We start from the raw sequence: 56,935 nt of genomic DNA, 5'->3' as shown, positions 1-56,935 counted from the left end.
AGGGTTGATGGAGCAAGGTATGACAGCGGGAGCGGCCATGTCGTTCATGGTTGCCGGTGCTGTCAGTTCCATCCCGGCGATGGCTGCGGTCTGGTCATTGGTCAAACCACATGTCTTTGCAACCTATCTGACTCTGGGGGTCGGTGGCGCAATCGTGGCTGGTATCATCTTTCAATTGGTATGAACGCAAAAACCGCCCGGTGTCACATCGGGCGGCTTTTATCCGTTCGGTGCCGTCGATCAACTACCGTCGCACAGACGTGGCAGTTTGAGCCGGTACCGGGCTTCTCCGCTTTCGAGGTAAACGCGTTTTTCGATACAGGCCGTCGTGCCCACTGTCTGCGAAATCTGCGCATCTGTAGACGTAATCGATGTGGCGGACCCATCCGGCAAGCGGACAGATGCCACGACGCCGTTCTTCAGATCTCCGTTCACCGGAGTTGCAGACAGAACCGGGACGGTCAGAAACGCCTCATGCTCGTGTTCGCCTTCATCCCCCAGCAGAAACAATGTCGTGACGATGGCAATCGTGACAACGCCGCCGGCCAGACCAAGCCCCCACGTTTTCAGAAAGGCATAAATCGTGACGGCGCGATGCGGGCCAAATACCGCAGATAGAACGTTCAGCATGGCAAGTCCGTGAAAAAAGCCCCAGCCGTCATGGCCGAGGCTGTTTGCGCGTTACGGGCGAAGATCGTCTTCGTCTTCGTCATCCGCCCCACCCTTGGGCAGGTTGAAAAAGCTGTCTGCGTCGATGATCGGCTCGTCGTCTTTCTCTTCCGACGGTTCGTCGGACAGCGAGAAGGTTTCCAGACCTTCAATTGCGGTCGGGATTTTCGGCGCTGCGTCCATTTCCAGCGACTGCTCGGTCGAGACCAGCTTGCGACGTTCGTCATCGCTCATCACGCCGCCTTCAGCCGCTTTCTTGGCCGCTGCTTTCTGCACGGCGGTGTCCAGTTCGGACTGTTTGCACAGACCCAGAGCAACAGGATCAATCGGCTGCATGTTGGCGATGTTCCAGTGCGTGCGTTCGCGGATCGACTGGATGGTGGGTTTGGTGGTGCCCACCAGCTTGGCAATCTGGCCGTCGCTGAGTTCCGGGTGGAACTTGACCAGCCACAGGATCGAGTTCGGACGGTCCTGACGTTTCGAAAGCGGCGTGTAGCGCGGACCACGGCGCTTTTCCTCGCCGGCGGCCGATGGGTTGAACTTGAGCTTCAGCTTGTGAAGCGGGTTGTTCTGTGCCGCGTCGATTTCTTCCTGGGTCAGCTGGTTGTTGGCGATCGGGTCAAAGCCCTTGACGCCGGCGGCGACGTCGCCATCAGCGATACCCTGCACTTCCAACTCGTGCATTCCTACGAAATCCGCGATCTGCTTGAAGCTGATCGTGGTGTTGTCCACCAGCCATACGGCGGTTGCCTTGGCCATAAGCGGTTTTGCCATCAGCCCGTCTCCTATACATACATCTGTCCCGTCGCCGGAATTCGGCGGCCCCTTGGTTTTGGGGCAGGTTTCCGTTGTCGGGGAACTTGGCCCGTATATAGTCGCGCAAAGGCAAGAAGGGAAGAGGCGAATGCGCCAAGGGATTACGGGGCTGGTTTTGTGGGTCTTGAGCGCGGTCGCTGCGCCGGCCGAGGGCGAAAAGGCGGGCGAGTTCGATTACTACGTGCTGTCGCTCAGTTGGTCGCCCAACTGGTGCGCCCGCGAAGGTGACGCGCGCGGCTCGGATCAATGTGACGATCGGCATGATCACGGCTGGATACTGCACGGGCTATGGCCACAGTTCCATCAGGGCTGGCCGTCCTACTGCCGTACCCCGGAAGGCCCACCTTCGCGACGCACGACGCGGGAAATGGAGGACATACAAGGCAGTTCCGGCCTTGCTTGGCATCAATGGAAGAAACACGGCACATGCTCGGGATTGTCGGCATCCGACTACTTTGCCTTGTCCCGGCGGGCTTACGAAGCCGTCAAGCGCCCTGAGGTGTTCCGCAAGCTGGATTCATCCGTCAGACTGCCGGCTTCAGTGGTCGAGGAGGCATTCCTGAAGGCCAACCCGGAGTTGGAGCGCGACATGATCACGATCACCTGCAAACAGGGCTATATCGAAGAAGTCCGCCTGTGTCTGTCCCGCGATCTTGATTCCGTACCCTGTGGCCGCGACGTGATCCGCGACTGCACGGCCAAGGACGCGCTGTTCGATCCGATTCGTTAAAGCTTTTTGTTCTGGCAATCCCGCGCATAGTCCAGCGCCTTGGCGGTGCCTTTCAGATCGATGGCCATCACCACCTCACCTGCCGGATTGTAGACGGTCATCGTTTTGTTCTGAGCGATGGCGTTCACAAAGCTCCGGTCAGTGAAAAACACGGTTGCGCCCGGCACGTCGCGTTCGTTGAACCCGATGGCCGTCGCATCATAGCTTTTGCCGTCCAGATCAAAGCGGATCGGATAACTCTCACCCTGTTTAATGTCGCCCCATGCCTTGTTGTACACGGCGAAATACCCACGATTGCCCAAGGCATCATAGCCCAGCCGCACCACCGAGAGATCCTGATACACCGTCTGGATCAGGCACCCGTTGCCAAGCGCGGGGTCCATCATGATGTTCCAGCCGTCGACAAAGCCCTTGTCGATGAGGTCTTGGGCTAGGGCGGAGGTGGCTGTCAAAGCGGCGAAGGCGAGGGCGAGAAGGCGGGTCATAGCATATCCACAAATCAGACAATCTATTCATGTCATTGTAAATTGTTGTAGAAGTTAGACAATCCATTTATTTCCCGCGGGCCGTGTCAGGTCTCCTCGCCGTTGGAACAGATCTCAAGTCTCAGGTTAACAATTGCCTGGTTTGGAACGTCTTCTGAATTCAGCGATCCTCCGACAGCTAACCATTCGGAGAATTCAGGGTTAATGCAATCAACGTATAGAACGCCGAAAAAATCGCCGTACTTACCTTCACCGCGAACATAGACGTGCCTGTGTGTTTGTTCATCATACCTTTTGTCTTCTGGAATTGCGCTCCACCATTGTTTGTATGGCGGCGGTAAATCGTGCGTGTCTTCGAATAAGTAGAGAGTTTCAGCGGCCAAGGGCGAGGCGAAAGCACCAACAATTGCAAAATACGCTAAGTGTTTCATCGTGTTTGATAATCCGTAGAATTAACAGAAAGAAACTCATCCAATAACTGTACAGCTGTCAAGCCAGTTACCGCGATACTTGAGCGTGCATCGTGCGTTGCGCTGGCGCCGCCTAGCGCAAAGGCCTCGCGAAAAAAGAACCGGTAAGTTAGAGCTACAGTTCCTTCCGCGCCCTGAGCGCGGCCGTGATCGTCCCGTCGTCCAGATAATCCAGTTCGCCGCCAATCGGCACACCCTGCGCCAGCGAAGTCAGGCGGACCTGCCCCTCAAGCTGATCGGCGATGTAGTGGGCGGTGGTCTGGCCATCGACGGTGGCGTTCAGCGCCAAGATGACTTCGGAAATTCCTTCGGCCACAACCCGGTCCTTGAGGCGGGGAATGCGCAGCTCGTCGGGGCCGACACCGTCCAGCGCCGACAGCGTGCCGCCCAGAACGTGATAGCGCCCTTTGAACACTCCGGCACGCTCCATCGCCCAGAGGTCGGCGACGTCTTCGACCACGCACAGCTCGCCGGTCGCTCGGGCCTCGCTATTGCAGATGTCACAGATATCGGTGGTGCCCACATTGCCGCAATTCAGGCATTCGCGGGCGGTCACGGCGACTTGCTGCATGGCATCAGACAGGGGCGTCAGCAGCAGGGCGCGTTTTCGGATCAGGTGCAGAACCGCGCGGCGGGCCGAGCGCGGGCCCAGGCCGGGCAGTTTGGCCATCAGGTCGATCAGGTTGTCGATGTCGCTGTTCGAACTCATGGCCAATCCTGCATTGCGCCGGAGGGAGCCTCCGGCGGGAGTATTTGGGAAAAGATGAAGCTCAGAACGGCAGCTTGATGTCTTTGGGCAGGCCCATGCTTTCGGTCAGCTTGGTCATTTCAGCCTGCGAACGTTCGGTTGCCTTGGTCTGCGCATCCTTGATGGCGGCCAGGATCAGGTCTTCGACCACTTCCTTGTCATCGCCGTTGAAGATGGAAGGGTCGATATCCAGACCTTTGAGTTCACCCTTGGCCGTCGCCGTTGCCTTGACCAGGCCTGCACCGGATTCGCCGACAACCATCATGTTGTTCAGCTCTTCCTGCATTTCGGTCATCTTGGTTTGCAGGTCCTGCGCGGATTTCATCATCTTGGCCATGTCGCCCAGACCGCCAAGCCCGCCGAGTCCTTTCAGCATAGTATTCTCCTGTGTCTCCGTTTGCGCTCTAGATACGGGCAGCAGCGACATGGCACAAGGGTTCTCCCGCCGGTCGGAGGCTCATCCGTTCCGGTCGGCACGTTGATCAGCGCAGGCGTCAGCAGGAACGTGCTAACCATCTGCGACACCATATTTGCCAGCAGGCCCGACAAGCGCAGATCGTCCTTGGCGCGCATATGGTCTGCTGCCGAGACTGATTGCACGGAACACAGGAAATCTGGGCGGGGTTCGAATGGCTACGCAGCATTCGGATCAGAATGGTCACGGGCCGCCTTCCGCTGGCCGGTGTCGCAACAAACGATCTGAGACATGCGGGCGGATGTGTTCGATCGAAACCTCGGTCAGCTTCGTTTGAAACGGGGGGTGACGGGCGGCGGGGTCAGTCTTCCTCGAACGGGTCCCACTCGTCTTCCACCTCGGGAAGCGCTTCGGTCTCGACCTTGGCGGCGCGTTGCTCCGGCGTTTCGATCCTAGTGATTTTCGCCTTTGGGAATTGCGCCAATACCGCCTGCACCAACGGGTGTTGTTCGGCTTCGGATTTCAGTGCGAGCTCGGCCGCATCCCTGACTTCTGCAATCGTGGGGGCTTCTCCGTCCGAGACGATCGAGACAGCCCACCGATTTCCTGTCCAGCGTTGCAAGGCAGTGCCCAGTCGTGGCGCCAGATCCGCCGGTGCCTGGGTGGCGGGTGTGAATTCGATTCGTCCGGGTTGATAGGAGACGAGGCGCACGCCGTTTTCCACCTCGACCAGCAACTTTACGTCGCGATTGGTCCGGATCAGTTCCACCACGTGGTCGAAGGTCGGGTAATGGGCAAGGGCCGTCTGGGCATCCTGCGCCAGGGCTGCAACAGGTGCGCCACCGGAACCGCGAGGGGACGGCGCGTAGGCAGGTGGATGGGTCGCGCCAGCCGGCGCCGGACCGGCGCCCGGTCGGGATATCGAAACGCCGCCATTGGGCCCGCCCGGCGGCGGTGGCGGGGTATCTTGCAACCGTTTGATCAGCTCTTCGGGGCTGGGCAAATCCGCCACATGGGTCAGGCGAATAACGGCCATTTCAGCGGCCATCATGGCGTTGGGCGCAGCCGAGACTTCCTCGAGCGCCTTCAGCAGCATTTGCCACATCCGGGTCAGAACCCGCATCGGCAGAGCCTCGGCCATGTGTTGGCCCCGGGTCCGTTCGTCCGGAGAAACCGTCGGATCCTGCGCCGCGTCAGGCGTGATCTTCACGACGGACACCCAATGCGTGATCTCGGCCAGATCGCGCAGCACCGCCAGCGGGTCTGCGCCTTCGGCGTATTGGCCGCTCAACTCGGTAAGTGCTCCGGCGGCATCGCCGCGCAGGATCATATCCATAAGGTCCAGAACCCGGCCACGGTCTGCCAGTCCAAGCATTGCACGGACCTGATCGGCGGTCGTCTCGCCAGCCCCATGCGAAATCGCCTGATCCAGCAACGAGGTCGCATCCCGGGCCGATCCTTCCGCTGCTCGGGTGATCAGCGCCAGCGCGTCTTCGGCGATCTGGGCGTTTTCCGCTTCGGCGATCTTGCGCAGCAGGCCAATCATGTCTTCGGGTTCGATCCGGCGCAGGTCGAAACGCTGGCAGCGGGACAGCACAGTGACAGGGACTTTGCGGATTTCAGTGGTTGCGAAGATGAACTTCACATGCGCGGGCGGTTCTTCCAACGTCTTGAGCAGCGCGTTGAACGCACTGGTCGAGAGCATATGAACCTCGTCGATGATATAAATCTTGTAACGCGCGCTGGCGGCGCGATAGCGGACACTGTCAATGATCTCGCGGATGTCGTTGACGCCCGTACGGCTGGCGGCGTCCATCTCCATCACGTCTACATGGCGGCCTTCCATGATGGCGACACAATGTTCACACTGACCGCAGGGTTCGGTCGTGGGGCCACCGGTTCCGTCGGGTCCGATGCAGTTCATGCCCTTGGCGATGATCCTTGCTGTCGTGGTTTTGCCGGTGCCGCGAATGCCGGTCATGATGAAGGCCTGCGCGATCCGGTCGGCCGCGAACGCGTTTTTCAGGGTGCGCACCATGGCATCCTGACCCACCAGATCGGCAAAGGTTTCCGGGCGATATTTGCGGGCGAGAACCTGATAGGCGGGGCTGGAGCTGTCTGTCATGTCTTCTCGTTGGGATTCGGTGCTTGGGCACAGCGTAGTGGCCACCGTTGCCCGCGTCCACAGCGTGGCGCGATGATTTTTGATTTAGAAACGAGTCGCTTTCGCACTAAACTGCATCAGCGGATTTAATGGCTCATTTTTGTATAGAGTTCTTTGGGGAGGACAGGATTCATGTCGCAGTTGGTGATCTACGCCCTGCAAGTCGGTGGCGGAACGCTGGCGCTGACCTCGATGCCCGGACGCGGCGGAGATTACTCCAGCGATCTGGATATGATCGCAGCCTGGCAGCCGGGGCTTGTTGTTTCGATGACGACGGATGTCGAAATGCTTCAGGACGGGGCGCAGGAATTTGGAAGCGATATTCAAAGCCGCGCCAGCCGATGGGTTCACCTGCCGATCGAAGATTTCGGAGCGCCGACAAAAGCGATTGATGACGCGTGGCCGTCCGTCAGCGCCGCGGCCCGGCACGCGCTGTCCGGCGGAGGTCGCGTATTGGTACACTGCCGCGGGGGCTGTGGCAGGTCAGGTATGATTGTCCTGCGGCTGATGGTCGAATGCGGCGAAGGCGCGGACACGGCGCTGCAACGATTGCGGGCGGTGCGCCCTTGCGCCGTCGAAACGGATGCGCAACTGGCCTGGGCCTCTCGGCGTGCCCAGGCACAGGTCAGTCTGGACTCAGATTGAAATCTGCGCGGGCGCGCAAGCAGGTTTTCGAGGCCGGATCGTGGAAACTTCGATCATCGCGCAGGGTGGGGTTTTCACGACGCCGGATGGCATCGCGCTGAACGTGTTTCCGAAGATCAGGTCGGCATAGCCGTTCAGCGGCTCAATCGCGGTTTCGGGCTGCGTCCCGCAAAAGACACGAATGCGGTCTGATTGCGCGCGGAAAATTGCATGACATCCTTCGCTGCAATGTGACAGCTCGCTGCTGCCCTCAATCTCGAAATCGTCACTTGTGGCCGAGGTCGCCTGGGCCATGGCTTCGGATATCGAGCGCGCCAGCCGCGCCAAAGCGGGACAGGTTTTGCCCGTCCGCTGACATACTGTTGCACTGAATTCATGTGTCTTTGTCTTCCAGATCATCCTGCGCCCTCCGCGCTTGGTGGACAGGATATTTGGGACAGGTGGGACAGCGTGATGCCGTCAGGACCTGCCCGGACACCCCGCCCGAGTTTCGGTTTCGTTTCCGATGGCAGGTCTCCTGACTTGCGGGTCATCGCTTTGCCGACCTTCCCAGCCTTTGGGCCAGTGGTGTTTCGGCATCGCTTACCGCTTACAGTTGCGGGGGCAGTCGCGGATTTGGTTGTTGCCTGCATGACCAGACAATACCGCACCGTGTTCCCTTTTCATCCCGACCCCTTGTGGAGGCCGGAAACCATCACACAACCGCTAGCGTTTGAGCACGCATCGAGTCAAGCCGATCTTTTGACCGGACGCTTGGTCATGCTGGATACGGTGTTGGTTCATGCATAGTGTCGAGGGCGTTGAGGTTCGGAAACCGGATTTACCAAGCGCAAAGCCAGAGATCATGTTGGACACAGAGCAAACGGTAATGACCGAAGAATTTCGCTTTCCGTCCGGGCAGAAAACACTGTCTGCCCGGTTGTACAGCCCGCTGTCTTCGCCCGAAATCGTCGTCGTGCTGAACAGTGCAACGGGTGTGCCGCGCGATTATTACCGTCATTTCGCACGATGGCTTGCTGCCGAGCGGGGTATGGCCTGCCTGACCTATGACTATCGCGATTACGGGCATTCCTTGACCGGCCGCCTGAAAGATTCGCGTGCGACCATGGCGGATTGGGCCTTGATCGACATGCCCGCGGCACGGGCAGAAATGCGCAGACGGTTTCCCGATTCGCAGCATTGGACCATCGGCCATTCGATCGGCGCGATGTTGGGGCCTGTGCAGCCGGATATCGATCTGATTGATCGCATGATCTGTGTGTGTTCGGGGCTGGTAACCCTAAGCGACCATCCATGGCCCTATCGTGGTTTGGCAGGATTGTTCTGGTATGGTCATGCCCCGCTTTTGGCCCGAGCCCTTGGCTACCTTCCCGGAAAGGCGATCGGGTTCGGCTCGGATCTGCCGGCATCGGTCTATTGGCAGTGGCGCAAATGGTGTACGGCGCCTTTGAACTATGTGCCTGAAATCGGGCATGAGTTACCTGCCGCGCAGTGGAAGGATTCTGGAACGCCCGTGGATTTGTACACCTTCAAGGACGACCAGATGGTGCCGCCGGAAGCGGTTTGGCGGCTTGCGGATCTTTACGGCCCCGATGCCAACCGCCACCTGCTGAGCCCTGCCGATTTCGGGTTGCCCGAGGTTGGTCATATCGGAGCATTTGCCCGGCGCAATGCAGCGGTTTGGCCGCGACTGATCGCTTGATCAGACGCGGCGCAGGACGGGCCGGGCACCGTCCAACGATCACCGGTTGCGAAGTTTCTTTTCCTTCATGACGCCACGGACCATCTTGCCGAACGCTTTGTCCCGCGCCCGGGACTGCGCGACGGTTTCAGAATTGCGCTGATCTTCGCGCCGAAGCTTGCGCCACCGGTCCAATCGAGCCGGATCAAGCGTGCCGTGGCTTATTGCCTTTTGCACGGCACATCCGGGCTCGGAGCTGTGCTGGCAATCCGAAAAACGGCAGTCCCGGCTCAACTCGGCAAGGTCCGAGAAAACGTCGTCGATCCCGTCCCGAGCGTCCAGCAGGCGCAACGCGCGCATTCCGGGTGTATCGATCAACCAGCCACCGTTGCGCATCCGGTGCAATGCGCGTGCGGTCGTCGTGTGCCGGCCCCGCGCGTCATCCTCGCGAATGTCCGAGGTGGCGAGATCCTGATCGGTCATGGTATTGGCAAGTGTCGTCTTGCCAACGCCCGACGATCCAACCAGCGCTCCGGTCTGGCTTTTGGGGCACCAGGACAGAACCTTTTCAACCTCTGCCGGGTCCAGCGCGTTGATCGCCAGAACCGTCAGGAACGGATCCAGAGATTGCACCTGCCCCGAGAAACTGTCGGGGTCCGCCGATTTGTCGGCCTTCGTCAGAACAACGACCGGGTAACACCCGGCCTGATGCGCGAGCGCCAGATATCGTTCCAGCCGGGGCAGTTTGAAATCGGCATTGCACGAGCTGACGATGAACAGCACATCGACATTGGCTGCGATCAGTTGCGTCGCGGCGCCTGTACCCGCGGCGCGTCGGTGCAGCAGGCTGCGCCGGTCGAGCAAATGGCGCACGCGTTTGTCGTCATCGGCGAGAACCCAATCGCCAACAGCATAGCTGCCGGTCGTTTGATCGGGGGTCAGTAACGGGACTTCGCCGTCAGGGTTAAGCCCTATCAGGCGGTCCCGATGAACGGAAGTGATGCGAAAAGGCGTGCAGGAAGGATAAGCCGCGTGTTGCGCGGCAAAGTGAGAGGACCATCCCAGGTCCGAAAGTGCAAGAAACATTGGTTTGCCTGTCGTCAGAAACAGCACTCCCGACGGATGGCGATCGCTCATCCCCGGGTCATGTATTCAGGCAGTCAGTCGATACCGTGAGGTCAGAACCGTGCTGCCCGAAGGATCTTTGCTACAATCATAAAGCCCTCCTGCGGCCAAGGTTCGTAAAGTGAGAGGTTGGACATCGACCCAAGCGGGGCTCGTTGTGGCTGCTTCCTTCCGGACCTGACCAGGTTGGCGAGGCGCTCGCCCGCGCCAACCTCTCGACTTTGGATATAGGGAAGGCTTCGGCAAAAGACAACCCGTCAGAGCGTCAGCCGAATGCGTGCAAAACCGTTTTCGTCAGGTTCCAGTATCCTGGGGGCAAACCTGTTCAATTCGTCGATATGCTTCAACGCACCGGGACCGGTCCGAAGAATGGTCGTCACCCCCGATTTCGGCATCAGAGAGAACGGGTAAGGTTGCCGGGCCAATGGGTCGGGTGGCAGGCGGTGCGTCATGTAGTCCCGCAAAATGTCCCGGATATCCAGCGGGGGCAGATCGATGGCCGGGGCCGACGACACATGCGGGAAATGTCCGCCCCCGCTTGCGCGATAATTATCGAGCGCGACGACAAATGCCTGATCGGGTTGCACGGCCTGGCCTGCGCAAGTCAGATGATGCACCCGCCTGTGGCCGGGATGGATCATTTGCCCCCCGACATCGTAACGCGCCGGTTGCGACGGGTCGATCTGATAGGACAGGCCAAAGATGACATCGAAATTGTACCCCGCCCGATCCCGGTTGAATAGCTCTGCCTCGGCGTCGGGGAATTGTTGGTTGAATGCGCTGGCTGACATCTCCAACCACTCCAGCAGCTGCGCGCCCGTGATCTGAACCGCGCGCAATTCGTTTGGAAAGACATGCAGGTCCGCCACGTGACGCAGACAGATTTCACCAGGCGGCACGTCCGTATAGTGCCTGGGGCCAGAGCGTCCGCCGCATTTGGCCGGCGACGCGGCTGACAACAGCGGCAGCTCTGCAAGCGTGGTGCCGTGTAAAAAAGGGCGCAACGCGGCTGCCTGTGCGGCGGACACAAGCGTCAATCCACGATCCGGCGCACAGAAACTGAAATAGCTGTGCAATGTGTCCGAGACGCGCGCAACGGGCGCGGCCATGTCCAGACGGGTCTGCTGATGTGCGGGTTCAACCAGATGCGCGATTTCCAAATCTTCGCCAATCGCGGTGCCGCCCACCGAAACCGGGCGCAATTCGGCGTGGCTGTCGACAACACGCAGCCCCGACTGGGGCTCTAGGGTGACGGCCAGATCGATTACTCCAAGATATGCGCCTGCCGAACCGGGCATGACAACCGGCGTTCCATGCACCAGCCCTTTCACGTAATCCACATTCGGGGTTTGCGCGCCGGTGCGTGCGGGAAGGGTCAGGTGCGTGTGCCCGGCGACGACAGCGTCGATGCCCTCGATCGCGGCCAGGGGAATAACGGCATTTTCAATGTCGGTCGCTGCGTCCGGGTGTCCAAGCCCGGAATGGGCGAGCGCCACGATCAGATCGCACCCCTTTTCGCGCAAGATACGCGTCAGGGACCGTGCCGCGACAACGATGTCGTCCGCCTCTACGGTTTCGTTCAGATTGTGTTCTTCCCAACGTGTTGTCTGCGGTGGCAGAACCGAAAACACGCCGACGCGAATGGGCACATCCTTGTTTCCCACCCTAACGACACGGTCAAGGATTGCAAAACGCTGCCAAGATTGGTGTTCTCCGGACCGATGAAGATTGCCGCACAGAACCGGGCACGGGGCTTGTGCAAGGGTCTTGTCCAATGTCGGCAGCCCGAACCCGAAATCATGGTTGCCCAGACCAATCGCATCATAGTCCAGCGCCTTGAATGCCTGCATCATCGGGTGGGGATTGTCGTTCCGAACGGCCCATTCGCCCATCGGCGTTCCCTGAAGCGAATCCCCGTTGTCGAACATCAGCACCAGCGCGTCTGTGGCCTCGTGTCGGGCCTTGCGGATCAGGCTGGCGGTGCGTGTCAGCCCAAGCGTCGGGTCCGGTGTGTCCGCGTAATAGTCAAAACCAGTCAGATGCATATGCACGTCGGAGGTGGCAAGAATACGAATACAGCCACGGTCTTTTGTGGGTTGCACCTGCGTCGATGGGGTTTGCTTCACTTTTGTTGTTCTGCTTTTGAGTGTGGTAATGGGCTAAAATCATCAAAACGCAGTCTAGATGATTTTTCCGGGGCCGCCATGCGGCTTTTCGGTGGCGTGTCCCTGCGTTTTGCGCCTTGAATTGCCATTGCAACAGGGCCTGAGACATGGCAGCCCTGTGCGCAAGACCAGAAGGAATTCCAATGAAAAACGCAGAGCAGGTGACTTTCGGCGGCTCGGGCCTGAATCGGGCAGCGCATCTTCGTGGGGATTCAGAGAAGCTGTCCGAGATGGCGGGCGACCCTGCTGCGCGGTGCATATTGTTGTGGCGAGGCAAGCTTCTGGTCGTGGGTGCGGCGCTGGATCAGCTTGCCCTGACGCAGATGACCCACCCGCTGGTATGCGATGGCCCCGGCGGCGTGATCGAAGCACCGGTTTTTTTGGGCCTGAGCGCAGAGGGCGCACCCCTGTTTGCCGCAGATATCTCGGCCTGGGGGGCAGAGGGATTGGATCTGACCGGCCTGGGAGAGTTCGTGGACAGATCCGAACAGCAGCACCCGGACTTGCCTGAAGGGCATGTTTTTGCCGAGCTCCGCCGGATCATGGCGCGATTGTCGCCTCGTGATGCCGAGTTGGCCGCATCGGCCAAGGCGGTTGTCGGTTGGCACGAAACACATCGCTTCTGTGCTCGCTGCGGCGCAGCCAGCGATATGTCGCAAGCGGGATGGCAGCGCAGTTGCCCGTCATGCGGCGGGCAACATTTTCCGCGCACGGATCCGGTTGTGATCATGCTGATTACGCATGGGGACAGCGTGCTTATGGGGCGGTCTCCGGGTTGGCCCGAGGGAATGTTTTCCTTGCTGGCGGGATTTGTCGAACCCGGCGAAACGCTCGAAGCGGCGGTGCGCCGCGAAGTGATGGAAGAGGCAGGCGTACCGGTTGGTGCGGTGTCGTACCTGTCCAGCCAGCCCTGGCCGTTCCCGGCATCCCTGATGTTCGGATGCGCCGGCGAGGCCCTGTCGCGTGACATCGTTATTGATCCGGTCGAGATCGAAGAGGCGATGTGGGTCAGCAAATCCGAAATGATGCAGGCATTTGCCGGCGAACATCCCCGGTTGTTGCCGGCTCGCAAGGGGGCTATCGCTCATTTTCTGCTTCAGAACTGGCTTGCGGATACGCTGGACTGAAGAAAAACTGGTGAAGCCATAAACAGCAAAGGTCATTATGCAGTTTTCAGCGCGCGAAGATATCGAAGCCCCGATCAATTCGGTGTTCGACATGGTGTCGGATTTCGAAAGGTTCGAACGTATGGCGATGCGTCGTGGCATCGACGTGCGGCGTCTGGACACTGATGCGATGGTGGTTGCCGGCACTGAATGGAAAACCGAATTCAAGTTGCGTGGAAAGCCGCGCCAGATGTCGGTGGTGATGACGGATTTCGACAAGCCGTCGCAAATGCGGTTCGAGGCGGCCAGCAAAGGGATGACCGGCCTGACGACAGTAGATTTTCTGGCCTTGTCTCCGCGCCGGACACGCCTGAGCATCGAGATGTCCTTGGCCGCAAAGTCCTTGCCCGCGCGGTTGCTGTTGCAGTCCATGAAGCTTGGACAGTCAAAGTTCCGCAAGCAATTCCAGGTGCGGTTCAGCGAGTTTGCGCGTGAACTGGAACAGCGTCACCTGCACGGGGCGTGAACGGCGTCCGCTGGGCTGATCGGGGCAAGGATTGGAAAAGAAACCTCGGATGTCGCACATTATTTTTCTGCATGGCGCATCAAGCAGTGGAAAATCGACAATCGCGCGGGCTTTGCAGCAGAAGATAGAGAAGCCGTTCTGGCATATCTCGATCGACCACCTTCGCGATTCTGGTGTTCTGCCGCTGGATCGCTATCGCCGTGGCGAGTTCGATTGGTCCGACGACCGATCGACTGTCTTTGATGGGTTTCATCAGTCGCTAGCTGCCTACGCGGCCTCGGGCAACAATTTGATTTTGGAACATATTCTGGATACGCCGGGGTGGGACAAAGATTTGCGCGACCTCTTGCGCCCGTTTGATGTTCTGTTCGTAGCTGTCCATTGCCCGGTTCCCGAGTTGAACGCGCGCGAACGATTACGCGGCGACCGTCCGGTGGGAAGCGCCCAGCGGGACCAAACCATGATCCATGCTGGTAGAGTTTACGATATCGAGATTGATTCCATGGACGGCATTGAAGCCAACGTGCAGACAATTCTTCAGGCATGGCGCAGTGACCTGCGCCAATCGGAATTCAGCCAGTCTTTCGCGTGACCTGTCAGCCGCGAGGATGGGCCGCAGGGTAGACGCCAAGAACCTCGACATTGGTCGTGAAGTGTTCCAGTTCGTCCATTGCCAGCTGCACGTTGCGGTCTTCGGGATGTCCAACAATATCCGCATAAAACTGCGTTGCCGTGAAGGACCCGTCGACCATATAGCTTTCCAGCTTGGTCATGTTGATCCCGTTGGTGGCAAAGCCACCCATGGCCTTGTACAGCGCGGCCGGGATGTTGCGGACCTGAAACACGAAACTGGTGATCATCCCATGATCGCCCCGGCGGGACAAATCCGTTTCGCGTGACATGACAAGAAAGCGGGTCGTGTTGTCGTCATTGTCCTCGATATGGCGGGCCAGCACGTTCAGGTCGTAGATTTCAGCCGCAAGCTCGCTGGCCAGAGCGGCGGAATGCAAGTCTCCGATTTCGGCCACTTCGCGCGCGGCGCGGGCATTGTCGGGACTGACACGGCCACGAATACCGTGTTCTTTCAGAAATTCTGAACATTGCGGCAGCAGCACCAGATGCGAATGCGCTTCGGTGATGTCTTCCAGTTTTGCGCCGGGTACACCAAGAAGGTTGATGTGAACACGCACGAACGCTTCATCGATGATGTGAAGCCCGCTATGGGGTAACAGCCGGTGAATATCGGCAACCCGACCGTAGGTCGTATTTTCGACCGGCAGCATCGCCAGATCGGCCGCGCCCGAGCGAACTGATTCGATCACATCCTCGAATGTGCGGCAGGGCAAGGCCTCCATTTCGGGTCGTGCGTTGCGGCAGGCCTCGTGACTGTAGGCGCCGGGTTCGCCCTGAAAAGCAATGCGATTGGTCATTTGGTCGATTCCATGCAACAAGTTCGCGATTTGGTCGTTTCGTCGCGGTGTCTATACCTTGCCTCTCGCAAGTGGAAGCCTTAGACACCTGCGCAGACAGCTGAAATGGACACGCGATCAATGTTCGACACGATGACAGTTACGAAGGCCGCCGCAGGCCTGTTCGGCACTTTCCTGGTGCTGCTTCTGGCCAAATGGGGGGCTGACATCCTCTATTCTTCCGGTGGCCATGGCTCGGCTGAGGCCGCCTACATTATCGAAACCGAAAGCTCGGGCGAAAGCGCCGACGGCGAAGAAGTGGTCTTTGAAGATCTGCTGGCCGCCGCTGACGTTGAGAAGGGCGCGAAAGTATTCCGCAAGTGCACCGCGTGCCACAAGCTGGAAGACGGGGCGAATGGAACCGGCCCTTACCTGTATGGCGTAGTTGATCGCCCGGTTGCCTCGGCAAAAGGTTTCACCGGTTACTCAGCCAGTATGCAGGCCCATGGCGGCAACTGGACGCCCGAAGCGTTGGATGCCTTCCTGGAACGCCCAAGCGCCTATATCTCGGGAACATCGATGAGTTTTGCTGGCTTGAAAAAACCTCAGGACCGCGCGGACTTGATTGCTTATCTGCAGACAATTGGCAACTGATTGCCTGAGAGACCATTGAAGTTCAGAGCCGCTGCCCCGCGCAGCGGCTTTTTTTGTCTGAAGGGAACTTCACAAAGCGCTCACGCATTCTAAACTTGAAACTGTCAGCGTTGGCACATTAGCTAGCGTATGCGACATAAAAGATTACAATAACCCAGAGGATGAGCCCCATGATATCCCTAATGCCTGCTGCATGTGATCTTAAGGTCAGGCCATTGGCTGGCATATTCGGGCTTTGTGCTGTTCTGCTCTCACCGCAAGCTGCTTTGGCATTGGATGAGGGGGTTACCCGCAGTCATGGATATTCGTATTTCGGCAATCTGGATTACCCTGCTGACTATCCGCATCTGAATTACGTGAATCCAGATGCGCCCAAAGGTGGTGAGTTGTCCTTGGCGGCTTCGGGGACGTTCGATTCCTTGAATCCCTATTCCCGCAAGGGGCGCGCAGGCGCCTTGACGACGCTGCAATATGACCGCCTGTTCGAAAGCTCTGATGACGGTGTCGGGCAGTATTACGGCGTGCTGGCGGAAAGTCTGGAATATGATGAAGGGCGCAACTACGTCATTTTCCATTTGCGACCCGAAGCAACCTTTTGGGATGGCACGCCGGTGACGGCCGAAGATGTTGTCTACAGCCATCGCCTGTTCATCGAACAGGGCCTGCCTTCCTACGCCCAAGCCGTGGGCCGCATGGTGACGGGGGCCGAAGCGCTGGATGATCACACGGTCAAATTCACGTTCAATCCGGAAGTCACCCGCCGCAGTTTGATCGAGACCGTCGGGTCGACCCCCGTCTTTTCGAAAGCATGGTTCGAGGCGGACGAGTCCCGGCGTCTGGATGAGCCGCGTCTGGAAGTGGCGGTCGGCTCGGGTCCCTATAAACTCGACAGCTATGACATCAATCGCCGTATCGTTTACAAGCGACGTGACGACTATTGGGGTAAGGATCTGCCATTCAATGTCGGTCGCAACAATTTCGATACCATTCGCGTTGAGTATTTCGCCGATCAGACAGCGGCGTTCGAGGGGTTCAAGGCCGGTGAATACACGTTGCGGATTGAAAGCGATCCCAAGCTTTGGGCGACGGCGTATGATTTTCCGAAGCTGAACGAAGGTGTGATCGTACGGGACGAGATACCGGATGGCAGCCCGCCAACACCGTCCGGCTTCGTCTTCAATCTCGGAAAACCGCAGTTTTCCGACAAGAACGTACGCAAGGCCCTTGCCTTGGCCTTCAATTTCGAATGGGCAAATGAATCCCTGCTGTTTGGTTTGAATTCACCGCGCAATTCCTTTACACAAGGCACCCCGCTGGAAGCGCAAGGCCTGCCCGAGGGCGATGAACTGGCGTTTCTTCAAACGCTGGGTGAGGTTGTGCCCGAGGACCTTCTTTCAGAACCTGCCGTGACGGTTCACGAGTCAAACCCCGCGCGCCTGAACGATCGCAGAAATCTGCGAAAAGCCGCGAAACTGCTGGACGAGGCCGGGTGGCCGGTCGGCGATGGCAACGTGCGGCGTAACGCGGAAGGGCAGACACTGAAGGTTAATATCCCCTATCCTTCAAACCTGCCGACTTCGACGGCCACGATGATTGAAACCTATGTCCAGAACCTGCAAGCCATTGGCGTGGATGCGTCGGCGGAAAAGGTTGACCCGGCGCAATACACGCTGCGCAGCCGCGAGCGGGACTATGACATGGTCTATTCCACTCGTTACGGGTCTTTTTTGTCGACCGGTGGCGGGTTGAGCCAGATGTACGGGTCGGAAGAGGCCGCATTCAGTCTTTTCAACCCGGCCGGATTGGCAAGCCCATTGGTTGACGCAATCATCGAAGCATCCTTTGATACTGACAATCAGGCGGATCAGGACATGGCGTTGAAGGCGTTGGATCGCGCTTTGCGGTACGAGTTCTTCGTGATCCCCGTAGGATACATCGCTGACCACTGGGTGGCATATTACGATATGTATGAATACCCGGAAAACCTGCCGCCTTATTCGCTGGGCTATTTGGATCTGTGGTGGATCAATCCGGAAAAAGAGACTGCACTGAAAGCGAAAGGCGCGCTGCGATAACATGGGCGCCTATATTCTAAGACGTTTGTTGCTGATCATCCCGACCCTTCTGGGCATCATGATCGTCAACTTCACGCTGGTACAATTCGTGCCTGGCGGGCCGGTTGAACAGATCATTGCCCAGATCGAAGGTCAGGGGGATGTTTTCGCCGGTTTTGCGGGTGCGGGCGATGCCGGCGCGGGGTCAGAGCCGGCGGGCGGCGTTTTCGACGACAAATATGTCGGTGCACGGGGCCTGCCGCCCGAGTTCATTGCTGAACTTGAAAAGGAATTCGGCTTCGACAAACCGCCCCTGGAACGTTTTCTGATCATGATGGGCAACTATCTGACGCTGGACTTCGGCGAGAGCTATTTCCGCTCGATCAGCGTGATTGATCTGGTGCTCGAGAAAATGCCGGTCTCGATCTCGCTGGGCCTGTGGTCAACGCTTATCGCCTATCTGGTTTCGATCCCTCTGGGCATTCGCAAGGCGATCAGGGACGGTTCGCAGTTCGACACGTGGACCAGCGCAGCGATCATCGTGGCCTATGCGATCCCTGGCTTCTTGTTTGCCATTCTGCTGTTGGTGCTTTTCGCCGGTGGATCCTATTGGCAGATCTTCCCGCTTCGGGGGCTGACATCTGACAACTGGGACAGCCTGAGTCTTTTTGGCAAAATCGCAGATTATTTCTGGCATATCGCGTTGCCGACCATCGCGCTGACGATCTCGGCCTTTGCGACATTGACGCTGCTGACCAAGAACTCGTTTCTCGATGAAATCAAAAAGCAATATGTCATGACCGCCCGCGCCAAAGGCCTGAGCGAACGCAAAGTGCTGTATGGCCATGTGTTCCGCAACGCGATGCTGATCGTCATAGCCGGATTTCCGGCCGTGTTCATCGGCGTGTTCTTCGGAGGTTCGATCATCATCGAAACGATCTTCTCACTTGATGGTCTAGGACGTCTGGGTTTTGAAGCCGCCGTGGCGCGGGATTACCCGGTGATTTTCGGCACGCTGTTCATCTTTGGCCTGATGGGGCTGGTGGTCGGCATCATCAGCGATCTGATGTATGTGCTGGTCGACCCGCGCATCGATTTTGAAAAGCGGGAGGGGTAAATGGCATTGTCCCCCCTGAACCAGCGCCGCTGGAGCAACTTTTGCCGCAACAAGCGCGCCTTCTGGTCGTTGATCATCTTCGCCGTGTTGTTCGGCCTGTCGCTGTTTGCCGAGTTCATCGCCAATGACAAACCGATTCTGGTGAAATACCGGGGCGAGTTCTACATGCCGGTCTTCAACTTCTACGCGGAAACCGATTTTGGCGGAGACTTCCAGACAGAGGCGATCTATCGCGACCCCGAGGTTCAGTGTCTGATAGACAGCGGCGGCCTGGAAGACTGTTTTGACGATCCCGAAGGCATTATCGAACAGATCGACACCGGTACGTTCCAGGCGGAGGGGTTCGAGCGTGGCTGGTCGCTTTGGCCGCTGATCCCTTATTCCTACAACACGTCTGTGGACCGCCCCGGGGCTGCACCCTTGCCGCCCAACGGCCAGAACCTGCTGGGCACCGATGACACCAAGCGCGATGTGCTGGCACGGGTGATTTACGGCTTCCGCCTGTCGATCCTGTTCACGCTGCTGGTGACGGGTGCTGCCAGCCTGATCGGTATTTTCGCCGGTGCCGTACAGGGTTTCTTCGGCGGTTGGCTGGATCTGATCTTTCAGCGGATCATCGAGATCTGGTCCGCAACCCCGTCGCTTTATGTCATCATCATCATGTTCGCGGTGTTGGGGCGAAGTTTCTGGCTGCTGGTCGCGTTGATGATCCTGTTCAGCTGGACCGGACTGGTTGGCGTGGTGCGCGCAGAATTCCTGCGGGCGCGAAACCTTGAATATGTGCGCGCTGCACGGGCATTGGGTGTGGGCAACATGACGATCATGTTCCGCCACATGCTGCCCAACGCAATGGTGGCCACGCTGACCTTCATGCCCTTCATCGTCACGGGCACCATAGGCGGGCTGGCTTCGCTGGATTATCTGGGTTTTGGTCTGCCGTCTTCGGCCCCCTCGCTGGGGGAGCTCACCTTGCAGGCAAAACAGAACCTTCAGGCCCCATGGCTGGCTTTCACGGCCTTTTTCACCTTTGCCATCATGCTGTCCCTGCTGGTCTTCATCTTTGAAGGCGTGCGGGATGCGTTCGATCCCAGAAAGACCTTCTCATGAGCCTGCTGGATGTAAACAACCTGAAGGTCTCGTTCCGGCAGGACGGTCAGATCAGTGCTGCGGTTCGGGGCGTGTCATTCCATGTCGATCGCGGTGAAACCGTGGCGCTCGTGGGCGAATCCGGATCGGGCAAATCTGTCACCGCGCTCAGCACCGTATCGTTGCTGGGCGACAGTGCGATCGTCGAAGGGTCCGTCACCTATGACGGGCAGGAGATGATCGGCGCCTCGGAGCAACGCCTGATGGATGTGCGCGGCAATGACATCAGCTTTATTTTCCAGGAGCCGATGACATCGCTGAACCCGCTGCACACGATCCAGAAGCAGATGGCGGAATCGCTGGCCCTGCATCAGGGGGTCACGGGTGATGTCGCGCGCGAACGAATTCTTGAACTGTTGAACAAGGTCGGTATCCGCGACCCCGAAGACCGGCTGGACAGCTATCCGCACCAGTTGTCTGGCGGACAGCGGCAGCGCGTGATGATCGCCATGGCGCTGGCGAACAAGCCGGACATCCTGATCGCCGATGAACCGACGACGGCGCTGGATGTAACCATTCAGGCACAGATCCTCGAGTTGCTGGCCAGTTTGCAGAAATCCGAAAACATGGGGATGCTGTTCATCACCCACGATCTGGGCATCGTGCGGCGCATCGCCGACCGGGTTTGCGTGATGAAGGATGGTGAGATCGTCGAGACCGGCGCGACTGCCGAGATCTTCGACAACCCGCAGCACCCCTATACCCGCAAGCTCCTGGCCGCGGAACCGTCGGGTCAGCCAGACGCCGTTGCAACAGATGCCGAGGAAGTCGCGCGTACGGATCATCTGAAGGTTTGGTTCCCGATCCAGCGCGGGTTTCTGAAACGCACGGTCGGCTATGTGAAGGCGGTGAATGACGCCACGCTGAGTGTACGCGCGGGTGAGACCTTGGGGATCGTGGGCGAAAGCGGGTCGGGCAAGACCACGCTGGCGCTTGCGATCATGCGCCTCATCGCGTCCGAAGGCGGCATCACCTTCCGCGATCAGGATGTGCGAAGATGGTCGACCCGCGAATTGCGCCGGCTGCGCAAGGATATGCAGATCGTGTTTCAGGACCCGTTCGGCAGCCTCAGCCCACGCATGACCTGTCAGCAGATCATCGCGGAAGGTCTGGCCATTCACAACATTGATCCTCATCGCGCGCCGCGCGAGCTGGTCGCTGAGGTGATGACCGAAGTGGGCCTGGATCCTGCGGCCATGGACCGATATCCGCACGAGTTTTCGGGCGGTCAGCGTCAGCGCATAGCCATTGCGCGCGCGATGGTCTTGCGGCCCAAGCTGCTGGTTCTGGACGAACCGACCAGCGCGCTGGACATGACGGTTCAGGTTCAGATCGTCGATCTGCTGCGCGATCTGCAAAAGAAATACGGGCTGGCGTATCTGTTCATCAGCCATGACCTGAAAGTTGTGCGGGCGATGTCGCACAAGGTGATCGTCATGCGAAACGGAGATGTGGTTGAAATGGGCACGGCCGAGGATTTGTTCGAAAATGCCCAGACCGACTATACCCGCGAATTGATTGCTGCGGCGGGCTGAGATCAGCCCGCCATCGTCAGGCCATCAGGCGCTGGCATTTTCTTTGGCCGCCGTTTTCGGCACCGGCCCGCGCAGTTCTTCATAGTGATCAAAGCTCAGCTTGACCCACCCGGTTCCGCGCGTGGCACTGGCAAGAGTGCGATGCAACTCATCTTCGGCAACGGAGGGAATCAGAGCGTTGAAAATCTCCCAGCCTGATGCGTTCGGGTTGCCCTCAAATCCCAGAACCTGCCCTTGCAGAGAGCTGATCGTCGGCACGAGGTCGCCGACAAAATCAGAAGGCAGGTGGATTTCAGCGTTCAGGATCGGCTGCAAAACAACGGGCTTGGCCTGAGGCAGCGCTTCGCGCACGGCGTTCTTGCCCGCGGTACGGAAGGCATAATCCGAACTGTCTACGTTGTGATGCTTGCCGTCATGCAGCGTGACCTTCACATCCACCACCGGAAAACCCTCGGGGCCTTGCTCCAGCGCGTCTCTGGCGCCCTGTTCCACGGATGGAATGTAATTCTTGGGCACCGCGCCGCCCTTGACCACCTCTTCGAACTGGAACCCAGATCCGCGCGGCAGCGGCGCGACCGAGATCACCACATCCGCGAACTGCCCAGCCCCGCCGGATTGTTTGCGGTGTCTGTGGCGATGTTCGACAGGTGTTCGGATGGTTTCGCGATAGGCGGTTTCGACCGGGTCGGCTTCAATCTCGATCCCGAAATCCTCGGCCAGCTTGGCGGTCACGCGTCGCATGTGCTGCGGACCTTGAGACCCAAGAACGGCGTGGCCGGTAAGCTCATCCTGTTGCAGGTGAAGGCCGGGGTCGATTTCGGCCAGACGGCTCAGGGCGTTTGACAGGCGCACATCGTCCCGCTCATGCGCGGGCGAGACAATCTGACGATGCGCCACCGGATGCGAGGCCGCCCATTCCGGCAGTTCCGTCGCCGAATTGCTGTCGTAGATGTAGCCGGGTTCGAGGTGATCGGATTTCACCGCCAGACCAATCTGCCCGGCCTCCAGCGTGGCGATCTGGGTTTTGGCATCCAGCGTTGTCAGATTGCCGACGGTCTCACCGCCCAAGGCTTCATGGGCTTGCACGCCGTCCCCCAGGCCGCGCAGAACCACGATTTTTCCGATGTGCTTTTTGACATCCGCAAAACCGGCAATGGCGCGGGCGCTGTCTGCGGCCTCGTCGCGCCCGGCGGCGATGTCAAATTCGGGGGCTTCGTGCCGCAGCGCCTTCATCAGACGCGTCAGCCCGTTGCCGTGACTTGCGGCACCCAGGCAGGCGGGAATCAACTGATGGTTCTTCAGGACCTGTGCCGCCAGATCATAGACCTCGCCACTTGGCGGCTGTTTGTCTTCGATCAGCTGTTCCAGCAGGTTGTCATCAAAATCGGACAGGGTTTCGAGCAGCTCGGTTCGCGCTTCCTGCTCGCGGTCTTCGACGGATTGAGGCAGTTCGATCAGGGCCGAGGGCTGACCCTCCTGATATTTCCAGGCCCGTTCCGAGATCAGATCAACCGCCCCGATGATCGTATCCCCTTCGCGGATCGGCACCTGACGCAGGGCAATGTGGTGGGTGCAGTATGTTTGCAGAGCGGCGATGATATCACGGACGCGGCCATTGGGGTTGTCCATCCGGTTGATGAACAGAAAACAGGGGATGCCGGCCTCTTCGACCAACCGCAGGTAGGGCGCGCACAGAACGGCGGCATTTGGGTCTGGGGGCACCACGACCACGGCGGCGTCCGAAATCGCCATTGCGGGGCCAACATAGGCCAGCGCATCGCCGCCCCCATCGACGTCGATCGCGCACCAGGGCTCGTCCAGGTAAGAAAAACCGTGCAAATGCACGGTTCCGGAAACATCGAATGTGGTGGGGCGCCCGTCGAGGCGGCTGATGGCCTCGACAAGCGTAGATTTGCCCGATTGGCTGGGCCCGAGGACGGTGAAAACGCGCATGAGTGTTGTCCCTCTTTCAGGTTGCAGATTGGCTACACGAAAGGGACCGACCGACGCGTTGGCGCCGACAAGGGTTGTCTGTATTTTGCCCGCCTCAGACCGCAGAGCGAGATGCCGCCCTACAGCATGAGTGTGGGAAAAACCGCAGGCGTGCGTCAAGCCCCTGATGTGTTTTGCGCGTCACGGGCCGAATGTTGCCCGCCGAAAAAGGGTCAGATGGCCGAGCTGTGCCCGGCTTTGCTGAGGTCATAGGCGTCAAAGCTGCGGGCGATCATCCGGGTCAGCGCGCGCGCTTCGGGCGGTATGAAAAGCCCGGCTTCAGTGATTTGCAGCATCCCGTCGAAAGATGCATTGGCTGCGTGATACATCTCGTCGAGGCCAGAGGCCGAAATATCGTGATCCCGAAGGATTTCTGCCGATTCGATCTTGAAATCGCACATCAATGCTTCGATCAGGCGGGCACGCAGAATGTCCTGACCTTTGAAAAGGTGCCCTCGGGATGTCGAAAACTGCCCATCGCGAATGGCTTTGGTATGGGCAGAGGTGGCCGGAGCGTTCTGCGCGTAACCTTGAGGGAAGCGCGAGATCGAGCTGGCCCCTACACCAATCAGAACATCGGCCTGATCGTCGGTGTAACCCTGGAAGTTCCGCTTGAGGCGGCCCGCGCGCAACGCGTGGGTCAGCCCGTCATCCTGAGTGGCGAAATGGTCGATGCCGATTTCGGCATAATTGTCCCAAAGGAACAAACGCCGGGCTGTGTCGAACAGTTCAAGGCGTTGTTCGGGCGTTGGCAGTGCGTCCGACGGAATCAGCTGCTGCCGCTTGGCCATCCAGGGTACGTGGGCATAACCGTAGAGTGCCACGCGATCCGGGCTGAGCGACAGGAGTTTCTGTACGCTTTCCGTCATGCGCGCCTTGGTCTGATGTGGCAGGCCGTAAAGAATATCCGCATTCAGGCTGGTGATGCCACGTTCACGGATCATGTCGATAGCGTCGCGCGTGGTGTCATAGCTTTGAATACGGCCTATGGTTTTCTGGATTTCGTCATCGAAATCCTGCACCCCGATCGAGGCGCGGTTCATGCCCGCGTCAGCCAGCGCATCCAGACGCGCCTCGTCAATCTCGTTCGGATCGATCTCGACCGAGAATTCGGCATCCGACCCCATGGGGACGATACCCAGGATGTGTTGTGCCAATTCGCGCATCAATTGGGCGTTCAGCAACGTTGGTGTGCCGCCGCCCCAGTGCAGACGCGACAGGACCACACCCTCAGGCAGACGTGCCGCCAGAAGGTCCAGTTCGGCCTTCAGAACATCGACATAGGCGATTACCGGGTTGTCGGTTTGTGTGCCTTGTGTCCGGCAGGCGCAGAACCAGCATAACCTGCGGCAGAATGGGACATGAATGTACAGCGAAATTGCACTGCCGGGTTTGATCCCGGAAATCCAGTCGCCAAACATATCTGCTCCCACGTCGTTGTTGAAGTGGGGGGCGGTGGGGTAGCTTGTGTAACGCGGTACTTTCGCGTCAAAAAGTCCAAGCTTTGCCAATTGTGGTTTCACTATCATGGCGATACCCTTATGCGACAGGCGACACAGGTGCTTTGATGGAGATCAAGTGGGAACGCGCATGACAGTAAAAGCACAATTTGACCATTCAAATTGCGGAGATTGCCCGATTCGTCATCGCGCCGTCTGTGCCCGTTGTGATGCCGATGAGCTGGAAGAGCTTGAAAGCATTAAATATTACCGCAGTTTTGAGGCGGGTCAGACGATTATCTGGTCGGGGGATCAGATGAGTTTTGTCGGCTCGGTTGTGGCCGGAATCGCGTCGTTGACCCAGACGATGGAAGATGGCCGCACCCAAATGGTTGGTCTGCTGCTGCCAAGCGACTTTGTTGGCCGCCCGGGTCGCGATACTGCGCCTTATGATGTTCAGGCCACGACGGATGTCGTGATGTGCTGTTTCCGCAAGAAACCGTTCGAAGAGTTGATGGACCACACCCCGCATATCGCCCATCGTCTTTTGCAGATGACTTTGGACGAGCTTGATGCCGCCCGCGAGTGGATGCTGGTTCTGGGGCGCAAAACGGCGCGTGAGAAGATTGCCAGTTTGTTGTCAATTATCGCCCGCCGGGACGGTTCAATCAGTCAAAAAGCTGTATCAGGACCCATTGTGTTCGACCTGCCCCTGACCCGAGAAGCAATGGCGGATTACTTGGGTTTGACATTGGAAACGGTCAGTCGCCAAATATCAGCTTTGAAAAAAGACGGGGTGATCACGCTTGAAGGAAAGCGGCACGTGACCATCCCCGATTTGGGCCGCCTGATGGAAGAGGCGGGTGACGATTCGGATGGCGGCTTTCCGGTCTGACGTAATAGGCTTTTGACCACTGACAGCCGCCGCAGTCTTTTTCGCGGGATATCTAATTCAGGAGCTCGGCATGGAATTTACCAGTTTGTTGGCAATGCTTTTGGTCGGCGCAATCGCCGGTTGGCTTTCCGGAAAGATCATGGAGGGCAGGGGTTTTGGCCTTTTCGGAAACGTAGTTGTCGGAATCGTAGGCGCGTTTCTGGCGGGGTTGATATTTCCGGCGCTTGGATTTGCCGTTGGCGGCGGCCTGTTATCGTCTATCCTATTCGCAACAGCAGGTGCCGTGATCCTGTTGTTCCTGATAGGCCTGATCCGCAGAGGATGACAAAAGAGAGGATGACAAAAGCCGCCAAGTCGGGCGGCTTTTGATGGGCGTATCAATGGGCCAGGAATACCGGTACGCCAGACTGCTCCAGCATGTTGCGTGTTGCGCCGCCCAGAATGGCCTCGCGAAAACGGGAATGACCGTAAGCGCCCATGACGATCAGATCCGATTCTGTATCGGATGCGTGACGGTTGAGAATATCCGACACGCGCGTCATGCTTTTGCTTAGCACATCAATCTCACATTTGACCCCGTGACGGGACAGCATCTGTGACAGCATTCCGCCCGGATCAGACCGGTCCGGACCATGGCGAGGCGGATCGATGACCACGATTCGGACCAGCTCGGCCTGTTTCAGGAACGGCAGGGCGTGACGAATGGCGCACATGGCCTCTACGCTTTCGTTCCAACCTATCATGATATTGCGCGGCACCGTCAGGGGCTCGACGTCGTCCGGTACGACCAGAACCGGGCAATGCCCTTCGAACATGGCGGCTTCGATGATGGGCTCGGCCTCGGCACCGCGGTCTTTTCCATAAGGGTGCGGCAGGACCACCAGATCGGAAAACCGTGCCCTATGCGCGACATGGCGTCCGATATCGGCAATCTGCGCGACACCATGCTCGGCGGACCAGCGAACGCCGGACTTGCCAAGGTAGTCATTGGCAAAGTTCAACAGCTCCTGGGCCTCGGCGTTGGCCCGGCTCAGTGTTTCCTGAACGATCAGCGCATTGGCACCCGCATAGTAGTAACCGGTCTGACTGCGATCGACGCCAAGGCACAGGGCTTCGGCATGTGCATCCTGCGATTCCGCCAAGGCCACCATCTGCGCCAGAGCGGCAGGTGCTGTCTGCGTTTCGGTCATGACAGTGAGTAGAGATTTGTAAGTCATTGCGACCTCATGATTCGGGCATTTGGTCTCATGTGACCAGTTGGCCTGTTTCCTTTACAATGCGTGTCACAGAAAACGCAGAACTGTCTTGATACAGATCAAAGCAGTAACAGCCGCCGTGCTTCAGAACGGCAGCCAGTCAAATGGGTTTCGCGCGTACAAGAATCAAAAACGCGCGGGGCATGGCAAAGGGACGCAATATGTCGAATTACATCAAGCTGATCGTGCTTGGTCTGATCGCGCTGTTTGCAGCGATCGGAACCAATTATGCACGCGATTTGGCGTATCAGGTACATGCACTGCTGGTGATGCTTATCGCCGGTGGCCTGTTTATCTGGACGCTTCGAAACACTGACGAGCCAGATATTCTAGTCGACCGCTCGGGCGAATACATGGATGACGTGATCCGCTATGGCGTGATCGCAACCGCCTTCTGGGGCGTGATCGGGTTTCTGGCCGGGACCTTCATCGCATTTCAGCTGGCTTTTCCGGTGCTGAACTTTGAATGGGCACAGGGGTATCTGAATTTCGGTCGTTTGCGTCCGCTGCATACGTCGGCAGTGATTTTTGCCTTTGGCGGCAACGCATTGATCGCAACGTCGTTCTACGTCGTTCAGCGTACCAGCGCGGCGCGGCTTTGGGGCGGCAATCTGGCCTGGTTCGTTTTCTGGGGCTATCAGCTGTTCATCGTGCTGGCGGCGACGGGTTATGTTCTGGGCGGAACGCAGTCCAAGGAATATGCCGAACCTGAATGGTATGTCGATCTGTGGCTGACCATTGTCTGGGTCGCCTATCTGGCTGTCTACTTGGGTACGATCATAAAGCGGAAAGAACCCCACATATATGTGGCCAACTGGTTCTATCTGGCCTTTATCGTCACCGTCGCCATGCTGCATCTGGTCAACAACATGACCGTTCCTGTCAGCATCTGGGGTTCGAAATCGGTCATCGTCTGGTCGGGCGTGCAGGATGCCATGATCCAGTGGTGGTATGGCCACAACGCGGTGGGCTTTTTCCTGACTGCCGGCTTCCTGGGCATGATGTACTACTTCATTCCGAAGCAGGCCGAGCGTCCGGTGTTCTCGTACAAGCTGTCGATCATCCACTTCTGGGCGCTGATCTTCCTGTACATCTGGGCCGGCCCGCACCACCTGCATTATACTGCGCTACCTGACTGGGCCTCGACGCTGGGCATGGTGTTCTCGGTGATCCTGTGGATGCCGTCCTGGGGTGGTATGATTAACGGTCTGATGACCCTGTCGGGCGCGTGGGACAAGCTGCGCACCGACCCTGTGATCCGGATGATGGTGATCTCGGTCGGCTTCTACGGCATGTCCACCTTCGAAGGCCCGATGATGTCGATCCGCGCGGTGAACTCGCTGTCGCACTACACCGACTGGACAATTGGTCACGTGCACTCGGGCGCGTTGGGCTGGAACGGCATGATCACCTTTGGTGCGCTGTACTTCCTGGTGCCTGTCCTGTGGAAGCGTGAGCGTCTGTACTCGCTGCAAATGGTCAGCTGGCACTTCTGGCTCGCCACCATCGGTATCGTGCTTTACGCCGCGTCGATGTGGGTCACCGGTATCATGGAAGGCCTGATGTGGCGCGAAGTGGATGCCAACGGCTTCCTGGTGAACTCGTTCGCCGACACCGTGGCTGCCAAGTTCCCGATGTATGTGGTGCGTGCTCTGGGTGGCGTGATGTTCGTCGCCGGTTCGCTGATCATGTGCTACAACCTGTGGATGACTGTGCGGAAAGCGCCGGCCAAAGAGGCCAGCCTGACCGTCGCGGTCCCGGCTGAATAAGGAGGGCCGGAGCAATGGCAATTCTCGACAAACACAAGATCCTCGAGACCAACGCGACCCTCCTGCTGATCTTCAGCTTTCTGGTCGTGACCATCGGTGGCATCGTACAGATCACCCCGCTGTTCTATCTTGAGAACACAATCGAAAAGGTGGAGGGCATGCGCCCTTACACCCCCTTGGAAATGGCGGGGCGCGAGATCTATATCCGCGAAGGCTGCTATGTCTGCCACAGCCAGATGATCCGTCCGATGCGGGATGAGGTCGAACGCTATGGCCACTACTCGCTGGCGGCGGAATCGATGTACGATCACCCGTTCCAGTGGGGGTCCAAACGGACCGGACCGGATCTGGCGCGTGTCGGTGGCCGCTATTCCGATCAATGGCATGTCGACCACCTGCGGGATCCGCAATCCGTTGTACCTGAATCGGTGATGCCGAAATACGGCTTCCTCGAACATCGCAAAATTGACGGCAAGTACATCGGTGATGTGATGGCCGCCAATGCTCTGGTCGGGACGCCTTATTCCGAACAGATGCTGGAAAACGCACAAGCCGACTTCCTCGCTCAGGCTGACCCGGACAGCGACTATGACGGGCTGCTGGAGCGCTATGGTGACAAGGTCAACGTGCGCAACTTCGACGGCCAGCCCGAGTTGACCGAAGCTGATGCGTTGGTTGCCTATCTTCAGATGCTGGGCACGTTGGTCGATTTCTCGACCTTCACCCCGGACGCAAGCCGCTAAAGGAGGATCGTGATGGAAGAATACACAATTCTCAGGCAGTTCGCGGATAGCTGGATGCTGCTGCTGTTGTTCGCCTTCTTCGTTGGTATCGTCATCTGGGTTTTCCGCCCCGGTGCCAGCAAGGAATACAAGGACACCGCCAACATCCCCTTCCGGCATCAAGACAAACCCGCCACATCCAAGGAGGCGCGGCAATGAGCAAGACACCTGAAAAACAGCCGGGTGATCCGAACACAACCGGGCACAGCTGGGACGGGATCGAAGAGTTCGACAACCCGATGCCGCGCTGGTGGCTGTGGACCTTCTACGCCACTATCTTCTGGGGCGTGATCTACACGATCATGTATCCAGCATGGCCCCTGGTCCAGTCGGCCACCGCCGGCGTCATGGGCTGGTCTTCACGGGCTTTGGTCCAGCAGGAGATGGTCGCATTCGAAGAGGCAAATGCACCCTGGAACGCCAAACTGGTGGAAACACCGCTGGAAGACATCGCGCAGGACGCTGAGCTTCAGCAATATGCCGTGAACTCTGGCGGTGCCGTGTTCCGTACATGGTGTGCGCAGTGCCACGGTTCCGGTGCGCAGGGCGCGCCGGGTTTCCCGAACCTGCTGGATGACGCCTGGCTGTGGGGTGGTACGATGGAAGATATCGTCTACACCGTCAGCTATGGTATCCGGAACGAAGAAAGTGACGATGCGCGCTATTCCGAGATGCCTGCCTTCGGTGAAATCCTGGAGCATGACGAAATCACGCAGGTGGTTCAGTATGTCATGTCGCTGAGCAATGCTCAGACCGATGACGCGGCGGCACAGGCGGGCAAGGTTGTCTTCGAAGACAACTGCGTGTCCTGCCATGGTGAAGATGGCAAAGGTGACATCTTCCAGGGGGCGCCGAACCTGACCGACGCGATCTGGCTTTATGGCGGTAGCGAAGAAGCTCTGACCGAAACAGTGACCTACAGCCGCTTTGGCGTCATGCCGAACTGGGATACCCGCCTGACCGAGGCGCAGATCCGTGCGGTATCCGCCTATGTCCACCAGTTGGGTGGTGGCCAGTAAGACCTAGAGGGCACCTTCGGGCGGCTGGCCGCCCGAAGGCTGTAGCACCGGCTGTTCCATCTGTTCGCGCGTTTCCTGAACAGCCGGTGCTTTTTTACACTGAATTCCTTTTGTTTTGCCATTCCGTTCTTTGCAACGACGGCTTATCACCCGCGTTCGGGCAGGGCTGACCCGGGGCTGCGACAATTGGTCGGTACTTGGAAAACTGCATGTACCACGTGCAGCTGGTATCGCGCCACAAGCAGATTTTCCGCCAAAATAGGCTCAAAATCGGGTAAAATACCTGATTTCCAGCCTCGGTAAGAAGGGCGGATCTTCAAAAGATGTTTGCTCGATGCGCTTTTTGACCCATGTCAAAGTTCGCCTAGGCATGATCTGGAACAAGACGTCTTCAGAAGACCCATTTGTGGAGCCAGCCAGTGAGCGATTCCGATCCCGCCCCCAGCCTTTACGCCGCGCGTGAGCCGATTTTTCCAAGACGTGTTTCGGGGCCGTTTCGAAACCTGAAATGGATCATCCTCATCGTGACGCTGGGCATTTACTATGTGACGCCCTGGATCAGATGGGATCGCGGCCCCAGCCTGCCTGATCAGGCTGTCCTGCTGGATCTTGCAAATCGACGTTTTTATTTCTTCTGGATCGAGATCTGGCCGCACGAATTCTACTTTGTCGCTGGTCTGCTGATCATGGCAGGTTTGGGTCTGTTCCTGTTTACGTCGGCTCTGGGTCGCGTTTGGTGCGGATATGCATGCCCGCAAACCGTCTGGACGGACCTGTTCATTCTGGTCGAGCGGTGGATTGAAGGCGACAGAAACGCCCGCCTGCGCCTGCACCGTCAGGAAAAGCTTGATTTCCGAAAGGCTCGCTTGCGGGTCACCAAATGGGCGGTCTGGTTTCTGATCGGTTTGGCGACAGGTGGTGCCTGGGTGTTCTATTTCGCGGATGCACCCACGCTGGCCCGTGATCTTGTGACGGGCAACGCGCATCCCGTTGCCTATACGACGATGTTGATCCTGACGGGTACAACCTTCTTCTTCGGCGGGTTCGCCCGCGAGCAGATCTGTATCTATGCCTGCCCTTGGCCGCGCATTCAGGCGGCCATGATGGATGAGGACACGCTGGTTGTCGGCTATCGCGAATGGCGGGGTGAACCGCGCGGCAAAGGCAAGCGGACGGCCGATTCTGAGTTGGGGGATTGCATCGACTGTATGGCCTGCGTGAATGTCTGCCCTGTCGGGATCGATATTCGGGATGGCCAGCAGCTGGAATGTATCACCTGTGCCCTTTGTATCGACGCGTGTGATGACATGATGGCCAAGATCGGCAAGCCACGAGGGCTGATCGACTACATGGCGCTAAGCGATGAAGCCCACGAGCGATCCGGCGAGCCCGCCAAGAATGTCTGGAAGCACATTCTGAGGCCGCGTACGATTTTGTACACCGCATTGTGGGCGCTGGTCGGGTTCGGGCTGCTGTTTGCGCTCTTCATCCGTTCTGACATTGATCTGACTGTTGCACCGGTTCGCAACCCCACTTTCGTCACCCTGTCGGACGGTACAATCCGCAACACCTATGACGTTCGTCTGCGCAACAAGCACGGTGAGGACCGTCTTTTCAAACTGTCATTGGCGGGCGATCCGGCGATGCGACTGGAAATCGAGGGAACCAATATCGATACTGTGAATGTCACGGCGGATACGGCACAATTGACCCGTGTATATATCGTGGCCTCCCGCAATAGCGATCCGGCCGCAGCAGATGCGACACCAGTACGGATCTGGGTCGAAGACCTCAGCAGCGGCGAACGCGCCTACAAGGACACCACGTTCAACGGACGAGGGAACTGATCATGGCCGAACGTAAATTCACCGGAAAGCACGCCCTTGCCGTGTTTGTCGGCGCTTTTGGCGTGATCATCGCGGTGAACCTCGTGCTGGCGTACAATGCGGTGAAAACCTTTCCCGGGCTGGAGGTCAAGAACTCCTACGTCGCCAGCCAGGAGTTCAACGAGCGCCTGAAAGAGCAGCAGGCGCTGGGCTGGACAGTTCGGGCGGAAACCAAAGGCGGCCTTCTGATCCTGCACATCACCGACGAAAGCGGTGCGCCGGTTGAGGTGAGCGAATTGCAGGCCGTGGTCGGTCGGGCAACCCATGTGCGCGACGACTTCGTGCCGGATTTTACGTTCGACGGTACAGCCTATGCCACGCCTGCTACACTGGGCAAGGGCAACTGGAACATCCGGTTGGTGGCGCGTGACGGAAACGGCGCCGAATTCTCGCAGCGCGTCCCGCTTTACGTAAAGGGGTAAGCATGACGGCTCAGCTTTCATCCGGCACAGCAGCCTGCCCGGGCTGCCTTGCGGCCCCGGCAGAACCGGCCCGGCCCATACCGGAGGATGTGCAGATCGCTTTGTCGCTGCCGGGCATTCATTGCTCGGCCTGTATCGCGACGGTCGAGCGTGAACTGAACGCGCATCCCGGTGTCGAAGATGCCCGGGTGAACCTGACGCTCAAACGCGCGATGATCAAAGCCACGCCGGAAACGCGTGCAAGCGATCTGATCCCGGTGCTTGAACAGGCAGGTTTCGAAGCACATGAGCTTGATCCGGGGGCTTTGTCCGCAACCCAGACGGACAAGGCCGGGCGTGATCTTTTGATGCGTCTGGCCGTGGCCGGGTTTGCATCCATGAACGTGATGTTGCTGTCGGTGTCGGTCTGGTCCGGTGCGACGGATGCAACGCGGGACATGTTCCACTGGATTTCAGCGGCCATCGCGCTGCCGGCCATTGCGTTCTCGGCCCAGCCGTTCTTTGCCAATGCCTGGAGCGCCCTGCGCGTGCGACGGCTGAATATGGATGTGCCGATTGTACTGGCGATCCTGTTGGCGCTGGTCACGTCGCTGTGGGAAACCGCGTTGAGCGGCGAGCATGCCTATTTCGACGCAGCCCTGACATTGACCTTCTTTCTGCTGGCCGGGCGGTATCTGGATTACCGCACCCGTGCCGCGGCGCGATCTGCGGCCGAGGAATTGACCGCGTTGGAAGTTCCCCGCGCCGTTCGTGTCGCCGATGGGATTGAAGATGAAGTTCCCGTTGCCGAGTTGCGCGTCGGTGATCTGATCCTTGTCCGACCGGGTGGGCGCATGCCCGTGGACGGCCAGATCGTGTCGGGTCAGTCCGAACTGGATCGATCCCTTCTGACAGGCGAGACGGTGCCAGTCTTTGCCGAGGCCGGGCAGGCTGTGAGCGCGGGTGAAGTCAACCTGACGGGTCCGTTGACAATCCGGGCAACGGCGGTCGGGGAAGACACGTCGCTCCATCGTATGGCTGATCTGGTCGCCATCGCCGAGTCTGGCCGGTCCCGGTACACCTCGTTGGCCGATAAGGCTGCCAAGCTGTATGCGCCCGGCGTTCACATTCTGTCGGCGCTCAGCTTTGTTGGGTGGTACATCTATTCCGGTGATTTGCGCACGGCGCTGAACATCGCGGCGGCTGTTCTGATTATTACCTGCCCCTGTGCGTTGGGTCTGGCCGTGCCAGCGGTAACCACGGCCGCGTCGGGCCGGTTGTTCCGCAAGGGAATGCTGATCAAGCACGCCACGGCACTGGAACGGCTGTCCGAAGCTGACACAGTTGTATTCGACAAGACGGGAACGCTGACATCCGGCGCACCGGAACTGGTCAATCTGGCAGACCATGCACGGGCCAAGGTCGAGGTCGCTCTGGCGCTGGCCGAGGCTTCTGCACATCCCTTGTCCGTATCATTGGCAAAAGCGGCGCGTGCGGCAGGCATCAAACCAGCAAATGTGCGGGGAGTAGCCGAGGTTCCCGGCTATGGCACCGAGGGCGAATTCCGTGGTCAGCGTGTTCGTCTGGGGCGGGCGGCCTGGGTCGGCGCGGATCAGGGCACAGACACTTCGGCCTGGCTGGCAATCGGCGAGGACGCACCCGTGGCCTTCCGATTCTCGGACGCGTTGCGCCCGGGCGCCGCTGAGGCGGTGGATGCCCTGCGTGCTTCGGGCAAGCGTGTACTTCTGATTTCAGGGGATTCGCAGGGGGCGGTGCGCGCCTTGGCGGAAAAACTGGGAATTGCGGATTGGATCGCCGAGGCTTTGCCGCAGGACAAGGCAAGACGCATTCAGGATCTCAGCGATGAAGGCCACAAAGTTTTGATGGTTGGCGACGGGCTGAACGATACCGCCGCTTTGGCGGCGGCGCATGTGTCGATCTCTCCGGCCTCTGCGCTGGATGCGGCGCGGGTCGCGTCAGATATCGTGCTGTTGGGCAATGATCTTTCGCCCATTGCGGATGCGTGTGACACGGCCGTCAAAGCCACCAGACGCATTCGCGAAAACTTCCAGATCGCAACCGTTTACAATGTGATCGCCGTTCCTCTGGCCGTGATCGGACTGGCGACACCGCTGATCGCGGCCTTGGCGATGTCGACCTCGTCCATTACCGTGTCCCTGAACGCCCTGCGGTTGAGGTAATCTGAATGGAAGTGCTTGCTTATCTGATCCCGATTTCCCTGTTCCTGGGGGGCGTTGGTCTGGCCGCCTTCGTATATACCGTTCGTACGAACCAGTACGAAGACCCCGAAGGTGACGCGCGCCGGATCCTGAGCGACGAATGGGATGACAAACCCAAACCCTGAACGAATGCCCCATAGAGGCAGAGTTGAACCAACTGCCCTTGAAATTGCCGCAATGCCCGGCTATGTCCGGCCCATCCGCTAGCAGAGAGAACACGCCAAATGGCCACCACCAATCCGATCCAGTTCATTCAGCAAGTCCGTGCCGAAGTCTCCAAGGTCGTCTGGCCGACCCGGCGCGAGGTGCTGTTGACCACGGTAATGGTCTTCATCATGGCGGCGCTGACGGCTGTATTTTTCGCTTTGGTCGATTTGGGTATCCGGGGTGGTCTTCAACTGATCCTGGGTGCTTTCAGCTAGAAGGGATCAGCGCGCTGAAACGTCTCTGCCCCCTTGCGCTGCGGGCAATGTCAGAGTAGGTGACGCGGTACTATTCGGAATGGGCGTGTGGCGATTCGGGCTGCGCGCCGCTTTTTATTCCGGATGGCGTGGCAAGATTTTAATGACGGGTGTGTCCGGTACGCTTGATACCCCGAAGACAAACAAGGACGACAGGTTCATGGCGAAACGGTGGTACTCGGTCAGCGTTCTTTCGAATTTCGAAAAGAAGATCGCAGAACAGATCCGCACGTCGGTGGCTGAACAGGGCCTTGAGGACGATATCGACGAAGTTCTGGTGCCCACCGAAGAGGTGATCGAAGTGCGCCGGGGCAAGAAGGTTACGACCGAACGCCGCTTTATGCCTGGTTACGTTCTGGTGCATATGGAAATGTCGGATCAGGGGTACCACCTGATCAACTCGATCAACCGCGTCACCGGTTTCCTGGGCCCGCAAGGCCGCCCGATGCCGATGCGCGACGCCGAAGTGAACCAGATCCTGAACCGTGTTCAGGAAGGTGAAGAAGCACCCAAGCTGATGATCAGCTTCGAGGTCGGTGAGAAGGTCAAAGTCAACGATGGCCCGTTCGAAGATTTCGACGGCATGGTCGAAGGTGTGGACGACGAAAACCAGAAGCTGAAGGTTTCGGTTTCGATCTTCGGCCGGGAAACTCCGGTCGAGCTGGATTTCACGCAGGTCACCAAGCAGAGCTGAGGAAACGTTCCTCGAGAATTGAAACGCCGCGATGCCAAGGGCAACGCGGCGTTTTTTGTTTGGGTATTCGCTGAAAACGTGTCGACCTATTGCGCCTGCACCATGGCCGCGCGCAAAAGTTGCGGGCGGTCGGTCTGCGAGGGCAGGAACACAGCCTGCGATCCGGCGTCCAGGGCCGACAGGCTCGCGTCATACCACTGCATCGCAAGATCGCGACGTTTCTGTACACCGAAGCCTTCGCGCAGATGGTGGCCAATCAGTTCGCCATAGGCGGGCTCACCCATTGCGACCAACATCAGGGCAGACCCAAGCGCGGCATCCATGTTGTCCTGACGATAGCCAATCGCAAGGCAAACCTTACTTGTCGCGGCAAGGTCTTGGGGGCTGAGGCCCGAGTCCAGCGCCAGCTTGCGCATCTGGGTTTCAGCCTCGGTTTTCGAATTGATAGACAGAGCATCAACCTGAGGCGCCACCATTTCACCATACGAGTCGCATTGAGCACTCACCTGCTCCGGCGTCAGCCCCTGGATATCCTGAATCAGATCTTCACCGCGCGCCATCGCGTAGCTGCGGGCAAGACAGAACTGCTCGCTGAGCGCAAAGTCGGGATCGGACATGTTCGCCAGGGTCGTATAGCCGCCATTGGTAGATGTTTGCAGCATGACCCCGCTACAGCGATTGGCCAGCGACGGGCCTCCGGTGCCGCCGGAAAACAGGCTCGGCAGGCTGGCAGACGTTGTTTCGGTTGTCTCCGGCTCAGGTTCTTGCGGTGTCGCAACCGGAACAGGTTGTGCCGGGGCGGCTTGTGCCGGCGCCTGAGGGGCAGTAGCCAAAGCAGATCCAGTTTGCACCTGACGGCGATACGCCATCAGAAGCGGTTGGCCCGCAAGTTGAGTCGTTGCCTGTCCACCGCTTGTGGCCCAATAGTAGGCTTGCATCAGAAAATCATACTGATACGGCTGAAAATCATAGCCGTTTATAGGATAACCCATCGAGGCCTGATAGCGTTCGATTGCGGACCGGGTGCCACGACCGACCTGACCATCGACCCTTCCTGCATTGTACCCGAAGTAATTGAGCGCAGTCTGGGTTTGCGCGCCTTGCGTGGTCGACGGAATGCCTGACCGATAGGTGCGGTTCGATGTAGTTGTTCTCTGAGATTTTTTCTTTTGTTGGTCCTTGCCGATTGCGTAACCAACGATCCCGCCGACGACCGCACCACCAAGAAACTCTCCAGCGTCGGCCCGTGCCGTTTGAGGGATGGCAGCAGCAAGAGAAAAGGCGATGCCAAGAGTTAAAGCTAAACGAAGTATCATAATTAACCTCCACCAATAATCACAATTTTTAAAGAGTATAGCACGGTCATCTGCGTTGTGGCGAAGCAAGCGCCAATGTCGCGTTCAATTGGCTGAAAACTGGCGGTTTTACATGTCTTTGCAGATTGTTAGAGGAATTTGGAACCGCGCGGACATTCGCGTGTAATCACGCAGGCAGCAAGAATCCTCTCAGGGTTTGATTCGGTACAACCCGAATGGTGCGCCAACCACTTGTCATCTCTCCTGATCCCATGTAAACGCCGCCTCTATCGTCTTCGGGCGAGATTCTCTCGTGGGAGGTTGCCGGGGTCGCGATCCCGGACCGGACCACGCAACATAATCTGGGTGGGACGCGTTTCACCCAAGTTGAAAGGAAAACCAAATGGCCAAGAAGCTTGCTGGTACAATGAAACTGCAGGTTCCTGCAGGTCAGGCGAACCCGTCGCCGCCAGTTGGTCCGGCGCTGGGTCAGCGCGGCATCAACATCATGGAATTCTGCAAGGCGTTCAACGCCAAGACCGCAGACATGGAGCAGGGCGCACCTTGCCCAACCGTGATCACCTATTATCAGGACAAGTCCTTCACCATGGACATCAAGACGCCGCCCGCGTCTTATTACCTGAAAAAAGCAGCTGGTCTGAAGCCGGTCGGCAAGCGTAACCGCCCCCGTGGCGCGGAAAACCCCGGTCGTGAGACAGTGGCCACCGTGACCTCGAAGCAGGTTCGTGAAATCGCCGAAGCCAAAATGAAAGATCTGAACGCCAACGACGTCGAAGGCGCAATGCAGATCATCCTGGGCTCGGCCCGCTCTATGGGCATCGAGGTGAAGTAAGATGGCAAAACTCGGTAAACGTACCCGCGCTGCGCGCGAAGCTGTCGCCGGCAAGGAAAACCTGTCGGTTGAAGAAGCAGTTGCCCTGGTCAAAGCCAATGCAACCTCGAAATTCGACGAGACCATCGAAATCGCACTGAACTTGGGCGTTGACACCCGCCACGCGGACCAGATGGTTCGCGGCGTTGTCGGCCTGCCGAACGGCACCGGTAAAGCGATGCGCGTTGCTGTTTTCGCTCGTGGCCCCAAGGCCGATGAGGCGAAAGAAGCAGGTGCGGACATCGTTGGCGCAGAAGACCTGATGGAAACCATTCAGGGCGGCACCATCGAATTCGATCGCTGCATCGCAACCCCGGACATGATGCCGATCGTCGGTCGTCTGGGTAAAGTTCTGGGCCCCCGCAACCTGATGCCGAACCCCAAGGTTGGCACCGTGACCATGGACGTGAAAGCGGCCGTGGAAGCAGCCAAGGGCGGTGAAGTTCAGTTCAAGGCGGAAAAAGGCGGCGTTGTGCATGCCGGTGTTGGCAAAGCGTCGTTCGACGAAGCCAAACTGGCTGAAAACGTCCGCGCGTTTGTCTCGGCTGTTGCCAAGGCGAAACCGTCGGGCGCCAAAGGCACCTATATGAAGAAAATCGCGCTGAGCTCGACCATGGGCCCCGGTGTGACCGTTGATGTAGCAGAGGCCTCGGGCGAGTAAGCCAGGCAAATCTGCTGTAAAGTATTGATCCCGGGTGGTGCAAACTGCCCGGGATTTTCATTTTGCCGGGTTCGGTGCGAAGATAAATCGCATGCATTTCAGTTCTGGCAATCGAACGGACCATGGCTATGGAAACTAAGCGCGAACTCCTCCAAAGATTTCTTAAGGGATTGGAAACCGGTGACGCCATGGCGGCAGCGGTTGTGAATGAAGAGAAGTACATCCAGCACAACCCTCAAACTCACGAAGGCAGCGAAGGTATTGCCGACCTGTTCGCAAGGCTGTCCAAAACCTCGCCCAAGGTTACATTCAAAAGGGTTTTCGAGGATGGCGACTTTGCCTTTGCGCATATCGAGTACGATTTCAGTAGCCTGCGCGCCGCGTTTGAGGTGTTTCGGTTCGAAGATGGCAAAGCCGTAGAGCATTGGGACAACATTCAGCCCTTGCGCGGTCCAAACCTTTCTGGGTGTGGAATGCTGGATGGTCACACCGAAGTAACGGACCTGGAGAAGACGGAAGAAAACCGAGCCGCTAGCAGCATGTTTGTCACAGACGTTCTGATAAAGCGCAGGTTTGACAGATTGGCGGACTTTGTTGCAGAGGATCTAAAACAGCACAATCCGGACATGGCCGACGGAATCGTAGCGCTCAAGAACGTGTTGGAAGGAACAAGCGAAAGCGGGACAAAATTTGTCTACAAGCATTTGCATCGGGTTTTGGCAGAGGGAAATTTCGTCCTTTGCGTGTGCGAAGGGGAAAGAAATGGGGTGCATTCCAGCTTTTATGATTTGTATCGCTGGGACGCTGATCGGATCGTCGAACATTGGAACACCATCGAAGCGGTTCCGCCGCGCGAGGAATGGAAAAACGACAACGGGAAGTTCTGAACCATGCCCTTGGAACTGGGGTGTTGTATGATCTGAATTGGGTGTAATTTACCCCTTGGAAACCTCCTCTATCTGCCCTAAGAAGACCTGCGGAACAAAGCGTGCGATTCGTCGTGCGCTTTGTTTCGTTTCGTCCAAGACGGTGGGTGGGTCCATTCGGCCCCTTAATTCCCTGCCTGAGACGGGTAAGACCAAAGAATTCTGGGGGTCCCACCCTCGGGCGCATTTTGGCCAATCCCGTAACAAGGACCTGAACGCCGGAGCGAAAGCTGCGGCAAATATGAGCCGGGGTGAGATTTCGCCCCTAACTTGGAGAGAACTGTGGATAGAGCCCAGAAAGAGAAAGTGGTCGAGGAACTCGGCCAAATCTTCGAAAGCTCTGGCGTCGTAGTGGTTGCCCACTACGCCGGTCTGACAGTTGCCGAGATGCAGGACCTGCGCGCGCGTGCACGCGAAGCGGGCGGTTCCGTGCGTGTTGCCAAAAACAGGCTCGCCAAAATCGCCCTTGAGGGTAAGCCGTGTGAAAGCATGGCCGACCTGCTGACAGGGATGACCGTTCTGACCTATTCCGAGGACCCTGTGGCAGCAGCCAAAGTGGCCGAGGACTTCGCCAAGGAGAACAAGAAGTTCGAAATCCTTGGCGGTGCAATGGGCGAGAACGCTCTGGACCGCAAAGGCGTCGAAGCTGTTTCGAAAATGCCGTCTCGCGAGGAGCTTATTGCTTCGATCGTGGGCTGCATTGGCGCACCTGCTTCGAACATCGCCGGCGCGATTGGCGCACCTGCAAGCAACATCGCAAGCATCCTTTCCACCATCGAAGAGAAGGCGGAAGCTGCGTAAGCGGTTGGCACTGAATGATCTGCGTGGGGCATTTGCCCTGACGTTGGAACACACACTGTAAACGGAAAGAGCTGATAAAATGGCTGATCTGAAAGCACTCGCAGAAAGCATCGTGGGTCTGACCCTGCTGGAAGCACAAGAACTGAAAACCATCCTCAAAGACGAATACGGCATCGAGCCCGCAGCTGGCGGCGCCGTAATGGTCGCAGGTGCAGCTGGCGACGCCGGCGGTGCAGCTGAGGAAGAAAAAACCGAATTCGACGTCGTTCTGAAGAACGCCGGCGCATCGAAAATCAACGTCATCAAAGAAGTTCGCGGCATCACCGGCCTGGGCCTGAAAGAAGCCAAAGAACTGGTCGAAGCCGGCGGCAAGATCAAAGAAGGCGTGGACAAAGCAGAAGCAGAAGACGTCAAAGCCAAGCTGGAAGCAGCTGGCGCCGAAGTCGAGCTGGCCTAAGCTTGGTCTCAGGTGCATCGCTGATGTGCCAAAAAATTTGGCTGGGTCCGGAGAAATCCGGGTCCAGCCGAACCTGTCTTAGAAAGGGCCTCAAGACGCGAGGCGTTTTCTAAGACACGGTTTTCGGATCGGGAGGCCGCCTTCGGGACGGTGGCCATGAATTGATCCGGACGTGTTGTCTCGATTGTGCAAGATGCCGGGGCCCGACGGTGTCTTTGCCCGCTGAGAACATCGAAAGGTGACATCTGACATGGCTCAAACGTTCCTTGGCCAGAAACGTCTTCGTAAATATTACGGCAAAATCCGCGAAGTGCTGGAAATGCCGAACCTCATTGAGGTCCAGAAATCTTCTTATGATCTTTTCCTGCGCTCCGGCGATGCAGAGCAGCCCACTGACGGCGAAGGCATCAAAGGCGTGTTCCAGTCGGTTTTCCCGATCAAGGATTTCAACGAAACCTCCGTTCTGGAATTCGTGAAATACGATCTGGAAAAACCCAAATACGACGTCGAAGAGTGCATGCAGCGCGACATGACCTACAGCGCACCGCTGAAGGTTACCTTGCGTCTGATCGTGTTCGATGTCGATGAGGACACCGGCGCAAAATCGGTAAAGGACATCAAGGAGCAGGATGTCTTCATGGGCGATATGCCTTTGATGACGCCGAACGGCACTTTTGTCGTGAACGGGACCGAGCGTGTGATCGTATCCCAGATGCACCGTTCGCCCGGCGTGTTCTTTGACCACGACAAGGGTAAGACTCATTCCTCGGGCAAGTTGCTGTTTGCCTGCCGCATCATCCCGTATCGCGGCAGCTGGCTGGACTTCGAGTTTGACGCCAAGGACATCGTGTTCGCCCGGATCGACCGTCGCCGCAAACTGCCTGTGACAACCCTGCTTTATGCGCTGGGTCTGGATCAGGAAGCGATCATGGACGCGTATTACAACACCGTGTCCTACAAGCTGGACAAGAATAAGGGTTGGGTGACGCCGTTCTTCCCCGAGCGCGTGCGCGGCACCCGCCCGACCTATGATCTGGTTGACGCCAAGTCCGGTGAAGTGATTGCCGAAGCGGGCAAGAAAGTTACCCCACGCGCGGTCAAGAAGCTGATCGACGAAGGCACCGTCACTGATCTGCTGGTTCCGTTTGATCACATCGTCGGCAAGTTTGTCGCCAAGGACATCATCAACGAAGAAACCGGCGCGATCTATGTCGAAGCCGGTGATGAGCTGACCCTGGAATACGACAAGGATGGCGACCTGATCGGCGGTACCGTCAAGGAACTGATTGACGCGGGTATCACCGACATCCCGGTACTGGACATCGACAACGTCAATGTCGGCCCCTACATGCGCAACACCATGGCTCAGGACAAGAACCTGAACCGTGAAAGCGCGCTGATGGACATCTACCGCGTCATGCGTCCGGGTGAGCCGCCCACCGTCGAGGCTGCGTCGGCTCTGTTCGACACGTTGTTCTTCGACAGCGAGCGGTATGATCTGTCCGCTGTTGGCCGCGTGAAGATGAATATGCGTCTGGCACTGGATGCGCCTGACACCCTGCGTACCCTGCGCCGCGAAGACATCGTGGCCTGCATCAAGGCGCTGGTGGAGCTGCGCGACGGCAAAGGCGATGTGGACGATATCGACCACCTCGGCAACCGTCGTGTGCGTTCGGTCGGCGAACTGATGGAAAACCAGTACCGCGTCGGCCTGCTGCGCATGGAGCGCGCAATCAAAGAGCGTATGTCGTCAGTCGAGATCGACACCGTCATGCCACAGGACCTGATCAACGCGAAACCGGCGGCGGCCGCGGTTCGTGAATTCTTCGGCAGCTCGCAGCTGTCGCAGTTCATGGACCAGACCAACCCGCTGTCCGAGGTTACCCACAAACGCCGTCTTTCGGCGCTTGGCCCCGGTGGTCTGACTCGTGAACGTGCGGGCTTTGAGGTGCGCGACGTTCACCCAACCCACTATGGCCGGATGTGCCCGATCGAAACGCCCGAAGGTCCGAACATCGGTCTGATCAACTCGCTGGCCACCTTCGCCCGCGTGAACAAGTACGGCTTCATCGAAACCCCTTATCGCGTCGTACAAGACGGGCAGGTGACCGACGAGGTCCACTACATGTCCGCGACCGAGGAAATGCGTCACACCGTGGCACAGGCCAACGCGACGTTGGATACGGATGGCAAGTTCATCAACGATCTGGTTTCGACCCGTCAGGCGGGTGACTACACGCTTGCCCCGCGCGAGAATGTGGACCTGATCGACGTGTCGCCGAAACAGCTGGTCTCGGTTGCTGCATCGCTGATCCCGTTCCTTGAAAACGACGACGCCAACCGCGCTCTGATGGGTTCGAACATGCAACGTCAGGCGGTTCCGCTGCTGCGGGCCGAGGCACCGCTGGTCGGTACCGGCATCGAGGAAAAGGTTGCGATCGACTCGGGTGCTGCGATCCAGGCGAAACGCGCCGGTATCATCGACCAGGTCGATGCCCAGCGTATCGTTATCCGCGCCACTGAAGATCTGGAACTGGGCGACGCTGGCGTTGACATCTATCGTCTGCGCAAGTTCCAGCGTTCGAACCAGAACACCTGCATCAACCAGCGTCCGCTGATCAAGGTGGGTGACACCGTCCAGAAGGGCGAAGTCATTGCCGATGGTCCATCGACCGATATGGGTGAACTGGCCCTGGGTAAGAACGTGGTCGTCGCGTTCATGCCGTGGAACGGTTACAACTACGAAGACTCGATCCTGATCTCGGAGCGTATCGCGCGTGACGACGTCTTTACCTCGGTTCATATCGAGGAATTTGAAGTCGCCGCCCGTGACACCAAGCTGGGTCCGGAAGAAATCACTCGCGACATCCCGAATGTCGGTGAAGAAGCGCTGCGCAACCTCGACGAGGCGGGCATCGTTTACATCGGTGCGGATGTTGAGCCGGGCGATATTCTGGTCGGCAAGATCACTCCGAAGGGCGAAAGCCCAATGACCCCGGAAGAAAAGCTGCTGCGCGCCATCTTTGGTGAAAAAGCATCTGACGTGCGCGACACCTCGCTGCGCGTGAAGCCGGGCGACTACGGTACGGTCGTTGAGGTTCGCGTCTTCAACCGTCACGGTGTCGAGAAAGACGAGCGTGCGCTGCAGATCGAGCGTGAGGAAGTCGAACGTCTGGCCCGTGACCGGGACGACGAGCTGGCGATCCTTGACCGCAACATCTATGCGCGTCTGCAAGGTCTGATCCTGGGTAAAACCGCTGTCAAAGGCCCGAAAGGCGTCAAGGCAGGGTCGGTGATCACCGAGGAGCTGCTGGAAACCCTGACCCGTGGTCAGTGGTGGCAGCTGGCGCTGGAAGACGAGCAGGATGCACAGATCGTCGAAGCTCTGAACGAGCAGTACGAAGTGCAAAAGCGCGCTCTGGATGCCCGCTTCGAGGACAAGGTCGAGAAAGTCCGTCGTGGCGACGATCTGCCGCCGGGTGTGATGAAGATGGTCAAAGTCTTCATTGCCGTGAAGCGCAAGTTGCAGCCGGGCGACAAGATGGCTGGTCGTCACGGGAACAAGGGTGTGATTTCCAAGGTCGTTCCGATGGAAGACATGCCGTTCCTGGCCGATGGTACGCCGGTTGATTTCTGTCTGAACCCGCTGGGTGTGCCGTCGCGTATGAACGTTGGTCAGATCCTTGAAACCCACATGGGTTGGGCCGCACGCGGTCTGGGTCTGAACATCGATGAGGCGCTACAGGAATACCGCCGTTCGGGCGATCTGACGCCGGTACGTGACGCGATGAAACACGCCTATGGCGAGGATGTCTATGAAGAGGGCATCAGCGGCATGGACGAGGACCAGCTGATCGAAGCGGCCAGCAACGTCACTCGCGGTGTTCCGATCGCAACCCCGGTCTTTGACGGCGCCAAAGAGGCTGACGTCAACGACGCGCTGGTGCGCGCGGGCTTCTCGGAAAGCGGTCAGTCGATCCTGTTCGACGGTCGTACCGGTGAGCAATTCGCGCGTCCGGTCACCGTGGGCATCAAGTACCTGCTGAAACTGCACCACCTTGTGGACGACAAGATCCACGCGCGTTCGACCGGGCCGTACAGCCTGGTGACCCAGCAGCCGCTGGGTGGTAAGGCGCAGTTCGGTGGTCAGCGCTTTGGTGAGATGGAGGTCTGGGCTCTGGAAGCTTACGGCGCCGCCTACACCCTGCAGGAGATGCTGACGGTGAAATCGGATGACGTCGCCGGCCGGACCAAGGTCTATGAGTCGATCGTCAAGGGCGAGGATAACTTTGAAGCGGGCGTGCCGGAATCGTTCAACGTTCTGGTGAAAGAAGTCCGTGGCCTCGGCCTGAATATGGAACTCCTGGATGCGGAGGTTGAGGAGTAAGGGCGCTGCCCTTTCTCCCGTCCCCCCTTCCGCAAGATTTGAGGTAACAAATGAACCAGGAAATCACCAACAACCCGTTCAACCCGCTGACGCCGCCGAAAGTATTCGACGAGATCAAGGTCTCACTGGCGTCGCCCGAGCGGATTCTGTCTTGGTCCTATGGCGAGATCAAGAAACCCGAAACCATCAACTACCGGACGTTCAAGCCTGAACGTGACGGCCTGTTCTGCGCGCGCATCTTTGGCCCGATCAAAGATTATGAATGTCTGTGCGGCAAATATAAGCGGATGAAGTATCGCGGCGTTGTCTGCGAGAAATGCGGTGTGGAAGTCACCCTGCAAAAAGTCCGCCGCGAGCGTATGGGTCATATCGAACTGGCCGCGCCCGTTGCGCATATCTGGTTCCTGAAATCGCTGCCGTCCCGCATTGGTCTGATGCTGGACATGACGCTGCGCGATCTGGAACGCGTTCTGTACTTTGAAAACTACGTCGTCATCGAGCCCGGTCTGACCGACCTGACCTACGGCCAGATGCTGACCGAAGAAGAGTACATGGACGCGCAGGATGCTTATGGCATGGACGCGTTCACCGCGAATATCGGTGCTGAAGCCATCCGTGAGATGCTGGCCCAGATCGATCTGGAAGCCGAAGCAGAGCAGCTGCGCGCTGATCTGGCCGAAGCAACCGGCGAGCTGAAGCCCAAGAAGATCATCAAGCGTCTGAAGGTTGTTGAATCCTTCCTCGAGTCGGGCAACCGTCCCGAATGGATGGTGATGACCGTGATCCCGGTCATTCCGCCGGAACTGCGTCCGCTGGTTCCGCTGGATGGTGGCCGTTTCGCGACCTCGGATCTGAACGATCTGTATCGCCGCGTGATCAACCGGAACAACCGTCTGAAGCGTCTGATCGAACTGCGCGCGCCTGACATCATCGTCCGCAACGAAAAGCGGATGCTGCAGGAATCCGTTGACGCTCTGTTCGACAACGGCCGTCGTGGCCGCGTGATCACCGGCGCCAACAAGCGCCCGCTGAAATCGCTGTCGGACATGCTGAAAGGCAAGCAGGGTCGCTTCCGTCAGAACCTTCTGGGGAAGCGCGTCGACTTCTCGGGCCGTTCGGTCATCGTGACCGGTCCGGAACTCAAGCTGCACCAGTGTGGTCTGCCCAAGAAGATGGCGCTGGAACTGTTCAAGCCGTTCATCTACTCGCGCCTTGAAGCCAAGGGTCTGTCTTCGACTGTGAAACAGGCGAAGAAACTGGTCGAGAAAGAGCGTCCCGAAGTGTGGGATATCCTCGACGAGGTGATCCGCGAACACCCTGTCATGCTGAACCGTGCGCCGACGCTGCACCGTCTGGGCATTCAGGCGTTCGAGCCGGTCCTGATCGAAGGTAAAGCCATCCAGCTGCACCCGCTGGTCTGTTCGGCCTTCAACGCCGACTTCGACGGCGACCAGATGGCCGTTCACGTCCCGCTGAGCCTTGAGGCGCAGCTGGAAGCCCGTGTTCTGATGATGTCGACGAACAACGTTCTGTCGCCTGCAAACGGCGCGCCGATCATCGTTCCGTCGCAGGATATGATCCTGGGTCTGTACTATGTGACCCTGGAACGCGAAGGCATGCCGGGTGAAGGCAAGGTCTTTGGTTCGATCGACGAAGTTCAGCACGCGCTGGACGCGGGTGAGGTGCATCTGCACTCGAAAATCACTGCCCGGATCACGCAGATCGACGAGGAAGGCAACGAAGTTCAGAAGCGCTATGAAACCACTCCGGGCCGTCTGCGTCTGGGTGCGTTGCTGCCGATGAACAACAAGGCGCCGTTCGAGCTGGTCAACCGCTTGCTGCGGAAGAAAGAAGTGCAGCAGGTGATCGACACTGTCTACCGTTACTGCGGTCAGAAAGAGTCGGTTATCTTCTGTGACCAGATCATGTCGATGGGCTTCAAAGAAGCGTTCAAGGCGGGCATCTCGTTCGGCAAGGATGACATGGTCATCCCAGGCGACAAGTGGAGCATCGTCGATGACACCCGCAGTCAGGTGAAAGACTTTGAACAGCAGTACATGGACGGCCTGATCACTCAGGGCGAAAAGTACAACAAGGTTGTTGATGCCTGGTCGAAGTGTAACGACCGCGTGACCGAGGCAATGATGAGCACGATCTCGGACGTTGCCAAGGCCGAAGACGGGTCGGACATGGAGCCGAACTCGGTCTACATGATGGCCCACTCGGGTGCGCGTGGCTCGGTTACTCAGATGAAACAGCTGGGCGGTATGCGTGGCCTGATGGCCAAACCGAACGGTGACATCATCGAGACGCCGATCATCTCGAACTTTAAAGAAGGTCTGACCGTTCTCGAGTACTTCAACTCGACCCACGGTGCCCGTAAGGGTCTGTCGGATACCGCTCTGAAGACGGCGAACTCGGGTTACCTGACCCGTCGTCTGGTGGATGTGGCGCAGGACTGCATCGTTCGTGAGATCGACTGCGGCACCGAGCGTGCGATCACCGCCGAAGCAGCCGTGAACGACGGTGAGGTTGTCGCCTCGCTGGCCGAACGTGTGCTAGGCCGTGTGGCGGCTGACGATGTTCTGCGTCCGGGCACCGATGAGGTGATCGTCGCAGCCGGTCAGCTGATCGACGAACGTATGGCCGACACGATCGACGAAGCCGGCGTTCAGTCGATGCGCATCCGCTCGCCTCTGACCTGTGAGTCCGAGGAAGGCGTCTGTGCAACCTGCTATGGTCGTGACCTTGCACGCGGTACGATGGTGAACACAGGTGAAGCTGTCGGCATCATCGCGGCGCAGTCGATCGGTGAACCCGGTACACAGCTGACCATGCGGACCTTCCACATCGGTGGTGTTGCGCAGGGTGGTCAGCAGTCGTTCCAGGAAGCCAGCCAGGAAGGTATCGTTTCCTTCGAGAACCCGCAGATTCTGGTCAACGCAGCCGGCGAAAGCCTGGTCATGGGCCGGAACATGAAGCTGGTGATCAAGGACGAACACGGCGAAGAGCGTGCCAGCCACAAGCTGGGCTACGGCTCCAAGCTGTTCGTCAAGGACGGCACCAAGGTGGCCCGTGGCGACAAGCTGTTCGAGTGGGATCCCTACACCCTGCCGATCATCGCCGAGAAAGCCGGTACTGCAAAATATGTCGATCTGGTTTCGGGCCTCGCTGTCCGCGACGAGACCGACGAAGCAACTGGCATGACCCAGAAGATCGTGATCGACTGGCGCGCCGCCCCCAAGGGCAGCGACCTCAAGCCCGAGATCATTCTGGTTGGCGAAGATGGCGAGCCGGTCCGCAACGATGCGGGCAACCCGGTTCACTATCCGATGTCGGTGGATGCGATCCTGTCGGTCGAAGACGGCCAGAAGGTCGAAGCCGGTGACGTCGTCGCGCGTATCCCGCGCGAAGGTGCCAAGACCAAGGACATCACAGGTGGTCTGCCGCGTGTGGCCGAACTGTTCGAAGCCCGCCGTCCGAAAGATCACGCGATCATCGCCGAGGCCGATGGTTACGTGCGCTTTGGCCGCGACTACAAGAACAAACGCCGCATCAGCATCGAGCCGGCTGACGAGTCCATGGAGACCATCGAGTACATGGTGCCCAAGGGCAAGCACATCCCGGTCGCCGAAGGGGACTTCATCCAGAAGGGTGAATACCTGATGGACGGTAACCCGGCTCCGCATGACATCCTGTCCATCATGGGTGTCGAAGCGCTGGCGGATTACATGATCGACGAGGTGCAGGACGTGTATCGTCTGCAGGGCGTGAAGATCAACGACAAGCACATCGAGGTCATCGTGCGCCAGATGCTGCAGAAGTGGGAGATCCTGGATTCGGGTGACACCACCCTGTTGAAGGGCGAACATGTCGACAAGCAGGAGTTCGACGCGGCCAACGAAAAGACCATCGCCCGCGGTGGTCGCCCTGCTCAGGGTGAGCCGATCCTGTTGGGGATCACCAAGGCCTCGTTGCAGACGCGCTCGTTCATCTCGGCGGCGTCGTTCCAGGAGACCACCCGCGTGCTGACCGAAGCTTCGGTTCAGGGCAAGAAGGACAAGCTGGTCGGCCTGAAAGAGAACGTCATCGTCGGTCGTCTGATCCCCGCCGGTACCGGTGGGGCGACGCAGGCTGTCCGCCACATCGCGCAGTCGCGTGACAATGTGGTGATCGAAGCCCGCCGGGAAGAGGCCGAGGCCGCCGCCGCCCTGGCCGCACCGATCATGGATGATGATATGGTCGGGGATGAGCTGGACGTTCTGGTCGAAACACCGGAAAGCCGCGAATAAACCGCGTCATTCAAAACCAAAAAAAGGCCCTGCGATTTCGTGGGGCCTTTTTTGTTGCCGCTCCAGGTGCGCAATTGTGAACCGTCGTGACAGAGCACAGCCTTTGACCCGATTGCATCAGGCTTGTGGTTCTGCAATCGGTGGTTTAGCGATATTCTGTGTTTTCGGATTATATTGAGCTGAACAATGGACACCAAAGGCAACTCTTTCGAGGACCGTGTGGCACGGATCAAGAAGCGTTCAGAAGAAAGCACACGCAAGTCGCCTCTGCCTCGAACCGAGAGTATCTGGCAACGTCTGGGTTATCCCGCTGCGTTTCTGGGGGCTTTTATACTGGGTGTTATTGCGGTCTTCCTGTCCCGCCTGATTCAATATCAATCGGTTGGCATTCCGGTGCCCGGCAAAGTGGGAACGCAGGATTTCGTCAGCCTCGGCCTCGCAGGCGGGGCCTGCATCATGGTTATGCTGTTTTTGAAAGGTAAACTGCGAGAGTTCGCCGGGGCGCTCACGGTTGGTGCGTTGGTGACGACCTTTTCCTTTCATAATTTCGTGTGGAAATATCCTGTGTTTTTCGAACTTGTATACGGGGAAGACTGGGTTGAGTTTGTAAAAGACACGACAGAGCCTTCCAGCCTGAACCTGTTCGGGACCATCCTCCCATTCGGTTGATGATCTCTGTACCCCGTGGTGCGTTATTGACATCCAGCCCGACTCGGCGGCCAATGCGGGGCGATCAATAGCCCCGGAGCCCGAAGCAGCATGACTCCAAACACCAAAGGCGCTTTGCTGATGATGGGCAGCATGGCTGCCTTTACCTTGAACGATACGCTGGTGAAGGTTGCCTTGCAGGATCTGCCATTGTTTCAGTTGGTGGCCATGCGCGGGTTCCTGGCTGTATTTCTGATCTATGTACTTGCCCGGTCACTGGGCACGTTGCATCTGAATTTTTCGCGCCATGACAAGTGGCTGGTTGCACTGCGCTGCCTTGCAGAGCTGGCGGCGACATTCTTTTTCCTGACGGCGCTGAAGAACATGCCGCTTGCCAATGTTACGGCCATTCTTCAGGCATTGCCGCTTACGGTAACATTGGGTGCTGCTTTGGTTTTTTCCGAACAGGTTGGTTGGCGACGCGCTTTGGCAATCGCCGTGGGGTTCGTCGGAATGCTGCTGATCGTAAGACCCGGGCCAGAGGGGTTCAGCGTGTATTCCATCTATGTGCTGGTTGCAGTGGTTTCGATTACAGTTCGGGACCTCATCACGCGACGCATGTCAGCCGACGTGCCGTCAATGCTGGTTACCCTTGCCACCTCGGTTTCCATAGCGGGGGCCGCGGCAATAGCCTCGGTTTTCGAAGGATGGGTTGTGGTTTCGGCAACGGCGGGTTCCCTGGTCGCGGCGGCGGCCGTGTTTGTGCTGCTTGGCTATTTGTTCAGCGTCATGGTCATGCGTCAGGGAGATGTCGGATTCGTTGCACCATTCAGATATTCCAGTCTGATCTGGGCGCTCGGGTTGGGTTGGGTCGTGTTTGACGAATGGCCTGACAGCCTGACGATGCTGGGTGCTGTCCTGATCGTGGGTGCCGGTCTGTTCACCTTGTTCCGGGCACGTGCGCGTCAGGGCTTGGCGTGACTCCGTCTGACCATGTCCGGATCAATGGCGAAACGGGTTTGAAACTCGAGCTCCTGCTGCCGGGTAAGAGGGTTGAGCGCGACATCCATGTTTCTGGTTCGCGGTGAGTCATTGAACCGGTTCAATCCTCTTACCCACATCGGACTGTCGGGTCGGGTCACAACGGGCATCGCGCGGTTGATCCTGTTATGGGCAAAATTCATGATCGACTTCCGCTGCCCGCCCCGCACGTACATTCCCAGACCGGCAGTGATCAACGGGCGATGCACGCGCGTGGCCTGTATCCCCTCGGAATTGGCGCGGGCCAGATAACCGCAGTTGAAGTCAACGGCGACCATCGCGTGCCTTTCGAACAAGCCGACACATTCCCTGACACAGCCCCGGAACCGCTCGACAAAATCCACGGCCACTGCATCATCATCGTCGTGGCGAAACTGAAGGCAGGGTTGGTCGGGATCGGTCCGTGCCGAATTCAGGACATCCTGCATGACTTTTCTGTGACGCCCCGGAGGTTTCGCGACTATGCGCACCTGTTTCAGCCCACCGGTCAGATCGTTGAGGCGGTCAAATGCCAGCTTGGGCAGGCAGTGGCCGACCACGATCACCAACTGGAAATCTTCGTCGGACTGTTTTTTGAAACCGGGCAGGGCGACCGTCTCGAACAGGCGAAACCGTTCTTCCAACCTGTCGTGCTGGTACAGGAATTGCCGTCTATCTTCGACGCTCTCGTGCGTTGTCTGAAAGCCGCCAATTGCGGGATAGGAAAACCGGCAAAGACCGATGACCTGCATTTTCTCAGCGCGCCGCATATCTGGCCTCGAACGCGTCAGGGTCGATCGAGAACCGTACCCGCAAGTCTTCAGCCTGTTCAGGCGTGAAAGGCGACAACTCGCTGGTATCTTTGCGCGCGTGGTCCGAGTCGTTGAAATCGTGCAGCATCCTGACCCACATGGGCGTGTCCGGATAGCTGACCACGGGCATGAACCGGGCGAGCCTGTTGTGCAACCGGTCAAATATCGTCCGCGTGCTTCCGGCTTGAACATGCATGCCCAGGCCAACGCCCAGCAGCGATCGATAGACCCGAGCGGCCCGAATTCCGTGGGCCTCGCGCCGGGCGATGTACCCTTGATTGAAATCTATACCGACGGACTCGCTCTGCTGCATCAGCCCTGTGTTTTCGACAACAGCAGCGCGGAGGCGTTCTATGAAATCAACGGAAACGGCGTCATCGTCATCATGCCGAAACTGTAGGCACGGCTGATGCGGGTCCGCGCGGGCGGTGTTCAGCACCTCTCGTACAATCTGCTTATGATCCCCTGGTTTTTTTGCTATGATACGGATCTGTTTGATCCCGGCGGTCAGGTCGCGCAGCCGGTCCGCATGAATCTGAGGCAGGCACGTCCCGGTCAAAACAAACAACTCGAACGTCTCATCGGTCTGGGTGCGAAAACCGGGCAGGGTGATCGCCTCGAAAAGACGAAAGCGTTCTTCCAGCCTGTCGGGGGCATACAGAAATTGCCGTTGCTCTTCGATCGTATCCCGGTTCAGCCGAAAACCGCCGGTTGCGGGATAGGAAAACCGGCAAAGGCCAATCACTTGCATCTGTAATCCATCAGCAGATATTCGACCCGACTATGCCCTTGCGGCGGTTCAGCCGCAACCGGGACAGCGGCGCGCAGGAATGGCAATCCTACAGGCTGCATTCAACGCGCGCGCCGGGGCGCCGGTATCGTGCTGTTGACACTTGGGCCGACTCCCCCTATACGCGCGTCATCTCGGTACCGGGGGCCGCCCCGTAGCCGATTCCAGTAATGAACTGGTCAAGGCCCGGACAATTTTGCAGTTCGCGCCCTCTGAGAACCAACCGCGACGTTCACCTCGGAATGGGAACGCTCGTGGGTTTTGCGCTTGTGGACGCATAAGTGCAGCGAATTTAGCCGCACGCAACGCGCGTGCATGTCATGTGTGTTGCAAAACGGGGAAAGAACCGGAATGCCAACTATTCAACAGCTGATCCGCAAGCCGCGGCAGCCCAAAGTCAAACGCTCGAAGTCCATGCACCTGGAGCAGTGCCCGCAAAAGCGCGGTGTCTGCACACGTGTCTATACCACAACGCCTAAAAAGCCGAACTCGGCGATGCGTAAGGTTGCCAAGGTGCGCCTGACCAACGGGTTCGAAGTCATCTCGTACATCCCTGGTGAAAGCCACAACCTGCAGGAACACTCGGTTGTTCTGATCCGTGGCGGCCGTGTGAAAGACCTTCCCGGTGTGCGTTACCACATCCTGCGCGGTGTTCTGGATACTCAGGGCGTCAAAGACCGTAAGCAACGTCGTTCGAAATACGGCGCGAAGCGTCCCAAGTAAGAAGGAGAGGCTGATATGTCACGTCGTCACGCCGCCGAAAAACGCGAAGTCCTGCCTGACGCCAAATTTGGCGACAAGGTACTGACCAAATTCATGAACAACCTGATGATCGACGGCAAGAAGTCGGTCGCAGAGCGCATCGTCTACAACGCATTTGACCGCGTTGAGAACAAGGTAAAGCGCGCTCCTGTCGAAGTGTTCCACGAAGCGCTCGACAACATCAAACCTTCGGTCGAGGTTCGCTCGCGCCGGGTTGGTGGTGCAACCTACCAGGTTCCGGTCGAAGTCCGCCCCGAGCGCCGCGAAGCTCTGGCCATCCGCTGGCTGATCACCGCTGCGCGCGGCCGCAACGAAAACACCATGGAAGAACGCCTCGCCGGCGAACTGCTGGACGCCGTACAGTCCCGCGGTACTGCCGTTAAGAAGCGCGAAGACACCCACAAGATGGCCGAGGCGAACAAAGCCTTCAGCCATTACCGCTGGTAATTCTAGAGGCTTATCCAAATGGCACGCGAATATCCGCTCGAACTATACCGTAACTTCGGTATCATGGCGCACATCGACGCAGGTAAGACCACCTGCTCGGAGCGTATCCTGTATTACACTGGTAAATCCCACAACATCGGTGAGGTGCACGACGGTGCAGCCACCATGGACTGGATGGAGCAGGAGCAGGAACGCGGCATCACCATCACTTCGGCTGCGACCACCACGTTCTGGGAACGCACCGAGGACGGTAAAACCGCCGATACCCCCAAGCACCGCCTGAACATCATCGACACCCCCGGCCACGTTGACTTCACCATCGAAGTCGAACGCTCGCTGGCGGTTCTCGACGGTGCCGTCTGCGTTCTGGACGCAAACGCCGGTGTTGAGCCCCAGACCGAAACCGTGTGGCGTCAGGCTGACCGCTACAAGGTTCCGCGTATGGTTTTCGTTAACAAGATGGACAAGATCGGCGCAGACTTCTTCAACTGCGTTCGCATGATCGAAGACCGCACCGGCGCACGTGCTGTTCCGGTTGGTATCCCGATTGGCGCCGAATCTGAGCTGGAAGGTCTGATCGACCTGGTCACCATGGAAGAATGGCTGTGGCAGGGTGAAGACCTGGGCGCAAGCTGGATCAAAGCCCCCATCCGCGACAGCCTGAAAGACATGGCTGAAGAATGGCGCGGCAAGATGATCGAAGCGGCCGTCGAAATGGACGACGACGCGATGATGGAATACCTGGAAGGCAATGAGCCCGACGTTCCGACCCTGCGTAAACTGCTGCGCAAGGGCACACTGGAAATCGCGTTCGTTCCGGTACTTGGTGGTTCTGCGTTCAAGAACAAAGGCGTTCAGCCGCTGCTCAACGCTGTGATCGACTATCTGCCCAGCCCGCTGGACGTTGTCGATTACATGGGCTTCAAACCCGGTGACGAGGAAGAAGTTCGTGACATCGCCCGTCGTGCTGACGACAACATGGCGTTCTCGGGCCTGGCGTTCAAAATCATGAACGATCCCTTCGTCGGTTCGCTGACTTTCACCCGGATTTATTCGGGCGTGCTGAACAAGGGTGACTCGATCCTGAACTCGACCAAAGGCAAGAAAGAGCGCATCGGTCGTATGATGATGATGCACTCGAACAACCGGGAAGAGATCGAAGAAGCGTTTGCAGGCGACATCATCGCGCTGGCGGGTCTGAAAGACACCACCACCGGTGACACCCTGTGTGACGCGAAGGATCCGGTGGTTCTGGAAACCATGACCTTCCCCGATCCGGTGATCGAGATCGCGGTCGAGCCCAAAACCAAGGGCGACCAGGAGAAAATGTCTCAGGGTCTGGCCCGTCTGGCCGCCGAAGACCCGTCCTTCCGTGTGGAAACCGATCTGGAATCGGGTCAGACCATCATGAAGGGCATGGGCGAACTTCACCTGGACATCCTGGTGGACCGTCTCAAGCGCGAGTTCAAGGTTGAAGCGAACATCGGTGCACCGCAGGTGGCCTATCGTGAAACCATCTCGATGCCGGTCGAGCACACCTATACCCACAAGAAACAGTCGGGTGGTTCGGGTCAGTTCGCCGAAGTCAAGCTGGAGATTCAGCCCACCGAGGCGGGCGAAGGTTATTCGTTCGAAAGCCGCATCGTTGGTGGTGCCGTTCCGAAGGAATACATCCCCGGTGTTGAAAAAGGCATCAACTCGGTCATGGACAGCGGCCCTCTGGCTGGCTTCCCCGTGATCGACTTCAAGGTTGCCCTGCTGGACGGTAAGTTCCACGACGTTGACTCGAGCGTTCTGGCGTTCGAAATCGCGGCCCGTATGTGTATGCGTGAAGGCATGCGCAAAGCTGGCGCGAAGCTGCTGGAACCGATCATGAAGGTCGAAGTGATCACTCCGGAAGAATACACCGGCGGTATCATCGGCGACCTGACGTCGCGTCGTGGTCAGGTCTCTGGTCAGGAACCGCGCGGCAACGCAATCGCGATCGACGCGTTCGTTCCGCTGGCAAACATGTTCGGCTACATCAACACTCTGCGTTCGATGTCGTCGGGCCGTGCCCAGTTCACCATGCAGTTCGACCACTACGATCCGGTTCCGCAGAACATCTCGGACGAGATCCAGGCGAAATACGCATAAGCGAAGATTTGAGGGAGCGTGGGTATCACGCTCCCTTCATTACCGAAAAAGGAGGCCATCATGGCAAAGGAAAAGTTTGAGCGTACAAAACCGCACGTCAACATCGGCACGATTG

General features: G+C 58.3%; 53 protein-coding genes, 1 other RNA gene and 1 riboswitch (1 of these 55 cut by a window edge). Of the genes, 36 read left to right on the top strand and 18 right to left on the bottom strand.

Annotated features, from left to right (window positions below; genetic code table 11):
• A protein-coding gene (locus GS611_RS19850) for a permease (protein ID WP_171638301.1) crosses the window boundary here: on the top strand, positions 1-184 show its end. Its footprint begins 848 nt before the window's first position; only the last 184 of its 1,032 coding nucleotides appear in the window; its start codon lies off the left edge, out of view; its stop codon occupies positions 182-184.
• Between the two features lie 56 nt (positions 185-240).
• On the opposite strand, the gene GS611_RS19845 is transcribed toward GS611_RS19850, so the two are convergent.
• Both GS611_RS19845 and GS611_RS19840 read right to left on the bottom strand, forming a co-directional pair.
• Positions 241-630, bottom strand: a complete 390-nt coding sequence (locus tag GS611_RS19845) for a hypothetical protein (RefSeq protein ID WP_171638299.1) — start codon at positions 628-630, stop codon at positions 241-243.
• Positions 631-681: 51 nt separating this feature from the next.
• Complete coding sequence (locus GS611_RS19840; protein WP_171638297.1) at positions 682-1,443, bottom strand: DUF1013 domain-containing protein; 762 nt, start codon at positions 1,441-1,443, stop codon at positions 682-684.
• A 130-nt stretch (positions 1,444-1,573) separates the two neighbouring features.
• Between GS611_RS19840 and GS611_RS19835 the strand changes: the two genes are divergently transcribed.
• Positions 1,574-2,215 (top strand): ribonuclease T2, encoded by a 642-nt coding sequence (locus tag GS611_RS19835; protein ID WP_171638295.1) that lies wholly within the window; start codon positions 1,574-1,576, stop codon positions 2,213-2,215.
• Here GS611_RS19835 and GS611_RS19830 read toward each other — a convergent pair.
• The 5 genes from GS611_RS19830 to GS611_RS19810 all read right to left on the bottom strand — a co-directional run bounded on the left by GS611_RS19830 (position 2,212) and on the right by GS611_RS19810 (position 6,491).
• Entirely contained in the window at positions 2,212-2,700 is a 489-nt protein-coding gene (locus GS611_RS19830; protein ID WP_171638293.1) for a hypothetical protein, read from the bottom strand. The genes GS611_RS19835 and GS611_RS19830 overlap by 4 nt on opposite strands.
• Positions 2,701-2,786: 86 nt before the next feature.
• Entirely contained in the window at positions 2,787-3,131 is a 345-nt protein-coding gene (locus GS611_RS19825; protein WP_171638291.1) for a hypothetical protein, read from the bottom strand.
• A 154-nt stretch (positions 3,132-3,285) separates the two neighbouring features.
• Positions 3,286-3,879 carry a recombination mediator RecR gene (gene recR / locus GS611_RS19820; RefSeq protein ID WP_171638289.1) on the bottom strand — a complete coding sequence of 198 codons (594 nt, stop codon included), beginning with the start codon at positions 3,877-3,879 and terminating at the stop codon, positions 3,286-3,288.
• Between the two features lie 61 nt (positions 3,880-3,940).
• Positions 3,941-4,294, bottom strand: coding sequence for a YbaB/EbfC family nucleoid-associated protein (locus tag GS611_RS19815; RefSeq protein WP_171638287.1), 354 nt, complete (start codon positions 4,292-4,294; stop codon positions 3,941-3,943).
• A 400-nt stretch (positions 4,295-4,694) separates the two neighbouring features.
• Positions 4,695-6,491 carry a DNA polymerase III subunit gamma/tau gene (locus tag GS611_RS19810; protein WP_256420307.1) on the bottom strand — a complete coding sequence of 599 codons (1,797 nt, stop codon included), beginning with the start codon at positions 6,489-6,491 and terminating at the stop codon, positions 4,695-4,697.
• A gap of 138 nt (positions 6,492-6,629) precedes the next feature.
• Here GS611_RS19810 and GS611_RS19805 point away from each other — a divergent pair, with 138 nt between their 5' ends.
• Positions 6,630-7,142 (top strand): dual specificity protein phosphatase family protein, encoded by a 513-nt coding sequence (locus tag GS611_RS19805; RefSeq protein ID WP_171638284.1) that lies wholly within the window; start codon positions 6,630-6,632, stop codon positions 7,140-7,142.
• Here GS611_RS19805 and GS611_RS19800 read toward each other — a convergent pair.
• Positions 7,134-7,541, bottom strand: coding sequence for a hypothetical protein (locus GS611_RS19800; RefSeq protein ID WP_171638282.1), 408 nt, complete (start codon positions 7,539-7,541; stop codon positions 7,134-7,136). The genes GS611_RS19805 and GS611_RS19800 overlap by 9 nt on opposite strands.
• A gap of 90 nt (positions 7,542-7,631) precedes the next feature.
• Positions 7,632-7,853, bottom strand: a riboswitch (cobalamin riboswitch).
• 157 nt (positions 7,854-8,010) lie between these two features.
• On the opposite strand from GS611_RS19800, the gene GS611_RS19795 reads away from it, so the two are divergent.
• Complete coding sequence (locus tag GS611_RS19795; protein ID WP_371732302.1) at positions 8,011-8,844, top strand: hypothetical protein; 834 nt, start codon at positions 8,011-8,013, stop codon at positions 8,842-8,844.
• A gap of 39 nt (positions 8,845-8,883) precedes the next feature.
• Here GS611_RS19795 and rsgA read toward each other — a convergent pair whose 3' ends face one another.
• From rsgA to GS611_RS19780, 3 genes are all read right to left on the bottom strand, one after another.
• On the bottom strand, positions 8,884-9,960 hold the full coding sequence (gene rsgA, locus GS611_RS19790) for a ribosome small subunit-dependent GTPase A (protein ID WP_245218231.1): 1,077 nt from the start codon (positions 9,958-9,960) through the stop codon (positions 8,884-8,886).
• A 107-nt stretch (positions 9,961-10,067) separates the two neighbouring features.
• An RNA gene (gene ffs / locus GS611_RS19785) (signal recognition particle sRNA small type) lies at positions 10,068-10,166 on the bottom strand.
• A 39-nt stretch (positions 10,167-10,205) separates the two neighbouring features.
• On the bottom strand, positions 10,206-12,074 hold the full coding sequence (locus GS611_RS19780; RefSeq protein WP_371732301.1) for a bifunctional 2',3'-cyclic-nucleotide 2'-phosphodiesterase/3'-nucleotidase: 1,869 nt from the start codon (positions 12,072-12,074) through the stop codon (positions 10,206-10,208).
• A gap of 182 nt (positions 12,075-12,256) precedes the next feature.
• Between GS611_RS19780 and nudC the strand changes: the two genes are divergently transcribed.
• From nudC to GS611_RS19765, 3 genes are read left to right on the top strand one after another with little or no spacing between them, the layout of a single operon-like run.
• Positions 12,257-13,240 (top strand): NAD(+) diphosphatase, encoded by a 984-nt coding sequence (gene nudC / locus GS611_RS19775; protein WP_171638280.1) that lies wholly within the window; start codon positions 12,257-12,259, stop codon positions 13,238-13,240.
• 37 nt (positions 13,241-13,277) lie between these two features.
• Complete coding sequence (locus GS611_RS19770) at positions 13,278-13,745, top strand: SRPBCC family protein (RefSeq protein ID WP_171638278.1); 468 nt, start codon at positions 13,278-13,280, stop codon at positions 13,743-13,745.
• A 49-nt stretch (positions 13,746-13,794) separates the two neighbouring features.
• Entirely contained in the window at positions 13,795-14,337 is a 543-nt protein-coding gene (locus GS611_RS19765; protein ID WP_171638276.1) for a chloramphenicol phosphotransferase CPT family protein, read from the top strand.
• A gap of 4 nt (positions 14,338-14,341) precedes the next feature.
• Here GS611_RS19765 and GS611_RS19760 read toward each other — a convergent pair whose 3' ends face one another.
• Positions 14,342-15,175 carry a prephenate dehydratase gene (locus GS611_RS19760; protein WP_171638275.1) on the bottom strand — a complete coding sequence of 278 codons (834 nt, stop codon included), beginning with the start codon at positions 15,173-15,175 and terminating at the stop codon, positions 14,342-14,344.
• A gap of 120 nt (positions 15,176-15,295) precedes the next feature.
• Between GS611_RS19760 and GS611_RS19755 the strand changes: the two genes are divergently transcribed.
• The 5 genes from GS611_RS19755 (at position 15,296) to GS611_RS19735 (ending at position 21,660) form a co-directional block, all read left to right on the top strand.
• Complete coding sequence (locus tag GS611_RS19755) at positions 15,296-15,808, top strand: cytochrome c family protein (RefSeq protein WP_152459925.1); 513 nt, start codon at positions 15,296-15,298, stop codon at positions 15,806-15,808.
• Positions 15,809-15,978: 170 nt separating this feature from the next.
• Positions 15,979-17,883 (top strand): extracellular solute-binding protein, encoded by a 1,905-nt coding sequence (locus tag GS611_RS19750; RefSeq protein WP_171638273.1) that lies wholly within the window; start codon positions 15,979-15,981, stop codon positions 17,881-17,883.
• Between the two features lies 1 nt (position 17,884).
• A complete protein-coding gene (locus GS611_RS19745) occupies positions 17,885-18,979 on the top strand; it encodes a microcin C ABC transporter permease YejB (RefSeq protein ID WP_152459198.1) in 1,095 nt (364 codons plus the stop codon).
• Positions 18,980-20,086 (top strand): ABC transporter permease, encoded by a 1,107-nt coding sequence (locus tag GS611_RS19740; protein WP_171638271.1) that lies wholly within the window; start codon positions 18,980-18,982, stop codon positions 20,084-20,086. It begins immediately after the preceding gene.
• Complete coding sequence (locus GS611_RS19735) at positions 20,083-21,660, top strand: ABC transporter ATP-binding protein (RefSeq protein WP_171638269.1); 1,578 nt, start codon at positions 20,083-20,085, stop codon at positions 21,658-21,660. Before GS611_RS19740 ends, GS611_RS19735 begins: the two co-directional genes overlap by 4 nt.
• Positions 21,661-21,684: 24 nt before the next feature.
• Here GS611_RS19735 and GS611_RS19730 read toward each other — a convergent pair whose 3' ends face one another.
• Together GS611_RS19730 and hemN are read right to left on the bottom strand one after the other, a co-directional pair.
• Positions 21,685-23,613 (bottom strand): elongation factor G, encoded by a 1,929-nt coding sequence (locus GS611_RS19730; RefSeq protein ID WP_171638267.1) that lies wholly within the window; start codon positions 23,611-23,613, stop codon positions 21,685-21,687.
• Positions 23,614-23,825: 212 nt separating this feature from the next.
• On the bottom strand, positions 23,826-25,181 hold the full coding sequence (gene hemN / locus GS611_RS19725) for an oxygen-independent coproporphyrinogen III oxidase (protein ID WP_171638265.1): 1,356 nt from the start codon (positions 25,179-25,181) through the stop codon (positions 23,826-23,828).
• A gap of 61 nt (positions 25,182-25,242) precedes the next feature.
• On the opposite strand from hemN, the gene fnrL reads away from it, so the two are divergent.
• Together fnrL and GS611_RS19715 are read left to right on the top strand one after the other, a co-directional pair.
• Positions 25,243-25,986 (top strand): transcriptional regulator FnrL, encoded by a 744-nt coding sequence (gene fnrL / locus GS611_RS19720; protein ID WP_171638263.1) that lies wholly within the window; start codon positions 25,243-25,245, stop codon positions 25,984-25,986.
• A 70-nt stretch (positions 25,987-26,056) separates the two neighbouring features.
• Positions 26,057-26,311, top strand: a complete 255-nt coding sequence (locus tag GS611_RS19715; RefSeq protein WP_171638261.1) for a GlsB/YeaQ/YmgE family stress response membrane protein — start codon at positions 26,057-26,059, stop codon at positions 26,309-26,311.
• 52 nt (positions 26,312-26,363) lie between these two features.
• Here the strand turns inward: GS611_RS19715 and GS611_RS19710 are convergent, their stop codons facing one another.
• The gene (locus GS611_RS19710) at positions 26,364-27,203 is read right to left on the bottom strand and encodes a universal stress protein (protein ID WP_171638259.1); all 840 of its coding nucleotides are present in this window, start codon (positions 27,201-27,203) and stop codon (positions 26,364-26,366) included.
• A 200-nt stretch (positions 27,204-27,403) separates the two neighbouring features.
• On the opposite strand from GS611_RS19710, the gene ccoN reads away from it, so the two are divergent.
• The 10 genes from ccoN to nusG all read left to right on the top strand — a co-directional run bounded on the left by ccoN (position 27,404) and on the right by nusG (position 36,494).
• Entirely contained in the window at positions 27,404-29,011 is a 1,608-nt protein-coding gene (gene ccoN / locus GS611_RS19705; protein WP_171638257.1) for a cytochrome-c oxidase, cbb3-type subunit I, read from the top strand.
• A 14-nt stretch (positions 29,012-29,025) separates the two neighbouring features.
• The gene (gene ccoO, locus GS611_RS19700) at positions 29,026-29,754 is read left to right on the top strand and encodes a cytochrome-c oxidase, cbb3-type subunit II (protein ID WP_171638255.1); all 729 of its coding nucleotides are present in this window, start codon (positions 29,026-29,028) and stop codon (positions 29,752-29,754) included.
• A gap of 12 nt (positions 29,755-29,766) precedes the next feature.
• Positions 29,767-29,952: a CcoQ/FixQ family Cbb3-type cytochrome c oxidase assembly chaperone gene (locus GS611_RS19695; protein WP_050605006.1), complete on the top strand. Its 186-nt coding sequence runs from the start codon at positions 29,767-29,769 to the stop codon at positions 29,950-29,952.
• Positions 29,949-30,812 carry a cytochrome-c oxidase, cbb3-type subunit III gene (gene ccoP / locus GS611_RS19690; RefSeq protein ID WP_171638254.1) on the top strand — a complete coding sequence of 288 codons (864 nt, stop codon included), beginning with the start codon at positions 29,949-29,951 and terminating at the stop codon, positions 30,810-30,812. Before GS611_RS19695 ends, ccoP begins: the two co-directional genes overlap by 4 nt.
• A 419-nt stretch (positions 30,813-31,231) precedes the next feature.
• The gene (ccoG, locus tag GS611_RS19685; RefSeq protein WP_171638252.1) at positions 31,232-32,659 is read left to right on the top strand and encodes a cytochrome c oxidase accessory protein CcoG; all 1,428 of its coding nucleotides are present in this window, start codon (positions 31,232-31,234) and stop codon (positions 32,657-32,659) included.
• Between the two features lie 2 nt (positions 32,660-32,661).
• A complete protein-coding gene (locus tag GS611_RS19680) occupies positions 32,662-33,120 on the top strand; it encodes a FixH family protein (protein ID WP_171638250.1) in 459 nt (152 codons plus the stop codon).
• 2 nt (positions 33,121-33,122) lie between these two features.
• Positions 33,123-35,300 (top strand): heavy metal translocating P-type ATPase, encoded by a 2,178-nt coding sequence (locus GS611_RS19675; RefSeq protein ID WP_171638248.1) that lies wholly within the window; start codon positions 33,123-33,125, stop codon positions 35,298-35,300.
• A 5-nt stretch (positions 35,301-35,305) separates the two neighbouring features.
• Entirely contained in the window at positions 35,306-35,464 is a 159-nt protein-coding gene (gene ccoS / locus GS611_RS19670) for a cbb3-type cytochrome oxidase assembly protein CcoS (RefSeq protein WP_152459183.1), read from the top strand.
• Positions 35,465-35,563: 99 nt separating this feature from the next.
• Positions 35,564-35,761, top strand: coding sequence for a preprotein translocase subunit SecE (secE, locus tag GS611_RS19665; RefSeq protein ID WP_050605011.1), 198 nt, complete (start codon positions 35,564-35,566; stop codon positions 35,759-35,761).
• A 199-nt stretch (positions 35,762-35,960) separates the two neighbouring features.
• On the top strand, positions 35,961-36,494 hold the full coding sequence (gene nusG / locus GS611_RS19660) for a transcription termination/antitermination protein NusG (RefSeq protein WP_152459924.1): 534 nt from the start codon (positions 35,961-35,963) through the stop codon (positions 36,492-36,494).
• Positions 36,495-36,580: 86 nt separating this feature from the next.
• Here the strand turns inward: nusG and GS611_RS19655 are convergent, their stop codons facing one another.
• A complete protein-coding gene (locus tag GS611_RS19655) occupies positions 36,581-37,810 on the bottom strand; it encodes a peptidoglycan-binding domain-containing protein (protein ID WP_171638246.1) in 1,230 nt (409 codons plus the stop codon).
• A gap of 382 nt (positions 37,811-38,192) precedes the next feature.
• Between GS611_RS19655 and rplK the strand changes: the two genes are divergently transcribed.
• The 9 genes from rplK (at position 38,193) to GS611_RS19610 (ending at position 51,834) form a co-directional block, all read left to right on the top strand.
• Positions 38,193-38,642, top strand: coding sequence for a 50S ribosomal protein L11 (gene rplK / locus GS611_RS19650; RefSeq protein ID WP_037314971.1), 450 nt, complete (start codon positions 38,193-38,195; stop codon positions 38,640-38,642).
• Between the two features lies 1 nt (position 38,643).
• The gene (gene rplA / locus GS611_RS19645; protein ID WP_171638244.1) at positions 38,644-39,342 is read left to right on the top strand and encodes a 50S ribosomal protein L1; all 699 of its coding nucleotides are present in this window, start codon (positions 38,644-38,646) and stop codon (positions 39,340-39,342) included.
• A gap of 128 nt (positions 39,343-39,470) precedes the next feature.
• Positions 39,471-40,229 carry a nuclear transport factor 2 family protein gene (locus GS611_RS19640; RefSeq protein WP_171638242.1) on the top strand — a complete coding sequence of 253 codons (759 nt, stop codon included), beginning with the start codon at positions 39,471-39,473 and terminating at the stop codon, positions 40,227-40,229.
• 321 nt (positions 40,230-40,550) lie between these two features.
• Positions 40,551-41,069: a 50S ribosomal protein L10 gene (gene rplJ, locus GS611_RS19635; RefSeq protein ID WP_171638240.1), complete on the top strand. Its 519-nt coding sequence runs from the start codon at positions 40,551-40,553 to the stop codon at positions 41,067-41,069.
• Positions 41,070-41,148: 79 nt separating this feature from the next.
• The gene (gene rplL / locus GS611_RS19630) at positions 41,149-41,526 is read left to right on the top strand and encodes a 50S ribosomal protein L7/L12 (protein WP_152459178.1); all 378 of its coding nucleotides are present in this window, start codon (positions 41,149-41,151) and stop codon (positions 41,524-41,526) included.
• Between the two features lie 250 nt (positions 41,527-41,776).
• A complete protein-coding gene (gene rpoB, locus GS611_RS19625; RefSeq protein ID WP_171638238.1) occupies positions 41,777-45,913 on the top strand; it encodes a DNA-directed RNA polymerase subunit beta in 4,137 nt (1,378 codons plus the stop codon).
• A 50-nt stretch (positions 45,914-45,963) separates the two neighbouring features.
• The gene (gene rpoC / locus GS611_RS19620; RefSeq protein ID WP_171638236.1) at positions 45,964-50,205 is read left to right on the top strand and encodes a DNA-directed RNA polymerase subunit beta'; all 4,242 of its coding nucleotides are present in this window, start codon (positions 45,964-45,966) and stop codon (positions 50,203-50,205) included.
• Positions 50,206-50,391: 186 nt separating this feature from the next.
• Positions 50,392-50,874, top strand: coding sequence for a hypothetical protein (locus tag GS611_RS19615; protein WP_171638234.1), 483 nt, complete (start codon positions 50,392-50,394; stop codon positions 50,872-50,874).
• A 90-nt stretch (positions 50,875-50,964) separates the two neighbouring features.
• Complete coding sequence (locus GS611_RS19610) at positions 50,965-51,834, top strand: DMT family transporter (RefSeq protein ID WP_171638232.1); 870 nt, start codon at positions 50,965-50,967, stop codon at positions 51,832-51,834.
• Here GS611_RS19610 and GS611_RS19605 read toward each other — a convergent pair.
• Together GS611_RS19605 and GS611_RS19600 are read right to left on the bottom strand one after the other, a co-directional pair.
• Positions 51,819-52,625 (bottom strand): glycosyltransferase, encoded by an 807-nt coding sequence (locus GS611_RS19605; protein ID WP_171638307.1) that lies wholly within the window; start codon positions 52,623-52,625, stop codon positions 51,819-51,821. The two genes, GS611_RS19610 and GS611_RS19605, sit on opposite strands and share 16 nt — an antisense overlap.
• A gap of 4 nt (positions 52,626-52,629) precedes the next feature.
• Positions 52,630-53,436, bottom strand: a complete 807-nt coding sequence (locus GS611_RS19600) for a putative rhamnosyl transferase (RefSeq protein WP_171638230.1) — start codon at positions 53,434-53,436, stop codon at positions 52,630-52,632.
• Between the two features lie 390 nt (positions 53,437-53,826).
• Between GS611_RS19600 and rpsL the strand changes: the two genes are divergently transcribed.
• From rpsL to fusA, 3 genes are read left to right on the top strand one after another with little or no spacing between them, the layout of a single operon-like run.
• A complete protein-coding gene (gene rpsL / locus GS611_RS19595; RefSeq protein WP_005621086.1) occupies positions 53,827-54,198 on the top strand; it encodes a 30S ribosomal protein S12 in 372 nt (123 codons plus the stop codon).
• A gap of 15 nt (positions 54,199-54,213) precedes the next feature.
• Positions 54,214-54,684: a 30S ribosomal protein S7 gene (gene rpsG, locus GS611_RS19590; protein WP_010441203.1), complete on the top strand. Its 471-nt coding sequence runs from the start codon at positions 54,214-54,216 to the stop codon at positions 54,682-54,684.
• An 18-nt stretch (positions 54,685-54,702) separates the two neighbouring features.
• Positions 54,703-56,820 (top strand): elongation factor G, encoded by a 2,118-nt coding sequence (gene fusA, locus GS611_RS19585; RefSeq protein ID WP_170347258.1) that lies wholly within the window; start codon positions 54,703-54,705, stop codon positions 56,818-56,820.
• Positions 56,821-56,935: the final 115 nt, after the last annotated feature.

The sequence above is a fragment of the Ruegeria sp. HKCCD6119 genome, assembly GCF_013110585.1.
Lineage (GTDB): Bacteria > Pseudomonadota > Alphaproteobacteria > Rhodobacterales > Rhodobacteraceae > Ruegeria.
Note: the sequence above shows the minus strand (reverse complement) of the source record. Positions and strands in the feature narration are given on the sequence as shown.

Coding starts and splice junctions, on each gene's coding strand:
- rpsG (WP_010441203.1), top strand. CDS start 54,214: ATGTCACGTCGTCACGCCGCCGAAAAACGCGAAGTCCTGCCTGACGCC.
- GS611_RS19695 (WP_050605006.1), top strand. CDS start 29,767: ATGGAAGAATACACAATTCTCAGGCAGTTCGCGGATAGCTGGATGCTG.
- GS611_RS19760 (WP_171638275.1), bottom strand. CDS start 15,175: ATGACCAATCGCATTGCTTTTCAGGGCGAACCCGGCGCCTACAGTCAC.
- GS611_RS19805 (WP_171638284.1), top strand. CDS start 6,630: ATGTCGCAGTTGGTGATCTACGCCCTGCAAGTCGGTGGCGGAACGCTG.
- GS611_RS19715 (WP_171638261.1), top strand. CDS start 26,057: ATGGAATTTACCAGTTTGTTGGCAATGCTTTTGGTCGGCGCAATCGCC.
- GS611_RS19610 (WP_171638232.1), top strand. CDS start 50,965: ATGACTCCAAACACCAAAGGCGCTTTGCTGATGATGGGCAGCATGGCT.
- GS611_RS19845 (WP_171638299.1), bottom strand. CDS start 630: ATGCTGAACGTTCTATCTGCGGTATTTGGCCCGCATCGCGCCGTCACG.
- fusA (WP_170347258.1), top strand. CDS start 54,703: ATGGCACGCGAATATCCGCTCGAACTATACCGTAACTTCGGTATCATG.
- GS611_RS19815 (WP_171638287.1), bottom strand. CDS start 4,294: ATGCTGAAAGGACTCGGCGGGCTTGGCGGTCTGGGCGACATGGCCAAG.
- hemN (WP_171638265.1), bottom strand. CDS start 25,181: ATGATAGTGAAACCACAATTGGCAAAGCTTGGACTTTTTGACGCGAAA.
- GS611_RS19765 (WP_171638276.1), top strand. CDS start 13,795: ATGTCGCACATTATTTTTCTGCATGGCGCATCAAGCAGTGGAAAATCG.
- rpoC (WP_171638236.1), top strand. CDS start 45,964: ATGAACCAGGAAATCACCAACAACCCGTTCAACCCGCTGACGCCGCCG.
- GS611_RS19745 (WP_152459198.1), top strand. CDS start 17,885: ATGGGCGCCTATATTCTAAGACGTTTGTTGCTGATCATCCCGACCCTT.
- ccoO (WP_171638255.1), top strand. CDS start 29,026: ATGGCAATTCTCGACAAACACAAGATCCTCGAGACCAACGCGACCCTC.
- GS611_RS19605 (WP_171638307.1), bottom strand. CDS start 52,625: ATGCAGGTCATCGGTCTTTGCCGGTTTTCCTATCCCGCAATTGGCGGC.
- recR (WP_171638289.1), bottom strand. CDS start 3,879: ATGAGTTCGAACAGCGACATCGACAACCTGATCGACCTGATGGCCAAA.
- GS611_RS19680 (WP_171638250.1), top strand. CDS start 32,662: ATGGCCGAACGTAAATTCACCGGAAAGCACGCCCTTGCCGTGTTTGTC.
- nusG (WP_152459924.1), top strand. CDS start 35,961: ATGGCGAAACGGTGGTACTCGGTCAGCGTTCTTTCGAATTTCGAAAAG.
- ccoS (WP_152459183.1), top strand. CDS start 35,306: ATGGAAGTGCTTGCTTATCTGATCCCGATTTCCCTGTTCCTGGGGGGC.
- GS611_RS19795 (WP_371732302.1), top strand. CDS start 8,011: ATGACCGAAGAATTTCGCTTTCCGTCCGGGCAGAAAACACTGTCTGCC.
- rpoB (WP_171638238.1), top strand. CDS start 41,777: ATGGCTCAAACGTTCCTTGGCCAGAAACGTCTTCGTAAATATTACGGC.
- GS611_RS19800 (WP_171638282.1), bottom strand. CDS start 7,541: ATGATCTGGAAGACAAAGACACATGAATTCAGTGCAACAGTATGTCAG.
- nudC (WP_171638280.1), top strand. CDS start 12,257: ATGAAAAACGCAGAGCAGGTGACTTTCGGCGGCTCGGGCCTGAATCGG.
- GS611_RS19615 (WP_171638234.1), top strand. CDS start 50,392: ATGGACACCAAAGGCAACTCTTTCGAGGACCGTGTGGCACGGATCAAG.
- rsgA (WP_245218231.1), bottom strand. CDS start 9,960: ATGAGCGATCGCCATCCGTCGGGAGTGCTGTTTCTGACGACAGGCAAA.
- secE (WP_050605011.1), top strand. CDS start 35,564: ATGGCCACCACCAATCCGATCCAGTTCATTCAGCAAGTCCGTGCCGAA.
- GS611_RS19830 (WP_171638293.1), bottom strand. CDS start 2,700: ATGACCCGCCTTCTCGCCCTCGCCTTCGCCGCTTTGACAGCCACCTCC.
- GS611_RS19770 (WP_171638278.1), top strand. CDS start 13,278: ATGCAGTTTTCAGCGCGCGAAGATATCGAAGCCCCGATCAATTCGGTG.
- GS611_RS19825 (WP_171638291.1), bottom strand. CDS start 3,131: ATGAAACACTTAGCGTATTTTGCAATTGTTGGTGCTTTCGCCTCGCCC.
- GS611_RS19740 (WP_171638271.1), top strand. CDS start 18,980: ATGGCATTGTCCCCCCTGAACCAGCGCCGCTGGAGCAACTTTTGCCGC.
- rplL (WP_152459178.1), top strand. CDS start 41,149: ATGGCTGATCTGAAAGCACTCGCAGAAAGCATCGTGGGTCTGACCCTG.
- GS611_RS19655 (WP_171638246.1), bottom strand. CDS start 37,810: ATGATACTTCGTTTAGCTTTAACTCTTGGCATCGCCTTTTCTCTTGCT.
- GS611_RS19835 (WP_171638295.1), top strand. CDS start 1,574: ATGCGCCAAGGGATTACGGGGCTGGTTTTGTGGGTCTTGAGCGCGGTC.
- GS611_RS19735 (WP_171638269.1), top strand. CDS start 20,083: ATGAGCCTGCTGGATGTAAACAACCTGAAGGTCTCGTTCCGGCAGGAC.
- GS611_RS19755 (WP_152459925.1), top strand. CDS start 15,296: ATGTTCGACACGATGACAGTTACGAAGGCCGCCGCAGGCCTGTTCGGC.
- GS611_RS19640 (WP_171638242.1), top strand. CDS start 39,471: ATGGAAACTAAGCGCGAACTCCTCCAAAGATTTCTTAAGGGATTGGAA.
- fnrL (WP_171638263.1), top strand. CDS start 25,243: ATGACAGTAAAAGCACAATTTGACCATTCAAATTGCGGAGATTGCCCG.
- ccoN (WP_171638257.1), top strand. CDS start 27,404: ATGTCGAATTACATCAAGCTGATCGTGCTTGGTCTGATCGCGCTGTTT.
- GS611_RS19710 (WP_171638259.1), bottom strand. CDS start 27,203: ATGACTTACAAATCTCTACTCACTGTCATGACCGAAACGCAGACAGCA.
- GS611_RS19600 (WP_171638230.1), bottom strand. CDS start 53,436: ATGCAAGTGATTGGCCTTTGCCGGTTTTCCTATCCCGCAACCGGCGGT.
- GS611_RS19730 (WP_171638267.1), bottom strand. CDS start 23,613: ATGCGCGTTTTCACCGTCCTCGGGCCCAGCCAATCGGGCAAATCTACG.
- GS611_RS19840 (WP_171638297.1), bottom strand. CDS start 1,443: ATGGCAAAACCGCTTATGGCCAAGGCAACCGCCGTATGGCTGGTGGAC.
- GS611_RS19675 (WP_171638248.1), top strand. CDS start 33,123: ATGACGGCTCAGCTTTCATCCGGCACAGCAGCCTGCCCGGGCTGCCTT.
- rplK (WP_037314971.1), top strand. CDS start 38,193: ATGGCCAAGAAGCTTGCTGGTACAATGAAACTGCAGGTTCCTGCAGGT.
- ccoP (WP_171638254.1), top strand. CDS start 29,949: ATGAGCAAGACACCTGAAAAACAGCCGGGTGATCCGAACACAACCGGG.
- rpsL (WP_005621086.1), top strand. CDS start 53,827: ATGCCAACTATTCAACAGCTGATCCGCAAGCCGCGGCAGCCCAAAGTC.
- GS611_RS19750 (WP_171638273.1), top strand. CDS start 15,979: ATGATATCCCTAATGCCTGCTGCATGTGATCTTAAGGTCAGGCCATTG.
- rplA (WP_171638244.1), top strand. CDS start 38,644: ATGGCAAAACTCGGTAAACGTACCCGCGCTGCGCGCGAAGCTGTCGCC.